Genomic DNA, 56,931 nt, shown 5'->3' on the forward strand with positions numbered 1-56,931 from the left:
ACCACCGCATGGGACACGACCTAGCCGCTCGCCGCTCGCCGCCGAACAAGCGCGTCCGGAGACGTGCCCGTTCCGGCGGGTGACCAAGGTGAGATCCCGAACACGGGCCGGAATCGGGACGGCGGTCGCGGGCGGCCTCCAGGACGGATCGGCGCGAGGATCCGAAAGGCCAGGTAAAAGGCGCGGGTCCGGGCCGTTCGGCTGATGCGCCCAGGATTACGTTAAGATTTCGCTCCGATCGTCGTGTCGCGATGGCGGGTGCCGCCAAGGATGATCCAGCGGGAGCGGCAACCATGCCCGGCAGAGAACCGACGCCACGAGATCCGCTCGACACGCTCCAAGCTTGGCGGAAGGCAGGGATGTGGGCCGCGCTGGTTGCGGCCTGCTTGATCCTCGCCGCCGCCGACCGAGGCGTCCCGGAGGCGGGGATGGCGGCGCTCTTCATCCCGCTCATTACCTTCGCGGGCTGGCGGCTCGGTCCGCGCGAGGCCTGCAGCGTTGCGCTCGCCGCGGCGCTGCTGAACGTGTCCACGCCGCACGCCGGCGACGCGGGGCTACCACCGGTCCTTGCGATCCTCCGGGGCATCCTGCGCCTGGGCACGAACGCGTTCGTCGTCTGGGCTGTCTGCACCCTGCGCTCGGCATACGACCGCGAGCGGACCGCGGCCCGGCACGACGGACTGACGGGTGCGCTGAACAGGGCGGCCTTCGAGGAGCATGCGCGGTCGATTCTGGAGGCCGAGCCGTGCGATCAACGCGTCACCGTACTGGCGCTCGCTGACATCGACGACTTCAAGGTCGTCAACGACACGGGCGGGCATGCCGCGGGCGACGCGGTGCTGAGGGCGTTCGCTGAAATCGCCGCAGCGTCTCTCGACGGCCGAGAACGGCTTGGGCGGCTGGGTGGCGACGAGTTCGTGCTGCTGCTGGAAGCCGATACGGCGGAGGCCGCGCGGTCCAGGATCGAGGCCGTGCACCGGCGATTAACGGATGACCTGTGGTCCGCGCCCGTTCCTGCGACCGCCAGCATCGGTGCGCTGGTCCTGCAACCGGAACGTCGTCACGACTGGGTCTCTGCGCTGAAGGCAGCCGACCATGTCATGTACGCGGTGAAGGCGTCGGGCAAGAACGCATTGCGGGTCGAGATCTCCGGCATGGTTGCCGCCTCCCCGGATATGTCGCGCCTACCGGCTCGGGCCTTCGCGGTCGCTTGATCGTCGGGTCCGAGCGAACGTGTCGCCCGGCGGCTTTGGGCTGGCATAAAGGTAGGCTGTAACACCATCCATCCGCACGCCGGCCTGCGCATGCTCTTGTCCAAGAGTTGCTCAGCCGAAGTGCATCGCTCCACCCCACCGTCAGACCGGTCAAACAAGGTGCATCCCGGTCACGTGCTGTGTTCGTCGTGAGCCAGCACGGCGGAGCTTGAGCGCATTCCGGATCAGACTGGAGTCGTTCTAACCCGTTTTACTCACGAGGGCAGTGGACCTCGGGTGGCGAGCGTAGCGTAAGGCATTGATAGGGCTTAGGGGTTGGGTGCTGACGCCAAGTCCTCAAACCAGATCGAGCCCGCCACGCCCGCCATGTCCGACCCTACGGTGCTCCCGTTCCCGTTTCGATCCGTAGCCAATTTTCGAAGGTCGTTCGGGCGGGTGTCTCGCGGCCCCAGCTATGGCCCTCGCTAGCCAAGGTCTCACGAACGGACGGGACCGGTTCGGAGGGGCCGACGGCCTGCTGCCGATGGGCCTGCTGCCGATGTCACGGACAGCCGGCATGCACCACCGGCTCGCGTTCCCAGTACCGCAGCTTGCCACACCGCAGAACGAACGCCGTGATGTCGCTGGGACTTTTCAACTCGATGCAACCGTCATCCAGCTCGGTGACACCCGCCTTCTCGAAGAGCGGCTGTGCGGTCTCTACCCAAGCGATGAACTTGGCGTGCGCGAAGGCATCGCTGACGAAATCTCGCGCTGTGGCCTCCTGCGCCAGCAGCGTTCCGCCCGCACCGGAGGGTAGAAGTGCCACGGCATCGTACAGAACCGAAGGACCGCCGTTGATCTTCTGCTGCGTTGCAACGGTACTACCGTCGCTCGCCGTTACACCGCCGACGGTCGGCGCGACGAGTTCCAGCATTGCGCCCTCCGCCGCGAGAGCCTTCTGCAAGGTCTTCAACAGTTCGGCATCGACCCCGTCCGTGACCAGAGCTCCCACCTTGCGTCCCTTGAGGTGCGTCGGTCCGTTCTGAACGATGCTCAGGGCCGGCGAGGCCGGAAGGTCCTTTCGAACCGGACGCGCCGGTTCCGCCGCAGATGGCAGCGTCTTCAGCCCAAGACCGTCGGCAACCTTCCTGGCCAGTTCCTCGTCGACATTCAGTAGATGTGAGATCATCCTCGCACGGATGGCGGGTGTCTCGACCTTGCTTAGTTCGAACACGAATGCATCCTTGATGTGGGTCTGCTCCGGCAGCGTCTGACTTACGTAGAACTGCCGCGCCTGGCTGTAATGGTCGGCAAACAGCTCGGCCCGGATGCGCAGTTTGTGGCCACTCTCCTCAACCGGAGCGCTGCGGAAGCCGCGATCCGGGGCCTCCCGGGGCCCGCCCGCCGTCCCGCCCCAGGAATTCGGCTCGTAATTTGCCCGGCCCTTCGGTTGTGCAGGGCCATGTGACCATCCTGCTGGAACGTATGGAACGGGCACTTGGGCGCATTGATCGGGATGTGCGTGAAGTTCGGGCCACCCAGCCGCTTCACCTGCGTGTCAAGATAAGAAAAGTTACGCCCCTGTAGGAGCGGGTCGTTGGTGAAATCGATGCCGGGCACGATGTTCTGCGTGCAGAACGCCACCTGCTCGGTCTCGGCGAAGAAGTTGTCCACGTTTCGATCGAGGACGAGCCGTCCGACGCGCTGGATCGGTACGAGCTCTTCCGGAATGAGCTTCGTGGCATCGAGGACATCGAAGGCGAACGACTTGGCGAAATCCTCGTCGAAGAGCTGAAGGCCGAGCTCCCATTCGGGAAAATCACCGGCCTCAATCGCATTCCACAGATCACGGCGGTGATAGTCGAAATCTGCTCCATTTACTTTCACGGCCTCATTCCAGACCACCGACTGTAGGCCGAGTTTCGGTTTCCAGTGGAACTTGACGAACGTGGATTTTCCCGTCCCGTTCACCAGCTGGAAGGTATGGACCCCGAATCCTTCCATTAAGCGGAAGGAGCGCGGGATCGTCCGGTCGGACATGATCCAGAGAGCCATATGCATGGCCTCCGGGCTCAAGGAGATGAAATCCCAAAAGTTATCATGCGCCGTCTGTGCCTGCGGAAAGCCGCGGTCCGGCTCCTGCTTGGCGGCATGCACCATGTCGGGGAACTTGATCGCGTCCTGGATGAAGAAGACCGGGATGTTGTTGCCGACGAGATCCCAATTGCCTTCCTTGGTGTAAAACTTGACGGCAAAGCCGCGCACGTCACGCGCAAGGTCGGAGGATCCCTTGTTGCCGGCGACCGTGGAGAAGCGCACGAAGACCGGTGTGCGCTCGCCGACACGCTGGAAGAGATCGGCACGCGTGATCTCAGACAGCGTCTCGGTGGTCTCGAAGTAGCCGTGTGCGCCAAAGCCCCGAGCGTGCACGACGCGCTCCGGAATGCGCTCGTGGTCGAAATGGAAGAGCTTTTCGCGAAAGTGAAAATCCTGCAGCAGGGTTGGGCCGCGGGCGCCGACCTTCAGGGAGTTCTGATCGTCGGCGACGGGGACGCCCTGCTGCGTGGTCAGGAACGGAACGTCACCACCGGCGACTTGATGAGTCTCACCACCTGGGCCGCGCAGGATCTTCGCGTCACCAATGTGAGCGGGTACGAGCTTGTGGGCGTTTGGATCGGCAGCCATTTGGATCTCCCGTTTGGGGCAGAGCAATGCAGGGGCATCGGCAAAGGGGGCAGGCGTTTCCTGATCGCGCCAGCGGTCCTACGGCTGGCGCTGCGGCGTTCGGCCGGCCTGTGACGCTGCGCTTGTCGCAATACCTTCGGGCTGAGATTGCGCACCGGCCGCGGAAAGGACGGGCGTGGGACGGCGAGCCCAGCTCCCCGGCAGCATGCGGCCGAGCACGTCGTCTCTCCAGACGTAGCGGTGAATCAGCGCCGCTGCGGCGTGCAAGCCCGCCAGCGCCAAGATCATCCAGCCGATGGTCCCGTGCAGTTCCTGCACCTGGTGGGACAGGGCTCGGTTTCCGGGATCGTAAGCGGGGACACTGTACAAGTTGAAGAGGCTGTCGCCGCGCACCCACACGAGAAACATGCCCACGAGCACCATCATCACGAGCAGGGCATAGAGTCCCCAGTGCGTGCCCTTTGCGAGCAGGTTCAGGGCGCCGGTATCCGCCGGCGGCAAGCGACGCCCGCGTGTGGCGCGCCAAGCGAGCCTCATCAGGAACAGCACGGCCAGGAGCAATCCTCCGGTGATGTGCACCGAGCGCGCGTCGACGCGGGGAGAACCAGCCGGGAACAGGTCGATGACCTGAGCCCCGATCCACTGAGCCACGACCAACACAGCCGTCGCCCAGTGGAACGCGATGGTGACGGCATCGTAGCGGTCCGCACGAGGGTTCACAGGTTGCATGGCGAAACCTCACGCGTTGCCGATGAGGATGCCGGTGGCGAGCACCAGGGTTCCTCCCAGCATGACCTTGGCCGCAGCCGCGAAGGGCGGCGTCTCCATGAACCGCCACTGCACCCAGGCGATGGCCAACAGCTCGATGACCACGACGACGCCTGCGGCGATGGTGGCCATCACGAAATCGTTGATGAGGTAGGGCAGCGTGTGACCGATGCCGCCAGCGATCGTCATCAGGCCGCACACCAAACCTCGTAGCAGCGGAGTGCCCCGACCGGACAGCTTGCCGTCGTCGGCCAGCGCCTCGGCAAACCCCATACTGATGCCCGCCCCTAGCGAAGCCGCTAAGCCGACCAAGAAGGCGTTCCAGGGATCACGCGTAGCGAAGGCCGCCGCAAAGACCGGCGCGAGCGTCGAGACCGAGCCATCCATTAGACCGACAAGGCCGGGCTGGATCACCTGCAGAACGAAGCGGCGTTGCGCGCTCTCATCCTCGGACGCCCGGCCTTCGCCGGGCAGGCGCTTTTGCTGGATCTCCTCGGCCGCTCGCTCGTGCTGGAGCTCATCGGCGGCCAAGTCACCGAGCAGTTTGCGTATGCCGGCATCCGAGGCGCGGGCTGCCGCCTGCTGATAGAAGCGCGCGGCGTCGTGCTCCATTTGCTGCACGTGGCGGCGCACGGCCTCGATACCTTGAGCGCGGACCTGCCAGACAGGCTTGCGCTGCACCCAGCCCCGCACGTCCTGGCGTCGCACGAGCGGGATGTGCGCGTCGAAGCGGGACTGGAACAGGTCGATCAGCTTGCGGCGATGCTCGTTCTCCTTATCGGCCATGTCGCTGAACATCTGGGCACTGTCGGGGTAATCGCTTCGCAGTTCATGGGCGAAGTCGGCGTAGATGCGGCCGTCCTCCTCCTCGCTGGCGATCGCCAGGGCGAGCAACTCGCGCTCGGTCAGGTCGATGAAGGCACGCATGGATGGGGCCGTCCTAGCTTAGGCGTTCGGTGACGAACGGCAGCCCGGTCCTGGCTTGCAGGACCGGGCTGCCTGTTTGTCAGCGCTGGTTCGGGCTGCCCGCCGGGGCATGGGACGGAAGTTCGACGGGCTTGTTGTTGTTGAGATCCCAGCCGGTATTCGGGTCCGTGCCCGTGCGCTGGAGCTGGGCCCGCATCTGCCACTGGTACTTGGCGACCCCGTGCTCAACCTCCTGCAACAGGTTCGAGGTGGTGGGATCGACCTTCTCGGTGGCCTTGATGGCGGTATTCACCTCCTCGCCGACCCGCTTGTAGGCGTTGGTAAACCACACCAGGATCTGGGCATCGTCGAGGAAGCCGCCGGGGATCTCCGGCACACCGGAGGTCTTCACGATGGTGTTGGGCCGCCCGTCCGCCGAGGCGCCGACAGCCAGGAGCCGCTCCGCGATAGTGTCGGCGTATTTCGACAGGCCCTCGTAGTGCTCCTGCAGCAGGAGGTGCAGGGGGTAGTATAGGGTACCGGAGGCGTTCCAGTGCGCCTGCTTGGTCTGAAGCTGGAGCTGCTGCAGCTCGGTCAGGGTCTGCTGCAGGGCAGCCACGTCCTTCTTGCGTCCCTCTTCGCCGGCCCCGAGATCGATCCAGGGCTGCTGGCTGATCTCGTTCGTCGGGAAGGGCCCGATCGGTTGCTGGCCGGTCACCTGCGTCTGCGACGATTGACGGATGTCGCCGATCTGACCGCCTGCCCCCTGCTGTCGCTCGGTTGGCGACTTCTGGCCGCCCGGTTCGGTCTGGCTCGCCTGTGCAAGCTCGATACGCGAGAACACCGTCATGGCGTTCTGCGCCGACGAGGGAGCCGAGCGTACCCCGGTGCGAGGGCCGCCAGCACCCGTGCTCACGCCGGAGTCCGATGTCGCTCCGGACAGTGCAAGGGCCGGCGTGCAGAGGGCGGATCCGGCAAGCAGAACGACCGGGAGCAGGCGGAAAAATTGCATGAAAGGACTCGCGGCTGATGGCGGAGGCTTGTGCTCTGCTCACGCACCAGGGCAGCAGCAACACAGGCCGAAAACCGGCGCTAGATCAGAGCCGTTCCAGACTAAACCAGAGTTTAGCTGAGCTGACCTAGACGGACATATCGGCGGCGGTCGGCAGATCACCCCGATCGATCGTCGCCGGGCAGAGAATTTCGAAACCGCAGCCACCTCCGGGCGCGTCGGTGATGACGGCCTGGAACCCGTGCAACTCGACGATAGCGGCTACGAGCCCAAGGCCGAGGCCGTTGCCGACGGTGTGACGTGCGGGCTCGGCGCGATAGAACCGCCGAAAGACCTGATCACGTTCCGCCGGAGGAGTGCCGGGCCCCGTATCCTCGACGGCCAGGATGCAGATCGCGCCTCGCCGCGACACCTCAAGGCGTACCAAACTGCACGCCGGTGTGAACTTGACAGCGTTGTCAATGAGGTTGGTCACGGCTTCGAACAGGAGGTCGCGGTCGCCGGTGAGGAGCGGAAACGGATGAGTGACCTCAAGGCAGATCCGGATGCTCTTGTCCTCCGCGATCGGCTCATAAAGCTCGGCGGCCTCCGCCAGGACTTGCGCCACGTCGACTCGCGAAAATGCGGCACAGCGATGTTTGTGCTGAATCCCGCCGATGCGCAGGACGGCGGTGATGATCGACAGGGTCTGATCGAGCTAGACGAGGCTCTGGTCGATCACCTCCTCAAGCTCCGCCGGGGAGTGCGCGCCCGTTCGGCTGCGTTCCAGTCGCGCGCGTAGACGCGTCAGGGGCGTTCGGAGATCGTGCGCGATCGCATCGCCGCCTATCCCGAAGCCGACCTGATCCGCCATCTTGCCACTGCGCTCGCCCCGGCACCGGCCGGAACGACGGGGCTGCGACGCCCCGACGAGCCCGCTCCCCTTCCTCCAGCGCCGACCGAACAATCCCGATCCACACGCGTCAGAACAGACGCGGGATCCCGCGCGCCATCAGCCCAAAACACAACGTACGCCGATGCCCGTTGAATAAGTCGGGCTAATAGTGATGCGCCGCAGGCGTCTGGCCATCTGCGTGCGTCATCCGCCCCCTGGGACGGATTGGTATCAGCGATGTGAAAAGCGGCTTGCAATCAGGGCGAGCGCAATTTTCAGACAGTAAATTTTTGCGAAAGTTGCGCTTCGAAGTCGGAGATCTTGCGGAGTTGCGCAAGTTTTGGGCAATAGTTGAAAGACCAGCGTTGATCGGTGCGCGCGACCTGGTTTCCTCGCAAGCCATCGATGAAGGTGTTGAAGCGCTCTCGTTCGATTGCCATCAGGCGCAGGGTTGTAGAGCGCGTGAAATCTGCCGGAATGGCGCGCGCCTTCATCGCAGCCACGCCTTCTTGGACTGCCCGAGGATTGTCATCCACGATCAAGGTCGTGTCCGGGTGAAAGAACGTATCGCGTCCGCCTTTGCTGCGGGTTGAAACGACAGGCAATCCGGCCAAAAGATACTCGATGCTCGCGTACATGGCGCCCTCCAGCTTTGAGAGACATAAGCCGACGTGAGCCGACGCCATTGCTTCATTCACTTGGACGTGATCCATGAACACGACATTGTCGGCCTCGATTTCGTTGATGATTACGTGGCCGCGGGGCAGCCCGTGGACGAATTTATGGAGCTGTGCCTTCTTCAGATGTGGAGACCAGCGACCGAACAGTTTTGTCACATAGGCGCAGCTTGGCACCAGCCGCGCCAATTCATGCCGCTTTATCGGGACGAGCTGCGCATTATAGATTGCATCGTACGTCCGCGGTCGGTCGACGATCGGGTGGAACATGGTCTCGTCCACGAACATGTTCTGCGGCGCGAGGTATACGTCGACGCCGAACCTGCGCAGCAATTCTTCTTCCCCCGGCGTGTTCGCCATGACGATCAGGCGCGCTCGGCGATGGGCTTTGCGAAAACGTCTGTAGTGTTGAGCGACTGATAAGGCGAAGGTCGGTCGCTCCAGGCTGTGGGTGACCGCATGAAGGAAAACGAATGGCGTCTCGGGAAAGCGCGCGGCGAGGTAGCTTGCAGCCCCGAATGGCCTCGGTTGCGGTTGGGCGCAGAAGATTGGGGGATCGAGAGACAAGAACAGGCCCGCGACTTGTAGGTCCCTGGACCATGTGCGCGGTTCTCGAACGAAGCAATCGACCAGGCCGACTGCTTCTGACAGGACCGGTGTTCCGAAAAGATATGGATTGCGGAGGGCGTGCCAACTAAGCATGCGCGGAAATTCGATCCAAATATCCGAGCAGAGCCAAGACCGCACCAGTCGGCGGCTGACGCTCGCACAAGCTTGAAAAGGACGGGCGAAAGGCAGTCGTGCCTACGTAGGCGCACGTGAGATCGATGCTACTAAAAAATTGTTCACGCTTTATCTGTCGCAGGTCTGGCGTCATCGCGAAGCCCAATCTGTTGTTGCTTCGGACCGTGCCGCCTTGAAGCAAGCGTTGATGTGCTAACCGTCTCGACATATCGGCGCAGCGATAAACAACACTTCGCTCGTCGTGTCCGCTCCATGCTCAGTCAATAGTCTTGCCCTTCACGTCGTGGGCAATTCGAACGTTTCAGATCCACCATACGATGCGCGCTTACTCAAAGCTGACCAGGCGTGAGCTAGCGTTGGCTGACGCCAACGAGGAGGAGGACGGTCGAGGCTACGATGACTTCGCTCGCGACCTGCAAAACGAACAGCTCGACGGTGCCCGCATGTTCGGCGACATGGCTGAGGAGGAGACTGAATACTGCCAGCGGCTCATCGATCTGTTGTCGAGCGCTTTGACCCGCACACTCCGTTGGCGCAGCGGCAGGAGCCGCGCCAACACCATCACGCAACATCGTCAGGCTTGTCCTTCGGCGCGGATTGGGCCGAGGTTGAGGCACATGACCCTGGTCGTGCGGACGGGTTCGGTGAGATAGCCGGCGACCTTTAGCGGACGCTCGACGGCCACTCGGTGCCGGTGGCCTCAATTAAGGAGGCGCCGTTCGAGTCCAATCGGCTCGACGGCCAGTCCGTGGCAGAGATCGCCCGGCTTCGCTCGGCGTGAACCGCGCCCGTGAGACTTCCCGATGACAGCGGCAACCGTGGCTTGAATGGTATGCTCCGAACCGAATTCGGATTTCGGGAATGCTGCGCCGATGCGCCTGATAAATGACACCGGGGCGGAACACGCCCCCTTGGACGACGCCTGGATCGGCAACCTGATCCGGCATTGGCGCGAGGACCCCGGCGCCTCCTACCGAACCTGGTTCCTGTGGGAGGAGCGCATCAAGAACTTCCGCTCGATCCGGCGCGGCCTCCAGGCGGTCATCGACGAGATCCGCGCCGACGCGTTCGGCAACGCCTATCGCGGTTCGTCGCTGGAGACGGTCGTCCACTCCATCGCGGAGCAGCGCCAGGTCTTCAAGGGCGCCGACCACGCCTTCCTCTGGAAGCCGAAGCTGCGCATCCCCGACATCTACGAGGACCGCGCCAACCAAGTCGCCTTCGGCCGGTTCCTCGACGCCTGCCTGTGCTGCAGCGCCGAGGACGGGGTGCTGTCCGCCATCCACGCCCTCGACCGGCAACGCATCAAGGGGCTGGGCCCGGCCGCGGCGAACCTGCTGTACTTCCTGCACCCCACCCTCGTGACCCCGTTCAACACCGCCATCGTGAAGGGCTACAACGCCGTCGCCGGCGCCAACGTGAAGCTCGGCAAGTGGGACGAGTACCTCGCGATGCGCCGAGGCATCGTCGCCCTCAACGCCGCCCATCGCGGCCTGCTCTCCAACGATTACGGCGCCATCGCGGGCTTCCTGTTCGACGTCGGGTCCGGGCGATACCCGCTGCCGGAGCGCGACGGGGCCGCCGCGCTCGCCCGCTGGCGCGAGGACCTCGACCGCGTGCGGTCGGAGGCCGCCGCCACGGCCTCCAAGGCGGCGCTGGCCGCGCGCGAGGCGGACCACACCCACACCGAGGTCCAGGGCTGGCTGCGCGACCTCGGCCTCGCCCTCGGCTTCGACGTCTGGATCGCGTCGAACGACGGCAACCGCCCCTACGGCTCGGGCCGCCTGTCCGACGGCTGCCTCGACCGCCTGCCCGGGCGCGTGACGGCGAACGGCTCGGCCGAGACGGTCCGGCTCATCGACGTGATCTGGCTGGACAAGGTGGGCGGCGACGTGGCGGCCGCCTTCGAGGTCGAGCACACGACGAGCATCTACTCGGGCATCGTGCGGATGCTCGACCTGGCGCTCGGGGTCGAGGGCGGGGCGGCGCGCAACTTCTTCCTGGTGGCGCCCGACAACCGCGAGGATGACGTGCGCGCCCAGTTCGCCCGGCCCGCCTTCTCGCGGGTGGCCGAGCTCGACCTGCGCTACCTGCCCTACAGCGAGCTGCGCGGACACAGGGAGACGATCGCCCGTTTCGGGAGCGGCCTGAAGGGCGTGCTCGCCATCGCTAAGCCCGTCGGGCGTCCGCGCTGACCGGCGCGACGAAGCCGGCCGGAGGGATTCGGTCGTCGTTCCAGCGGCTGGCCGAGAGCGTCCGGAGGTCGCGCAACCGCATCGGCCACCATCGCGCCGTCCTCGACGAGGGACCGACCAACCACCACGCCGACGCCCTGGACCCGACCCGCTCGTGCCGTCCGACCATCGCGCGATGGGCGAGCACCGTGTCACGGGTGGCCGCCGTCGTCGTCGGGCGTCCGGCCGCGGGCGCGGGCTCCCAGAGCCCCGGACCGCTCGCGCTGATCCCGACGGTTGTTGAAGGCGTTCGCGGCGCGGCCAATGCACCGCCGACGGCCAGGATGCCGGTGGACCCGCGACAACGAACCCTGCCCGTGCGGCCGAGCCCCGCAGCGTAGTCTCCGGGCGGGCGTCGGATAAGTCGGCTGCCGCGCCGCGGGCGTCATCCGGCCCTCGCCGCCGGGGCCCCGGCCGGGCTCTCACCGTCCCAGGGAGCCTCGCCCACGAGGGCGGCGAAGCGGCCGTCCGGGAGTTCCTCGAACGGCCTCCGCTCCGCTATGCGCTGGCGCAGCTTCCACCGGAGCAGCCGGGGCGTGATCCTCTGGAAGCGCCCCGTCGCCGCGACCAACCCAGGGTCCAGGCCGCCGAGGATCTCGTCCGCCGTCTGCGCCCCGCCCCTGGCGAGCAGGGCGTGGACCTCCCGCATGAACAAGCGCCAGAACGGCCGCTTCCCCAACGCCGCGACCGCCTCGGCGAGTGGCGGCTCGGGCATCGCCGCGACGTCCGGCTCGGGCTCGGGCTCGGTCAGCCCGAACCGGTGACCGACGAGGGTCAGCCCGTTGCCGTCCTCCACCAAGCGCAGGAGGTGATAGCGCAGCCACGCCTCGGTGAGCGGGAAACCCGCCCGCTCGCCCTCCTCCTTGAGCCGGGTCGGGAGCGCCCTCAGGAGCGGGTGGACCGCCATGGGACCGCGTTGGCGCACCGCCCCTTCGACCGCGTCCCGCACCTGCCCCCAGAAGTCGTTCGCCTCCCGCGCCAGCTTCAGCCCGTGCGCGGTATCGACGAACCCGGCGCCGGCGCGACCCTGCGGGAGAGAGCCCACCTCACCCGCGGCGGAAACGGGCGGCGCGGCCCCGCCGGCCGGGGTGCCGGCGGCCCGCACCCGGTCCAGCTCGGCCTGCAACGCCGCGACCCGCTCCTCCAGGAGGTCGACCCGGTCCAGCGCCTCGTCGAGCAGATCCCTCGCCGCTGCCCGGCGGTCCTCCGCGCCGACGAAGTCCGCCAGACCTGCCCGGGCCGCCTCGACCCGAGCCATCTCAAGCAACTCCCGCCCGATCACCGCGAGCCGCCTCTCGAACGCCTCCGGCAGGTCCGCCCGCTCGATGGCCGGCCGGTAGTCCTCCCTGTCCTTCCACGTCCTGAGCTCGCGGGCGATGTCGCCGAACGACCCGCCGCCGAGTTCCCTCCGGACCGTGCGGACCGAGACCCGCTCCTTGGTGCCGCCGGGCGGTGCCGGCCTGGCCCGTATCCGATCCGCGGCCTTCCAGACCCCGTTCTCCGTCACCATGCCCGCCATCCCAAGCCGTTGCCGGCATCATCGCCGCGAGCGGTGAAGAAACGGTCGCGGCCCGCGTGCACGCTCGGTGCGGGCGCGGGCGCGAGCCGGTTCCGAGGGCGACCGGAGAGATAACCCGCGGGAGGCCTTCGGAGCGAGGAGCGCCCGGCCGGCGAACGCCCCCATCGTGTAACGCGTCCGGATGACGTTACCCGTTATGCGTACGCCTCGGAGCCGCATACCAACAGTCGGCGGCAGCCGCCGCCATGCCGCCTTGAGCCGGCGGAAACCTCGCTACCCCCGAAGACGTACTTCGTCGGCCTGTCCCGCCGCACTACGAAGGCATTCAGGACCGTCGCGGCCGGCCAGAGGGTTGATCCCGTCGGTCCGTACGCAGGGCCTGACCGAGGCGCGTCGGCACGCGCGGTCTCGGCACGGGAGTGGAGGGGCGCCCACAGAATCCTCGCAGGGGACCGTCTGCCTCAGCTGACGGGGGAATGCGAGCCGCCCCTGATGCGGCGTTGACGCGGAGAACGGAACGCGTACAAACGGGCGGGACGCAGATCCGCAGCTACAAGTACCGCCTTCGTCCAAGCAGATCCCAAGCCGCCCTGCTTGACGCGATGCTGCGGGACTTTTGCGGCCTGTACAACGCGGGCCTGCAGCAACGGATTGAGGCGTACCGCCGTCGCAAGCTGAGCCTGCGCTACGGTCATCAGGCCGGCGAGCTGAAGGCGTGCCGCCCCGCCGACCCGGACGGTCTCGGGCGCTGGTCGTTCTCGGCCCTGCAGCAGGTGCTGCGCCGGCTGGACCAGACCTACACGGCATTCTTCCAGCGCAGGCGCGGCTTTCCTCGGTTCCGGGCATCGCCCCGCTTCCACAGCGCGACGTTCCGGGTCGGCGACGGCCTGACGATCCGGAAGGATCGCCGCATCGGCATCGTCGGTGTGCCCGGCGGGATCAAGGTGGTCTGGCACCGCGACCTGCCGCAGGATGCCAAGCTTGGCGCTGCGATCCTGACCCGCCAGCAGGGCAAGTGGTACGTCGTGCTGTCGGTCGAGGCGGCGTTCGCCGAGACCTGCGGCGCGGGCACCGTCGGCATCGACCTGGGCCTGAACAGCCTGATCGCCACGAGCGACGGCGCGACGGTTCCGATGCCGCGCTTCGCTCGGCGCGCGCAGAAGGCGCAACGCCGGAGGCAACGGGCGCTCGCTCGGTGCCGGCGCGGATCGAAGCGCCGTCTTAAGGCCAAGGCGTGTTTGGCGGCCGCCTCGGCCCGCATCGCCCGCCAGCGGCGCGACCACCTGCACAAGCTGTCGCGATCCCTGGTCTCCCGCTACCGGGGCATCGCGTTCGAAGACCTCAACATGGCTGGGCTCACGAAAGGAATGCTCGCCCGGTCCGTCCACGATGCCGCGTGGTCTCTGCTCGTCCAGCTCACGGCGTATAAGGCTGAAAGCGCCAATGCGTCCGTCGTGTTGGTCGATCCGCGCGGTACCTCTCAAACCTGCCCCGCATGCGGGACGATCAAGGCCAAGACGCTGGCCGAGCGCCGACATCGCTGTGAATGCGGTACGGACCTCGACCGTGACGTAGCGGCGGCGAGGATCGTGCATCAGCGGGCCTTCGGCTCCGGCCGGGATATCGGCCTTCAGCGCTCAAGCCAGCGGATTGCCGCAAAGCTGCGCCGAGAAGCCGCCTGCTTCAGCAGGCGGAGTTGTCACGCTCTTATCCAAGTGCGGTTGCTGCGGGCGGACGGTTCACGCCGACGCGACGAGGTGCCCGAGCTGTCGCGCCGCAACCGGGGCGGGCATGCGCCCTGCCCCGAGCGAGGCGGGATACCGGATCTGCATGCTCGCGACCGCGTGCGCCGTCCTGTTCTGGCTCCTCGTGATCCGCGGTTAGGCGTCGACCGGCCTACATCCGCTCCTTGATGCCGGAGCCGACGAGCCACCAGTTCACCGGGTAGCTGGTCAGGAATCCCGCCACCATCGCGACCTGCATGGCGAACCAGAACTCGACCGAGTTCACCGGCGCGCGCTGGCCGGCCCAGTGCGGGAACAGGTAGAACTGGGCGAACGCCATGAAGCCGTACATGCCGACCTGCCAAGCGATCAGCGAGACGGTGTCCGCCTTCACGGCCGCCACCAGACCCCGGCCGGGGGAGAGCCCGCGCATCGGCACGATGGCGTAATACTGGAACGCGATCCCGAGCGCGTAGGCGAACACGAAATCCAGGACCCAGACCGCGTACATCTTCTCGTCGAAGAGGGAGTGCCAGCCGAACCAGACCGCCACCGTGGGCACCAGGAACGCGAGCCACTCGGCGGCGACATCGCCCAGCAGGCAGCCGCTACCGCAGTGGAGCGCGCCCTTGCCGACCATCACCGGGAACGGCGTCCCCGTCACGTTCGGCGGCTTCTCGCCCCGCTCCTTCGCGTGATGGTGCGCCTCCATGGTCGCGAGCCGGCCATAGCGGAGGTAGGCCCAGACCACGGCCACCGTTCCGAACAGGGCGCTGATCGGCCAGACCACGTTCATCACGGTCATGTGCTGCGGGTGACGGATCACCTGCGCCGACAGCAGCAGCGAGCAGGCCGCCCCGAGCAGCAGCGCGGCGATCGAGATGGCATGAAGCCAGGTTGGGAACATGCGCGCTCCTAGCGGGCCAAGGACGGGTCGAGGTTAGCCGCCCTCAGGCGCAGGGCATTACCAATGACGCTCACCGAGGAGAGCGCCATGGCGGCCGCGGCGATGACCGGCGAGAGCAGGATGCCGAGGAACGGGTAGAGGACGCCCGCCGCCACCGGCACGCCGGCCGCGTTGTAGACGAAGGCGAAGAACAGGTTCTGGCGGATGTTGCCCATCACCGCCCGCGACAGCCGCCGCGCCCGCACGATGCCGACGAGATCGCCCTTGAGCAGCGTCAGGCCGGCGCTCTCGATGGCGACGTCCGTGCCGGTGCCCATGGCGATGCCGACATCCGCCGCCGCGAGCGCCGGGGCGTCGTTCACGCCGTCGCCGGCCATCGCGACCACCTGTCCCGCCGCCTTGTGGCGCTCGACCACGGCGGCCTTCTGGTCGGGCAGCACCTCGGCCTCGACCTCGTCGATGCCGAGCCGGCGGGCCACCGCCTCGGCGGTGGTGCGGTTGTCGCCGGTCAGCATCACGACCCGGATGCCCTCGGCCCGGAGCGCGGCCAGCGCCTCGGCCGTCGTCGCCTTGACCGGGTCGGCGATGGCGACGATGCCGGCCACCCGGCCGTCGACGCCGGCGAAGATCACCGTCGCGCCGTCGCGCCGGAGCTCGTCTGCCTCGGTCGCATGGGTCGATACGTCGACCCCTTGCTCCCGAAGGAAGGCGGCGTTGCCCAGTGCCACGTGCCGGCCCTCCACGGTTCCGAGCGCGCCCTTCCCGGTCGGGCTGTCGAAATCCGTGACGGGAGCGGTCGCGATCCCGCGCTTTCCGGCGGCCGCCACGATGGCCAGGGCGAGCGGGTGCTCGCTCGCCCGCTCGACGCTCGCCGCGAGGCGCAAGAGCGTGTCCTCGTCGAAGCCGGCCGCCGCCACGACCCGCGTCACGGCCGGCTTGCCCTCGGTCAGGGTGCCGGTCTTGTCGACCACCAGGGTCGTCACCCGCTCCATCCGCTCCAGCGCCTCCGCGTTCTTGACGAGCACCCCGGCCCCGGCGCCACGGCCGACGCCGACCATGATCGACATCGGCGTGGCGAGCCCGAGCGCGCAGGGGCAGGCGATGATCAGCACCGCGACCGCCGCGAGGAGCGCGAAGGTGAAGCGCGGCTCCGGCCCGAACGCCATCCAGGCGGCGAAGGCCAGCACCGCCGCGCCGATGACCGCCGGCACGAACCAGCCCGCGACCTGGTCGGCGAGGCGCTGGATCGGGGCCCGGCTCCGCTGGGCCTCGGCCACCATCTGGACGATGCGGGCCAGCATGGTGTCGCGCCCGACCTTGGTCGCCTCGACGACGAGCGAGCCGGACTGGTTGAGGCTGCCGCCGATGACGGGGGCGCCGGCCTCCTTGGTGACCGGCATCGATTCCCCCGTCACGAGGCTCTCGTCCACGGAGCTGCGGCCCTCCACGACCGCGCCGTCGACCGGGACCTTCTCGCCGGGGCGCACGCGCAGCCTGTCGCCGATGGCGATGGCATCGAGTTGCACCTCCTCGTCCTCGCCGTCGGGCCGGATGCGGCGGGCGGTCTTCGGCGCGAGGTCGAGGAGCGCCCGCAGCGCGCCGCCGGTGCTCTCGCGGGCGCGGAGCTCCAAGACCTGCCCGAGCAGCACCAGCACGGTGATCACCGCCGCCGCCTCGAAGTAGGCCGGCACCGCCCCGCCGTGCCCGCGCAGCGCCTCCGGGAACAGCCCCGGGGCCAGGGTCGCCACGACGCTGTAGAGGTAGGCCGTGCCCGTCCCGAGGGCGACCAGGGTGAACATGTTCAGGTTCCGGGACAGGACGGAGCGCCAGGCCCGGACGAAGAAGGGCCAACCGGCCCAGAGCACCACCGGGGTGGCGAGCGCGAACTGGATCCAGTTGGACGTCTGCTGCCCGAGCCGTTCGGTCAGGCCGAAGAGATGCCCGCCCATCTCAAGCACGAACACCGGCAGGGTCAGGACCAGCCCGACCCGGAACCGGCGGGTCATGTCGACGAGCTCCTCGCTCGGGCCGTCGTCCGCGCCGACCATCGCCGGCTCAAGCGCCATCCCGCAGATCGGGCATGCCCCGGGCCCGACCTGCCTGACCTCCGGGTGCATCGGACAGGTGTAGATCGTGCCTTCCGGCACCGGGTCCGCCTTGGCCCCGGCCTGGCCGGGGTCGACGTAGCGGATCGGGTCGGCCTCGAACTTGGTCCGGCAGCCGTTCGAGCAGAAGTAGTAGGGATGTCCGTCGTGCTCGGCCCGGTGCTCGGTCGCGTGCGGATCGACCATCATCCCGCAGACCGGGTCCTTCACGCGGTCGGCTCCCGCACCGTTCGCCGCCATGGCGGCATGGTCGTGCCCGTGCGACGCGACGGGGTCGTCATGCCGGTGTCCTCCGGAGCAGGCGTGGCCCGCCGGGGCGGGATGCATTTCCGACGAATTGGTCATGACCTGTCCCTTCGCGTAACTTCGATATCCGTGGCCCGCGACGGTTGACGCGATGCGGACCACGGGCAGGTTTTCCTTCGGGCTTACTGCTTGCCTTCCTTGCGGGCGTTCTTGTCGAGCCAGGCGGTGAGCTCCTTGATGCTCTTTTCCTGCTCCTGGATGCTTTTCTCGGCGATCTTCTTCGCCTCGGGATTATCGCCGTTCCTCAGGCCGACCTGGGCCATGGCGATTGCACCCATGTGATGCGGGATCATCGCGCAGATCCATGCGACGTCGGGGTCGCCGGCCATCATGCCCTGCATCATCGGACCGTTCATCTGCATCATGGCGTGCTGCAGGCCCTTCTGGGTGTCGGTCGCCTGTCCGGACATGCCCTGCATCGCCATCGACATGTGGCCCTGCATGTCCTTCATCGAGGCCTCCTTGCCGGCCGACGCCGCCTTGCAGGCCGCGGGCAGCTCGAACGACGGGGTTTGCATGGAGCCGTGGTCGTGGGAGCCATGGTCGTTGTCCGCGGCGAGGGCCGTGCCCGCGCCGGTCAGCGTCAGGGTCACCGCGAGGGTCAGGGTACGAACGCGCATATCGATCTCCTTCGTTGGACGGGTCGGGACGGCCCAAGCGGCCGCCCCGCAGGCCTCAGGCAGCCATCTTCCGGCAGCTCTCGGCGCAACGGCGGCACTGCTCGACGCAGTCCTGCATGTCGCCGACCTGCTCGCAGCTGCGGGCGCAGTCCTCGCAGACGTCGGCGCACTCGGCGCAGGTGTGCTTATGGTGCGCGGTCCCGAGCAGCATGACGTGCGCGGAGGTGCGGCAGATCTCGGCACAGGCCAGCATCAGCCGGAAGTGCTCCGGCTCGACATGCTTGCCGCCGGCCGGGAGGCAGTGGTTCGAGGCCATCCCGAGGCAGGTCTGATAGCAGCGAAGGCACTCGTCGATGCAGGACTGCATCTCTCCAGACAATTTGTGCATCCTAGTTCTCCTTTGATTGTGATTTCATCTCAGAAATGCGGATAATGAAGAGCACCATACTGTAAACTTGCTCATCAGTCCGCATTCAAGAACCGGACGAATTGGATTCGGTTCAAGGAAACGCGGAAACACTTCTCGCGTATGGTCGCGGCCTTGAAGAACGCGCGGCGGTGGGTCACGCCGAGGCGTCGCCGACCTCTCGATGGGCACGAGCGAGTATCCCGCTCAGAAGGCGGCGGACGGAGCCTACGGCCAGCGGCGTCAGGACGACGCGGGATAAGAGAAGGGCGTCGCCTCGGTTTGCCCTCGGGCACGCCGCAAAAGCAGTCGCACCTCGGCCGTCGCGCGCATCACGCGCGCCTCATCTCAAGCGAGGATTCGGGGCGGTCTGCGCAGCGCCTCGGGGCCGATGGCCACGCGCCCGGCGAGATCTTGGGGGATCAACACGGCCGCCCGGGACAGGGGGATGGCCAGGCATGCCGGTCCGGCGACGATGCCGAAGGTACAGCATAGCACCGTCCCGCAGCAGCAGCGCTTGCATCCACAGGCGCAGCAGCCTCGGTCGGGATCGAGTGCGCCGAGCGATGTCGTGGACCGGCTGGCCTTCGCGTGAAGGCGAGGCCCGGCCAGGAGCGTCACCGACACCTCCGCGATGCGCGACGGCGTTGCGGGGCCCAGGTTCGCCGCGGAAGGGGACGCCGTAGGAGCCCTGGAGGCCGCGCGCCCGTGATGGCCGCAGGGGACATGCCCCTCGTGAGCCTCGACGGCGGACGGAGCGACGTAGGCGATGATCGCGAGGATCATCGCCGCTATCGAACGCACGATGTGCCGGTCGAAACCCATGCCGATCGCTAATCTCGATCCCGAACGCCGGGACGATCCCGAACGCCGGGACGACGTCGCCCCTGGGACGTGAATGCGCGCATCCGGGTTTGGTTGCCGCCCGGCCGTCTCAAGCCGTCGCACCCAGCGGCTCGGCCGGATAGCCCGCGGCGACGATAGCCTCGGCGATGCGGTCTGCGGGGCCGGCGGCGTTGGACACGGTCACGAGCTTGGCCCCGAGGTCCACCGCGACCTGCGCGTCCGGCTCGATGCCGACGATGGCCCGGGTCACGGACTTGGCGCAGCCCCCGCAACCCATCTTGTCGACCTTGAAGCGATGCATGACGCTCTTCCTTCGATGACGCCACGCACAGATGGGGCTTCCCATGATGGGAAGGTCAATGGCGGGAAGGCGTCTGCCAGGCCGGGGCGAACAAGGTCGACGCGCCGGCGCGATCCTGGTGTTCGCGCCGGATGCCAATTCAGCCAAGCCAGCCGGTTTAGAGGCCGACCAGGACGACCTGCGCCGCCGAGGAGGCGTCGGGCGCTTGGCGTGCGAAGGCGCCGAGTGCCGCCAGCACCCCGGCCAAGACCATCTCGTGGGCGAGCCCGACGCCGAAGCAGGCGACCAGCACGAAGCCGAGGCGAAAAGTGCCTGAGCTGGATGGAAAGAAGCAGGACCGTGATGGCCGCGGGGCACGGGATCACGGTGTGCAATGGATTTCAGCCCCCGCATCCGCCCGCCTTCGAGGGACATCCGGGCCCGAAGCGGAGTGTCGGATTTTGCGCGGCAACCCGATGACGGTTCACCACCTCGGACGGCTACGGCGATCACCCGCACGACGGCCGCGCTCAAGCCGGCTCGCCGCCACGGTAGCGGGCGAAGGCGCCCCGCCCCTCGGGTCCGAACAGGACCACCGCGTAGGTGTCGGGCTCCCTGCCCTCGACCTCCATGCCGGGCGAGCCGGCCGGCATGCCCGGAACGGCCAGCCCCGTTCCCTTCGGGCGCTCCACCAGCAACCGTTTGATCGCGTCTGCCGGCACGTGTCCCTCGACCACGTAGCCGTCGACCAGGGCGGTGTGGCAGGAGGCGAGGTCCCGCGGCACGCCGAGACGCGCCTTGACCGGGTTCACGGGCCCCTCGGTCACCGTCACCGTGAAGCCGGCTTGGCGCAGGTGGTCCACCCACTTCGCGCAGCAGCCGCAACTCGGGTCCTTCATCACGGCGACGGTCGGCGGGCTCTCCGCCGATACGGGTCGCCCGAGCGCCAGTCCCGCCGCCACGCCCACGAGCACGGCTCGCCGGGACGGCATCATGTCAGACTTCATCATCCGCTCCTGTTCGTTCCTCATTCAGCCGCCAGAGGCACCCGGGCATCCTCCCCGGCCTCCGCGGCGGCCTGGGGCAGCCCGCGCCCTTTCACCAGGGCGTAGACGGCCGGAATCACGACGAGGGTCAGCACGGTCGAGGAGACCATCCCGCCGATCATGGGGACCGCGATGCGCTGCATGACCTCGGAGCCCGAGCCGGTGCTCCAGAGGATGGGCAGGAGACCCGCCATGATGGCGACCACCGTCATCATCTTGGGCCGCACCCGCTCGACGGCGCCGACCATGATGGCCCGGCGCAGGTCCTCGCTCGTGAGCGGGCGTCCCTCGCGCACGCACCCGGCCCGGACCTCGTCGAGGGCGTGGTCGAGGTAGACCAGCATGATCACGCCGGTCTCGGCCGCGACGCCGGCGAGCGCGATGAAGCCGACCGCCACCGCCACCGACATGTTGAAGCCCATCCACCACATCAGCCAGACGCCGCCGACGAGCGCGAACGGCAGCGAGAGCATGACGATGAGCGTCTCGGTCAGGCGGCGGAAATTGAGGTAGAGCAGCAGGAACACGACCAGCAGCGTCAGCGGCACCACGATCCTCAGGCGCGCCTCGGCCCGTTCCAGGTACTCGTACTGCCCGCTCCACTGCAGCGTCGTGCCCGGGGGCAGCGCGACCTCGCCGTCGACCGCGGCACGCGCATCGGCCACGTAGCCGCCGAGGTCGCGCCCGGTGAGATCGACGAAGATGTAGACCGCGAGCTGGCCGTTCTCGGTCCGGATCGAGGTGGGTCCGCGGGTGAGCTCGACCTTCGCGACCTCGCCGAGCGGCACCGTCCCGCCGGCGGGCAGCGGCACCTGCACCTCGCCCGCGATGGTCTTGGGATCCGAGCGGAAGGCGCGCGGGTAGCGCACGTTGACGGTGTAGCGCTCGCGGCCCTCGACCGTGTTGGTGACGCTCTGCCCCCCGAGCGCCGTGGCGATGACGTCCTGCACGTCGCCGACCGTCAGGCCGTAGCGGCCAAGCGCCTCGCGGTCGGGCGCGATGTCGAGGAAGTAGCCGCCGACGACCCGCTCGGCGTAGGCGCTCGACGTGCCCGGGACCTTACGCACCACCGCCTCGACGTGTCGGGCGACCTTCTCCATGGCGCCGAGGTCGGTCCCGAGCACCTTGATGCCGACCGGGGTGCGGATGCCCGTCGACAGCATGTCGATGCGGGCGCGGATCGGCTGCGTCCAGGCGTTCGAGACGCCGGGGAACTGCAGCGCCCCGTCCATCTCGGCCTTCAGGCTCGCGAGCGTCACGCCCGGGCGCCACTCCGCCTTCGGCTTGAGGCTGATGATGGTCTCGAACATCTCCATCGGCGCGGGGTCGGTCGCGGTGTTGGCGCGCCCCGCCTTGCCGTAGACCGAGGCGACCTCGGGAAACGACTTGATGATGCGGTCCTGGGTCGCGAGAAGCTCGCCGGCCTTGGTCACCGAGATGCCCGGGAGCGTCGTCGGCATGTACATCAGCGTCCCCTCGTCGAGCTCCGGCATGAACTCCGATCCGAGCTGGCGCGCCGGCCACACCGTCGCCGCCAGAACGCCGAGGGCGAGCAGGATCGTGGGCAGCCGCGCCCGCAGCACCCCCGCGATGACGGGCCGGTAGAGCCAGATCAGGAGCCGGTTCACCGGATTGCGATGCTCCGGGACGATCCGTCCCCGCACGAACAGCACCATGAGCGCCGGCACCAGGGTCACCGACAGGAGCGCCGCCGCCGCCATGGCGAAGGTCTTGGTGAGGGCCAGGGGCCCGAACAGCCGCCCTTCCTCGCCCTCCAGGGTGAAGATCGGCAGGAAGCTCACGGTGATGATGAGGAGCGAGAAGAACAGCGACGGGCCCACCTCCGCCGCCGCCGCGACCAGGATCTCGACCCGCGGCCTGCCCGGCGCCGCCCGCTCCAGGTGCTTGTGCGCATTCTCGATCATCACGATGGCGGCGTCGATCATGGCGCCCACCGCGATGGCGATGCCGCCGAGCGACATGATGTTGGCCCCGATTCCGAGCGCTTTCATCCCGGCGAACGCCATCAGGATGCCGACAGGCAGCATCAGGATGGCGACGAGCGCGCTGCGGACGTGCAGCAGGAAGACGATACAGACGAGGGAGACGACGACGCTCTCCTCGACGAGCGTGCCCCGCAGCGTCTCGATGGCCGCGTCGATGAGTTGCGAGCGGTCGTAGACCGGCAGGATCTCGGTGCCGGCGGGCAGGCTCTTGGCGACCTCGGCGAGTTTCGCCTTCGCGTTCTCGATGACGGTGAGGGCGTTGGCGCCGAACCGCTGCAACACGATGCCGCCCGCGACCTCGCCCTCGCCGTTCATCTCGGTGATGCCGCGGCGCTCGTCCGGTCCGAGCTCGACCCGGGCGACGTCCCTAACCCGCAGCGGCGTGCCGCCCGAGGTCTTCAGAACGATGTTCTCGATGTCGGCGACGCTTCTTAGGTAGCCGCGCCCGCGCACCATGAACTCGAACTCGGAGAGCTCGACCGTGCGGCCGCCGACATCCGCGTTGCTCGCCCGGATGGCGTCCCGCAGCTTGTTGAGGCTGATGCCTTGGGCGCGCAGCCGGTTCGGGTCGACGACGACGTTGTACTGCTTGACGAACCCGCCGACGCCCGCGACCTCGGCCACCCCCTCGGCGCGCGAGGCCCCGAAGCGGATCACCCAATCCTGCAGTGACCGGAGCTCGGCGAGCGTCCGCTCACGCGCCACCACCACGTACTGGTAGACCCAGCCCACGCCGGTCGCGTCGGGGCCCAACGTCGGCGTCACCCCCGCGGGAAGCCGGCTCGCCGCGCCGTTGAGGTATTCCAGCACCCGGGAGCGGCCCCAGTACGGGTCGGTGCCGTCCTCGAAGATCACGTAGACGAAGGACACCCCGAAGAACGAGAAGCCGCGCACCACCTTCGCCTTCGGCACCGTCAGCATGGCGGTGGTCAGCGGGTAGGTGACCTGATCCTCCACGACCTGCGGCGCCTGGCCCGGATACTCGGTGTAGACGATGGCCTGCACGTCCGAGAGGTCCGGGATGGCGTCGAGGGGCAGGGTGCGCAGCGCGATGACACCCGCCGCCACGGCGAACGCCGTGCCGACCAGCACCAGGACGAGGTTGCGGGCCGACCAGCCGATCAGGCGCGCGATCATGGCTTGCCCTCCACATTCGCGGCCTGCCGGTCATCCGCCTTCGGGGCCGCCATGGATTGCAGCGCCGCCTTCAGGTTGCTCTCGGCGTCGATCAGGAAGTTCGCTGACGTGACCACCCGGTCGCCGGCGGCGACGCCGTCGCGGATCTCGACGTAGCCCGTGCCGCGAACCCCGACCCTGACCGCGCGGGGCTCGAAGCGCCCGCCGCCCCTGTCGAGCAGCACCAACTGCCGTGCGCCTGTGTCGATGACCGCGTCGTCGGGCACCGCCACGACGGGCTTGCCCGCCCCCGTTGCGATCTCGACCTCGGCGTACATGTCCGGCAGGAGCGTGCCGTCCGGGTTCGGCAGCTCGATGCGCACCCGCGTGGCCCGGGTGTCCGGGTTCACCTGCGGATAGATCACCCCGACCTTGCCCGAGAAGGTCCGGCCCGGTGCCGAACGCAGGCGCACGGTCACGGCCTGTCCGACGCGGACCCCGGCCAGGTCGCGTTCGGGCACGTCGGCCAGCACCCACATGACCGAGATGTCGCCGATCCGGAACAGGGTGTCGCCGGCCGCGGCCTTCATGCCCTCGACGGCCGAGCGCTGCAGCACCACGCCGTCCCGGGCCGACGACCAGGTGATGGCCATCGGCACCTTCCGGGTGCGCTCCATCTCGTCGATGACGGCCTCGGAGACGTTGAGGTTCTGCAGGCGTCGCCGAGCTCCGTCGAAGCCGGGGTTGGCGATGAGTTGCGCGGCGGCGGCGTTGATGTCGGGGGAGTAGATGTGGACCAGCGGCTGGCCCTTGCGGACGCGGTCGCCGGTGGTGACGTCCTCGACATGGTCGACATACGCGTCCGACCGGGTCGCGATGACCGTCACGCGCCGCTCGTCGAGGGCGACGGTACCGGGCACGCGCACCGGCTGGGCCACCACCCGCCGCTCCACGGTCTCGGTCCGGACGCCGGTGCGCTGGACCTTGCCGGGGGAGACGGTCACGACGTTGCCGCCCTCGTCCTCGCCCGCGTAGACGGGGATGTAGTCCATCCCCATCGAATCCTTCTTCGGGGTCGCCGAGGTGTCCGGCAGGCCCATCGGATTGCGGTAGTACAGAACGCGCCGGTCGCCGGAGCCGGGCTTGGCCGACCCGTCCGATTGGCTGCCCTCCGCCCTCCCGCGGGCGGCCATGTCGGGGGCCGACATCCCGTGGCCCGGCGCGTCGCCGGGCTTGATCTCGACCGCTTCGCCATCGAAGCGGACGTCCTCGCTGGCGCGGACTGCCCGGAACTGACGTCCGTCCGCGGTGACCATCGGCGCGAGCGAGTAGGCCGGCTTCCCGTCCGGGTCCTGGTAATAGACGACCGGCCCCGACGGGACGGCCCTCGCCGGACCCGCGGTGGTGGGCAGAAGGCGCGCGAGCCCGTCGCGACCCCGTTCGGCGAGCGCGGGCGGCAGGCCCGAGGCCACCCGGCCGGCGAGCGCCGACAGTGCGGGGCCGTCATGCCCGACCCCGTACCCGGCGGCCCCGGCCGCGAGCGCGGCGAGGGCCCCGGCAATCCACGCGGACCGGCTCATTTCGCGGCCTGGACGATCAGGTCGTCCTCGACCGTTCCGGTCTCGCCCTGGACCTTGGCGGCCAGCGACAGGCGCCAGCGGCCCTGCATCCCGAGATGCGCCTTGAAGCGGTAGATGCCGGGTTCGGTCGACGGGACCTGCTCGACCTTGGTGGCCATCTCCTCCATGGCGTCCGGCGCCATGTCGAGGCGCTTGGCGAAGATCACCGCGTCGGTCACCGGCTTGCCCGTGCGCCGGTCGACGAGCCGGACGGCGAGGACGGCGTCCCCGACCTTCGCCTCCGGCTGGACGAGTTGGAACTGGTAGTCCCTGATGCCGGCGAGCGTCGGGGCCGGTAGGGCGACAGCGAGCAGCGCGACCGCGAGGGCGCGCGCGAAGGGATCCTTGGTCACGGGTGTGGTCTCCTGAACGCGATGGACGGCCGCGCACGGACGCGCGGCATCGTGCCGGCGCTCACGCCGGCGGCATCGGGCTCAGGCTCGGGGAGGCTCGGGTAACGGCGGTCCGTGCACGCTGGCGAAGGACGCCGCATCGGGCCACGACCGGCTCGTCCGCGTCGCGACCGGCGCCGGGACGGACATCGCGGCCGGCGGGAGCGAAGCGATGCCCGCGAGGCAGAGCGCCAGCAACGGGCAACCCGCCTTCGCGCAATCGGGCTTCGCCGTCTTCTTGGGCGGACAGCAAGGCATTTCGGCCATGTCGATGGCCGCCATGTCGGCGGGGTCCACGGCCGGCATCGCCTCGTGCCCGACGCCTGCCTGCGCCATCACGGACGCGCGCATGCCCGCGACGGCCGCGGGGGCGGCCACCGGCGTCAGGGCGAGGCTGAGAACCGCGAGCAGCGGGAGCAGCCGCCTCAGGGCGAGCCAGAAGTTCACGGATCCACGATGCCAGCTTTTCGGTCCGGGCGGAAGGTCGACGGCGGTCCGTCCACCATGCGGAATGGTCGCGGCATGGACTGGGCCGCCCAGATCTCGCGCGCCCATTCCCGACGCCAAGCCCGTCCCGCCTTGCCAGCGAGCGATATCCCCCCGACAGCAAGTGGCCTAAATCCGACGTTCGGTACCCGCAGCGAGGGCCTCCTTCCGACCCTTTGCAAACCCTGAGGAGGCCCCCTGTCAGCCGCGTGGCGGCGGTGGCCTCTCACATTCCCTCTGCCTGTGGTGATCTAACAACCCTCCAGGCCGCTCCAAGAGCGTCTCCAAGCGCAGCTATTGAGGCCAACGCTATGTCTGGTACAGCCGGCCGTATCATGGACAAAGACCGCCCGACCTCGACGCCGGCGACCACCGAAACGGTCCGTCGTGACACGAGCCGCATCTTCGCTGAGATCGCTGGCGGCAAGGATCTCACCGACCCGTTCGCGGCGGCCGTGCGGGCGACGCGCATGCCGATGATCATCACCGACCCGCGCCAGCACGACAACCCGATCATCTTCGTCAACGACGCCTTCTGCCGCCTGACCGGGTACGACCGCACGGACATCGTCGGCCATAACTGCCGCTTCCTGCAGGGTCCGAAAACCGATCCGGATGACGTGACCCGCATCCGCAACGCCGTGGCGGCACGCGAAAGGATCGAGATCGCGATCTACAACTACCGCAAGGACGGCACGCCGTTCTGGAACCAGTTGCTGCTAGCCCCGGTCAAGGACGCCAAGGGCGAGGTCGCCTACTTCTTCGCCAGCCAGTACGACGTCACCTCAGACTTCGCGCAGGTAGCCCGCCTGCAGGGCGAGAACGCGGTGCTGGCGGCCAAACAGGCCGACAGCACGGAACGCCTGCACGCCAGCCAGGAACGTCTCAAAACGATCGTGAACACGATCGACACCGGATTTGCCATCGTCGAAGTGCGGTTCGATACCGACGACCGCCCGCTGGATTATCGCTTCCTGGAAGCCAACCCCGCCTTCGAGCGTCAGGCCGGGGTCAATCTGCGCGGCAAATGGGTGACGGAATTCGCACCGGACCTGGAACGGTTTTGGTTCGAAACCTATGGGCACGTCGCCCTGACCGGCGAGCCGGCCAACTTCGAGAATTACGCCGCGGCGTTCGGCCGGTGGTTTGACGTGCGGGCCATCCGGGTCGGTGATCCCGCAGACCGCCAGATCGCGATCTTCTTCAACGATGTGACCGGTCGCAAGCATGCTGAGCAGGAACTGCTCAAGCTCAACGAAACTCTCGAACAGCAGGTTCACGAACGCACCCAGGAGCGTGATCGGCTCTGGCGTAACACCCAAGACATTCAGGTCGTCATCGACGGCCGGGGCGTTTTTCAAGCTGTGAACCCAGCCTTCACGGTTATCCTTGGATGGACGGCTGAGGATGTCCTGGGCAGGACGGTCTTTGAATTCATCGTTCCGGCCGACGAGGGGCTGACCAACCAGGCGTTGCAGCATGCCCGCGTCCATAGCCTTCCCACCGTTGAGAACCGCTACCGCCACAAGGAAGGGGGCTTCCGCTGGATCTCCTGGGTCGCCGCGCCGGAAGGCGAGCTGATCTACGCGAGCGGGCGACACATCACCGCCGAGAAGGACCAGGCAGAAGCCCTGAGGCTGGCGGAGGAGGCGCTCCGGCAATCCCAGAAGATGGAGGCCGTCGGCCAGCTGACCGGGGGCTTGGCCCACGACTTCAACAACCTGCTGGCGGGCATCTCCGGCTCCTTGGAGCTGATGCAGACGCGCATGCAGCAGGGCCGGCTCACGGACGTGGACCGCTACATGACGGCGGCCCAGGGCGCGGCCAAGCGCGCCGCCGCGCTGACCCACCGTCTCCTTGCGTTCTCGCGTCGCCAAACGCTCGATCCCAGGCCCACCGACGTGAACCGGCTCGTCTCCGGCATGCAGGAGCTGATCCAGCGCACCGTCGGACCGGCGATTGCCGTCGAAGTGGTCGGTACGACGGGTGCGTGGCCGGCGCTGGTGGATCCGCCGCAGCTTGAGAACGCCCTGCTCAACCTCTGCATCAACGCTCGCGACGCGATGCCGGACGGGGGCAGCATCATCATCGAGACGGCCAACAAGTGGATGGACGAGCGGGCCGCCCGGCAGCACGACATGCCGGAAGGGCAATACCTGTCGATCTGCGTGACGGACACCGGCACCGGCATGCCCCCGGAGATCGTGGCGCGGGTGTTCGAGCCGTTCTTCACGACCAAGCCGATCGGCGAGGGCACGGGGCTAGGCCTGTCGATGATCTACGGGTTCGCTCAGCAATCCGGCGGACAGGTGCGCGTCTACTCGGAAGTCGGACAAGGGACCACCGTGTGCATCTACCTGCCGCGCCATTATGGCGAGGTCGCCGAGGACGAGGGGATGAACCCCGTCACCGACCTGCCGCGTTCCGAGCAGGGCGAGACCGTGCTGATCGTCGATGACGAGCCCACCGTGCGCATGCTCGTCAGCGACATCCTGGAGGACCTCGGCTACACGGCCATCGAGGCCGGCGACAGCGCGGCGGGTCTCAAGGTGCTGCAGTCCGACGTGCGCATCGACCTACTGGTCACGGACGTCGGCCTGCCCGGCGGTATGAACGGGCGGCAGATGGCGGACGCCGCACGCGTCGCCCGACCCGACCTGAATGTGCTGTTCATCACCGGCTATGCCGAGAACGCCATCCTCGGCAATGGACACCTTGCGCCGGGCATGGCGGTGCTGACGAAACCGTTCGCGATTGAGACCATGGCAGCGCGGATACGTTCGATGATCGAGGGCGGCAAAGGCAATAAGCGCTCATAGCCTTGGGTTTGCTCCGGGACAGAGCCTAGGATCTGATCGTTGCCGAGTGGGTTAAAATGCAGAACCGCTTTGGATATTTTCCCGATAAAAACCCGTCCAGACCCGAAATAGAGGCCTAAACTACGTGAAGATTGATCTCTATCAATGGTTGGGGCATGACTTGCAGAATATTGTTCTGCAAGTCATGCATTATTTCCCATTTTCACAACGCCTGCACCCTATGCAAACTCCGAGGGCAGGTAGTGCGCTGAGATCTCCGCCACTAACAGATTGTTAAAACAATCGAAAAGCGCCTCAGAAGATAGAGGCGACTTACTGCTGGTAGGTTGAGTGTCCATATGGCTGTACAAGATGGAGGCCCAACTTCTACCTCTCTGGACTTTTTCAACAACCTGTTAGGGCGCCCATAGTCTCAGTAGTCGCGTGCGGGCCGAACCGGCTTGCGGTTGGAAGGACGGCGAGTCATCTCGGTGAGCGACCCGGTCGTCGAGCCGACGTCCGTCGCTTCAACCGGATGGGGTGGCGTCCGATGCGTCTGGGGTATGAAGCGGGACGGGACGTTGTCCATCCATCCCGCGAGCGCGTGACCTGGTAAGGCGGCAAGCATCGCGAGGCCAGTGAAGACAGGAACGATCTTGGTTCTCATGGCGAACTCGATTTTTGTTCGGGAGCCTGCTGCTCGTCTCCTTAGATCCGTGCGTCCCGAGCCCATGGTTACGGAGCTACGAGAATTTTTGATGTGCCGCGGCCACTAGCGCGGTGGCTCGTCTCCATCGTCGACTGGCGAGGGGTTAGGAAGAGGCTCCGGGTCGGTTCGCTACCATCGCAGCAGGCGCGGACCCAGTAGCGCGCCCGCCAGCGTGCACAGCGCGAGGGTGCCCCCGTACCAGACGGCGACGAACGGCACGGTGTCATCCATGCAGTGCAAGGAGTAGCCGAGCGCGCTGACCGCGCCCGAGGCGAGGCCGACCAGGGCCCCCGCCCGCACGAGGTCCGTCGGCGCCCCGAACCGCCGGACCGCCCACGTGACGACGGCGAACGGCACGACGGCGATCAAGGGGATCGAGACGAGGCATTCGAGCCAGGTGTGGCCCGAGATCAAGCCGTGCCAATGCTCGCGCGGGGTCATCGACAGGCTCGCCCCCGCGAGCGCCCCGACCGCGACGAACGGCAGGGCAGCGACCCCAAGGTGGACGCGGCTCTCGCCGCCCGGCCTGGCCACCCTGACCAGATACCGGAGCGCGAGGCCACCGACCGCGGCCGCGAACGCGAACTTGAACGCGAGGAACAGCAGCGGCCTGGCCTCCATCAGGCCGGGGCGCACGCCAAGGACCACGAGTGCCAGGCAAAGCGCGGCCGCGGCGCCGACGGCCACCGCGAGCCCGAGCCGGCGGGTCATCCAAGGGGTCCGAACCGGCTCGCGCTCGAAGCTGCTCCCCAAGAGGCCGATGAGTTCGTCGGTCTTCATCTCGCCTTGCCCGCCACCAGGTTCGTCAGGGCCTTCAGGCCGCGATGTACGCTCACCTTGACCGCGGTCTCGGTCATGCCGGAGCGTTCGGCCGCCTCGGCGGTGCTCAGTCCCTCGACCTTCGTCGACCGGATCGCGTTCCTCATCTTGGCCGGCAGGTGCGCCAGGAGGCGCTCGACGTCGAGCGAGCTCTCCACCGCGACGTGGTCGTCGTGGGCCACCAGCACGCCCGCATCCTCGACCGGCACGTCCGTCGTGGACGAGCGCGTGCGCCGGAGATGGTCGATGAGCTTGTAACGGGCTATCGCATGGATCCACGGCGTCACCGGCTGCGCGACGTCATAGGTATGCCTGCGCGTGTGGATCACCATCAGGGTCTCCTGGACGAGATCCTCCGCCTCGGTATCGCTCTGCCCGGAGCGGACCAGCTTGCCCTTGTAGTACGCACGCAGATGCGCACCCAGGCGCACGAGGAAGCGCCGGTAGTCGACCGCGCTTCCCCCGAGGCTGGCGATGAGCAGCCCACGCAGCTCTTCCTCCGCCTGTGTCACCAGGGCTGTACGAGCCGGTTCATGGATGCCGGGCCAAAGCTCGAAGTACGTCGCATCGTCCGCCACCCGCAGTGCCCTTCGCGACCGCCGCGCCACGCCGGGTGGGCGCGCATGTCGTCCGGCGGTCCGCGTCGCGCGGCTGGTCGCCCGAAGGCGACATGAGACCGCCGCCACCGCTCGAAGGGTAGTCCGCAAGCGAGGTCCGAAAGGTTACAGCGCCCTGGGCATGCCCCCACCGACAGGCATGTGCGGCGAAATATTGCCAAGCCTTGGCGCCGTTCTTAGACCCGCGCCGGGTACGACGAGAGGGACGGGCCAGGGGCTCCCGAGCCTCCCTCCCGGGGTGCACACGTATGCGAGGATCGGTCATCCGAGGCCGCATCCGAGAGGGTGCCGCTCCCGAGATCCGGCGACGGCGGCGGGCTCGCCTAAGCGCGACGTCCCGCTCGACACCCATCCCGCATTCGAACCGGTCCGGGCGGCGACCGGCGTCCCGCCATCCACGCTTTCCTGGGAGTACGGTCATGATCGAGGTGATCCCGAACTGGCATCCGGTCGCGGTCCATTTCACGGTCGCCCTCCTCATCACGGCCAGCGTGCTGTTCGCCGCAGGGACCCTGTTCAGGACAGCGCCGCTCGGAGACGCGCTCACGACGGCCGCCCGCTGGAACCTCGCGATCGGCATCGCGGTCACGGTCGCGACCCTCGCCACGGGCTGGTCGGCCTACAACACCGTCGCGCACGACGCGGCCTCGCACGAGAACATGACAGTCCACCTCCGCTGGGCCGTCGCCACCGCCTTGATCTTCCTCGTCGCCGGAGGCGTAGCGTGGTCCGAGCGCCGGAAAGGCGCCGGCGCGGGCATCGTTTTGCTGGCGCTCCTCGCCGGGGGCTCCGGGACGCTCGCGGTGACGGGCTGGCTCGGCGGCGAGAACGTCTACCGCTATGGCCTGGGTGTCATGGCGCTCCCGAAATCGGGCGACCACGTCCACCCCGGAGGCGGCGGCCCTCCTCATGAGCATGGCCGCGACCATGTCCATGAGCACGACCATGCGCCTGTGAACGGTCCGGCCACGCCCGATGCCGCCGCGGGCAAGTCCGGGATGAGCCCGGCTCCGGATGCCGCCGCGCACGACCACGCCCACGGCCAAGAGCATGGCCACGAGCAAGGCCAAGGGCAGGTTCAGGTGCCCGCGGGCGGTCCAGCCACGCCTGAAGCCGCAGGCAAGGCCGGGACGGCGCCGGCCCCGGATGCGGCCGCTCCGCACGACCACACGCACTGATCGCCGCGTCGCCGCCGGTCCCGTTCGCGCTCCACCAGCTGGGTCGTCGCAAGCCGGCGCGCCTGCGACAGCCGTCCCGAACCTGGCTTGTTGCGCAAATCCAACAGAATGTCCTTCGAAGGCGTAAGATCGTCGCGATGGATTGCCGCTTCCGACGCGGCGTGCCAATGTCTCCCAAGATTAGGCCGGGGCCCTGATCATTGAACATCGTGCGCACATTTCTGCTCGCCGTGCTCGCTTTGGCCTTGGCCATCGCGCCGGCCGCGCCGTGCACGATGGGCCGGCCTGCCGCGGCGGCCGACCGCGCCCTTGCCGACGTCGCGGGGGCGATGCCCCACGCACGTCACGCGCAGTCGCCGCGGAGCCACGACGGTCCGGATGTTCCCGGGCACGCCGGGCTTCATGCGGGTTCCCAGGACGCGCCGGCCGCGACCGCCGGCGATGACGGCTGCCCGGGGCACCGGCACCGTTCGAAGCGCCCGGCCTGCCCGTCGCCGTGTTGCACCCTCGGTTGCCAGGCCGCGCTGCCGGCGGCGGCCTGGCTGGGCATGCCTCTGGATTACGCCCCGTTCGAGCGGGTCCTGATCGTCCAAGAGGACGGGAACGTCGACGCGCGTCCGCTCCGGATCGAGCGACCCCCAAGGCTCGGCGCCTGACGCGCGGGCGGCACTAGCGTCCGCCCGAGGCCGCTCCGAAGGGACGGCAAACCATTCCGTTCGAACACCCGACGCCTCGGTCGGGCGCGACCCCGTCGCCGGCTCCAGCCGCGCGGCCGGCGCCGCGCCGGGCCTTGCCCTCGGCCGTCCGCCTCAGTTCGGGAAGTCCACCATGTTCAAGTTGCCGAGACCGGCCGCGCTCGCGGCGGTCCTGCCGCTCGCCGGCTGCATTCCCGCCGCCGTGCCCGCCGGGCTCGTCCTGCCCTCCGACCCGGGCGTGCCGGTACCGCCGCCCCGCTACGCGAAGGTCACGCGGGGCGTGAAGGATTTCGGCGTCGTCGAGCCGAAGGATTGGCGGGAGCTCAACCGACAGGTCGCACCGAAGACCGGGTCCGGCGGAATGGGCGGCATGCCGGGCATGGACGGGATGCCGGGGATGGGCGGCAAGCGCGACTCGGGAGGCCGGTGATGGCGCGGCCCTGTAACCAAACGGACGCGCATCCCGGATTAACCGGCATGGGACGCACGTTGGCGGCGCCGGGACATGCCGGCAGGACGGAGCGCGCGCCGGGCGAGCCCGTCCGGTGGCGTCTTCTGCGCACGGCGACGAGCCTCATGGGCCTCGGCTTGGCCCTCGGCGGCTGCGCGAGCTTTTCGCCGGACGCCGGATTGTCGGTCGCCGGCGGCTATGCTTCGCTGGAACTGCGCAAGGACATCGTGAAGGCGGACGATCAGGGCATCGCGCCGACCGCGGAGACGCGGGTGGACGCGCTGCTGCGGCATCCCCTGACGGCGGATGGCGCCGTTCAGGTCGCGCTCCTCAGAAATCGGGGTTTGCAGGCCGCGTTCAACGACCTCGGCGTCTCCGAGGCGCAGTACGTGCAGGCCACGCTGCCGCCTTCCCCGCGGCTCTCCATCACCCAGTGGGGCCTGGGGTTCAACACGGAGATCGAGCGCTCCGTGGCCGCGAGCGTGCTGGAGTTGGTGACGCTGCCGGCGCGCGCCGAGATCGCGCGACAGCGCTTCGGGGCTGACCAGTACAACGCGGCGGATCAGGTCCTGCGGCTGGCCGGCGAGGCCCGGCGCCAATACTACCGGACCGTGGCCGCCAACCAAGCGACCGCCTTCCTGGAACAGGCGCTGGCCGGCGCCGAATCCGCGTCGACGCTGGCCAAGCAGCTGGGCGAGACGGGCGCGCTGAACAAGCTGGAGCAGGCGCGCGAGCACGCCTTCTACAGCGAGCTCGGGGCGCAACTCGCGAAGGCGCGGGTCCAGCAACGGGCGGAGCGGGAGCGACTGACGCGCCTCCTCGGGCTCTGGGGTCGGGACACCGAATTCCGCCTGCCAAACGGCCTGCCGCCCCTGCCCGGAAGGCTCGTCGAAGGACGCGCCATCGAGGCCGAGGCGATGACGAAGCGAGCCGACGTGCAGGCCGCCCGCTTCGAGCTGCAGTCGCTCGTCGGGCAGTTCGGGCTGAACCAAGTGAGCGGCTTCGTCAGCGTCTTCGACGTGGGCTTCGCGAACAGATTCTCGCAGTCGAGGACCCTCGGGAGCGGGGCAGAGGGCGGCGCCCCGAAGGTCGACAAGGCCAGCCTGAACGGGTTCACGGCGGACCTCGTCATCCCGGTCTACGACTTCGGGGCTACCGCCGTCCGGGGCGCGAGGGAGAGTTACCTCGCCAGCGCCAACCGCCTGGCGGAGCGCGCGGTCAACGCCCGCTCCGAGGTGCGCGAGGCATACCAGCGCTATCGCGGCCAGTACGACATCACCCGGCACTACCGGACGAGCGTCCTGCCCCTGCGGCGGACGATCCAGGACCAGACCCTGCTCCAGTACAGCGGCATGCTCCTGGACGTGACGACGCTCATCGTCGACGCCAGGGCCAGGATCCTGAGCAACATCCAGGCGATCGAGGCGCAGCGCGACTTCTGGATCGCGGCGACCGACCTCAAGGCCGCGACCGTCGGCGGCGGGTTCTCGGGGGGCAACTTCGGCGGCGAGGCCGCCGGGGGCACCCCGGGCACGAGCCTCGCCGTCGCGACGCCCGGCGGCTGAGGTCGGGACCGCGGCCCGTCCATGACATTCGGAGAGGCATCATGACCGACATCTCGCGCAGAGGGATCCTGGGAGCGGGCGGCCTCGTGCTGGCCGGCACGTCCATGATCAGCGGACGCATCCAGGCGGCCGGGCTTCCGGAGGCCCCGATCATGGACAAGGCGACCATGCAGCCGCCGCTCTATCCGACCAGCGGGCCGGACTACCAGCCGGTGGTCACGCTCAACGGCTGGACGCTGCCCTGGCGCATGCGCGGCGACTGGAAGGAGTTCCACCTCATCGCCGAGCCGGTCGTGCGGGAGATGGCGCCCGGCATGGACGCGCGGCTCTGGGGCTACAACGGCCAATCGCCCGGACCGACCATCGAGGCGGTCGAGGGCGACAAGGTCCGCATCTTCGTCACCAACCGCCTGCCGGAAGCGACCGCGGTGCACTGGCACGGCCAGACGCTGCCCAACGGCATGGACGGGGTCGCCGGGCTGACCCAGCCCGGCATCCCGCCGGGCAAGACCTTCGTCTACGAGTTCATCCTGAGGCGCTCCGGCACCTTCATGTACCACCCGCACTCGGACGAGATGGTCCAGATGGCGATGGGCATGATGGGCTTCTTCGTCGTCCATCCGCGCGATCCGGCCGAGCGGCGGGTCGACCGCGACTTCGTCTGGCTGCTGAACGCCTACGACATCGAGGCCGGGTCCTACGTGCCCAAGGTCAACACGATGCTCAACATGAACATGTGGTGTTTCAACAGCCGGGTCTGGCCGGGCATCGACCCGATGGTCGCGCGGCAGGGCGACAAGGTCCGGATGCGGTTCGGCAACCTGACCATGACCAACCACCCGATCCACGTCCACGGCGTCGACTTCAAGGTCACCGGCACGGACGGCGGCTGGATCAACGAGAACTATCAGTTGCCGGAGGTGTCGGTCGACGTCGCGGTCGGGCAGATGCGGGCCATCGAGTTCAACGCCGACAACCCGGGCGACTGGGCGATCCACTGCCACAAGTCGCACCACACCATGAACGCCATGGGCCACAACGTGCGCACCTACATCGGCGTGAACCTGAAGAGCACGGCCAAGCAGATCCAGAAGATCGCCCCGGGGTACATGCCGATGGGGTCCACCGGCGGCGGCATGATGTCCGAGATGGAGATGCCGCTCCCCGACAACACGCTGCCGATGATGACCGGCACGGGCCCGTTCGGGTCCGTCGAGATGGGCGGGATGTTCACGGTCCTGAAGGTCCGTCCGGGACTGGCGGCCGGCGATTACCGCGACCCGGGTTGGTACAGGCATCCGGAAGGCACCCTCGCCTACGAGTGGACCGGCGAGCCGATGCCCGAGCCGACCCGCGCCCCGGACACGCCCAAGGGCCGACGCGCGCGGCAGACCGACCTGCGGGTCGTGGACCCGCGCACCCGTCGCACCGCATCGAACGCGGTCGGCCACGAGCACTAGGCGGACGCCCGCAACTCGCCAATCGGCCTGCCGGAAGCGCCTCGCGCGCGGCAGGCGAACCCGTTCGGACCGGGAGCGATCCCGTCCGAAGTCCGCCGCGCCGGTCGCCGCAAACCCCTCAACGCGGCCGGTGCGGCGGTTCTGGACCGAAGGAGAAGAGACCCATGAGACGCAAGATCCCGCTCGCCGTCCTGTCGGCGGCCTTCCTGGCGGTCGCGGCGCCGGCGTGGGCGCAGTCCGTGAAGGGGACGGTGACGAAGGTCGACCCGGCCGCCGGCAAGGTCACGCTGGACCACGCCGCGATCCCGAAGCTCGACATGGACGCGATGACGATGGCCTACCCGGTCAAGGATCCCGCGATGCTCAAGGATCTCAAGGCCGGCGACAAGGTCGATTTCGACGTCGCCGAGACGGGCGGGGCCTACACCGTCACGAAGATCCAGAAGGCGAAGTAGCGCCCTGGAGGCGAGCCCTCGCGCGGCTTCCGCCCGGTCCCGCGCGAGGTCTCCGAAACCTTGAGATGGAGAGACCATGCGACGCCTGATCCTGTCCGCCGCGCTCGCCGCGGCCCTCGTCGGCCCGGTTCCGGAGCGCGCCGGAGCGCAGCCCGCGAAAGGCGCGCCGGCAGCGCTGGAACGGGCGCGCGAGACGATGGCGAACCGTTTCCGGGACACGAAGCTGACCGGTGATCCGGACCGGGACTTCGCCGAGCTGCTCATCGCGAGCTACGAGGAGACGCTGTTCCTGGCCAAGACGCAGCTGGACTACGGCGGGGACCGGCAGCTGCGCGAGACAGCCCAGAAGATCCAGGACGAGCAGCAGGCGCGGATCGACGCCCTGAAGCAGTGGCAGGTCCGCAGCCGCGAGGCCGGGTACCGGCCGCAGCCGAACCAGACGCCGTCGGGCGAGGGACCGCTCGACCGTCAAGCGAAAGGAGCCCCGGGCCAGGCTCGGCCCGAGCCGCCTTCCGCGGAGAAGGCGGCCCCGCAGTCGGCTCCGCCGGCGACGCCGTCCAACGCCCCCCTCGTCGCCGGGACCGTGAAGAAGGTCGACGACGCCGCGGGCAAGGTGACCCTCGATCACGAGACCATCCCGAACATCGGGATGGACGCGATGACCATGGCCTACAAGGTCCAGGACCCGGCCATGCTCAAGGGGCTGAAGCCCGGCGAGCGGGTGCGGTTCTCGGCCGACCGCGTGAACGGTTCGATCGCCGTCACCCGCATCCAGAAGGCCAAGTGATGGAAGCCGGCCGGCCTCGCCCGAGCCCGGCCGCGACGCCTCGCGCCCTGGGCGTCCTCCTCGGACTCGCCGCGGTCGCCGTCGCGACGACCGCGGCGGAGGGGGCGGGGGGCACCGCGGGATCGGTCGCCACGGGCTTGGCCGCCGCTGACCCCGCGGGCGGCGGTCCAGACGCCTATGGCGAACTCCTGGCGCGGGAGGCGGCGGCACGCGGGGTCCCGCCCGCACTCGCCGAGGCGGTCGCGTTCGTCGAGAGCGGCTACGACGCCGGGGCGGTCGGAAAGGTCGGCGAACTCGGACTGATGCAGGTGCGGCCGGCCACGGCTGCGATGCTCGGCCATCGCGGGCCGGCCGCGGAACTTCTCGATCCGGCCACGAACGTTCGCTACGGCGTCACCTACCTCGCACGGGCGTGGAGCCTCGCGGGCGGGAACGTGTGCCGTGCCCTCGCCAAGTATCGCGCCGGCCACGGCGAGGAACGCCTGACGCCGCGCTCGGTCGATTACTGTCGGCGCGCCCGCGCCCGGCTGGCCGCCATGGGGTCGCCGCTCGCGGCGACGGCCGGTCCTGGCATCCCGCGGACATCGGCATCGAGATCAGGCGCGGCGTCGACCGCCGTCGCGCTCCTCGTGAATCGGTTCTGGGCCGCGCACGTCGCGCGTGTCCGGACCGTCGAGATCCGGACCGCCCGGATCATGGGGGGCGGCTGATGCGATCCTCCTGGGCGGCGCTCCCGCCTTCGGTCCGAGTGCGGCGGAGGTCGCCGATGACCCGCGCGCGCCCACGCGTGGTCGCCCGGGCGCATCTCCGGCGAAACGAGCGAGGCTCGGCATGACGTTCAAGCCCTACCCGCACGCGCGCGGTGACGGCTCCCTCGGCGATGGACTGGCGATGTTGCGCGCCAGGGTGGCCCGGCGCATGGCCCTGGGTCTGTTCTCCGAGCGGATCTCGATAGGTTTTGGGCGGGACATGTCGGTCGCCGTCGAACCGCCGGCCGCCAGGATCCCGGTCCGGCTGCGCGAGTTCCAACCGGACGACCTTCCGGCCCTCTTTCCCGTCGGCGGCGACAAGGCGGCCGAGCGCGAATGCGACGACGTCAGGTGGCGATTGCGCGCCGCCGCACACGGCGTCCTGCCGAGCCGATGCTACGTGCTCGTCGACGTCGAGTCGGACCGACCCTGCCACATCCAGTGGCTCACCGACCCGGGTTACGGCGACGCGATCCGCCGGTCCGGCGCCCTGCCGGTTCTGGCGACCGACGAGGCCATGCTGGAGAACGCCTTTACGCCGATGGGCTTCCGCGGCCTGGGCGTCATGGCAGCCGCCGTGCACCTGATCGCCGAACGCGCCCGATCACTGGGCAAGCGACGCTTGGTCGCCTTCGTCGACGCCGACAACGCCGCCTCCCTCAAGGCGGTCGAGCGGGCGGGCCTCACGCCCTGTTCGGTCCGCACGAGGCGCCAGGTCGCCTTCGGGACATTCCGGACCGTCCGTTTCGAAGCGTACGCGGGGGCCGTGGGTCGCAGGGCGTGCCCCACGTCGAGGGGCGAGGGCGACGGCGCCCATGCCGGGGACGGCATTCCCTCGCAAGTGGACGCACGAAAGGCCGGGCCGCCGGGTGCCGCTGAGACCATCGCGAACGCCGGGCCGCGAAGCGCGCCCTCTCCTCCCCGAAATACGGACCCAGCTGCCCCGTGACGGCAATCGAAGCCTTCCACGCCCTTGCCCACAGGCTCACGGGCCTCGACTACCCGCACGGCCACTGGTGGATCGTCGCCGATGCCTTCCTCGTCTTCGTCGTGGCGCCCGCGTGGACCGCGTGGCTCGTCGGCCGCGCCGCGCTGCGCCGCCGTCGGCGGTCGGTGGACGGTCCCGGTGCTGCAGGACCCACCGATGCCCTGCCGTCCGCCCCGTCCCGCGGCCGTCGGCATCGCGGCTTCGGGTTCCGGCCGGGCCGGCGCTTGGAGGCATACGTCCTGGGTGCCACCCTGGGCATCCAGGTTCGCTTGGTCTTCCTGTCGCTCGCGACGCTGCCGGCCGCCTGGCTCACCCTTGAGATACCCAAGCACATCGTCAACCATGCGCTCGCCGATGCGCGGGGCGACGGGCATCCCGGCATGACGTTCCTCGGCCTTCCCCTCGGCCGCACGGAACTGCTGTTCGCCCTCTGCGGCGGCTACCTCGCCGTCCTCACCCTGAACGGGCTCCTGAAGTACGCGGCGAACCGGGTTCGCGGACGCGTCAACGAGCGCGTCGTGCGCCGCCTGCGCCTGGCCGTCCTGCGGCGCGCCCGCACGGAGCGCTCGGCCGAGCGTCGCACGACGCTCGCCGCCGTGGCGGTCCAGGAGGTCGAGCCCATCGGCTACTTCGGCGGCAGCTTGGTCGCGGTCCCCATCGTGCAAGGGGGCGTGCTGGTCACGAGCGTCGCCTTCCTTCTGCTCCAGGACGTCGCCCTCGGCTTTGCCGCGCTGATCATGCTGCCGGTGCAGCTCACGGTCCTGCCGCGCCTCCAGAGGCGCCTGAACGCGAAGGTTCGGCAGCGCGTCCTCGCCACGCGCACGCTCGGCGCCTTCGTCACCACGCCCGAGGTCGCCGGGCCGCCGGGCCTCGCCCCGTCCGCGGTGAGGCGCGATCCGCACGCCTCGTCGTTGCGTCGGCGGATGGCGCACGTCGAGGAGCTTGAGCGGATCCGGGTCGCCATCAACGACATGAAGGGCGGCATCAAGAGCCTGTACAACTACACGTCCAACCTCACGCCGCTCTTCTTCTTCCTGATCGGCGGCTATCTCGTCGTGCAAGGCCGCCTGACCCTCGGCGCCCTTGTGGCGGCGCTCGCGGCCTACAAGGAGATCGCGCCCGCCCTCAGGGAGCTGTTCGATTTCGCCCAGGATTGGTCGGACGCGACGACGCGCTTTGCCGAGGTCACGCGGGCCGTCGACGTCCCGGTTGCCGTTCAGCCAGGCATCGCGCAGCCGGTGTCGGCGCGGGAGGCGGCCTAAACGATGCGCGCTCACGCCATGCGTTTCCCCGACCGCGGACGTTCCCGTTCCGCCTCCCCTGGTCTCGCGCCCGACGACGTTCCGGTGCGACCGCCTCCGTTCGCGAACAGGGGCGCGGCCGCGGCGCTCGCGGTTCCGCCGATGGTGCTTCCGACCTTGGCGACGCTGCGGGGCAGGAGGCCGCCCAGGTCCGTTCGGCCGTCCGCGATGCGGCCGAGCCGCGGGTTTCCCCGGCGTTCGCCCGAGCGAGGCGGTCTCGGGGCCGGGTTGGTCGCGGCGGCCAGGCTCGTCCGGGCGCGCCGACGCGCCTCGACGGAACGGGAGGTGGCGCGATGAGGATCGGGGAGGCTGCACGCGCCTGCGGAATCTCGCCCAAGATGATCCGCTATTACGAGCGCGCCGGCCTGATCCGGTCACCGACCCGGTCGGCGTCGGGTCATCGGGTCTACGCCGAGGACGAGGTGCGCACGCTGCGATTCGTGCACCGGGCCCGCATCCTCGGCTTCTCGGTCGCCGACACCGCCGTGCTGCTGCGCCTGTGGCGCGACGAGGAGCGTGCCAGCGCTGGGGTGAAGGACTTGGCGATCCGGCGCGCGACCGACATGGAACGACGCGCCGCCGCGCTGGCGGACGCCGCAGCCTCGTTGCGGGATCTCGCCGAGACATGCCCCGGCGATGACCGGCCGGAATGCCCGCTGCTCGACGCCCTCGCCCGCGAGCCCGCGCGACCGGGCGAAGGGCCCGCTCCCGCCCCTTCGGCACGTATCGAGGCCGGTCCGGCGAGATGACGGGCTCGGTACGGGTCGGATGACGGTCCGGGGCCCCGGAGCGCCGCGGCCGCGCGCGCTTGGCCGACGTCGGCGTCGGGGGCCCTCGCGTCAGCGCCGTTGCGCCGTATTGCCCGGCTGGGTCCGGAGCGAACGCCGGAGTTGGTCGCACCGGGCGGCCAGCAAGGCCGGGGTCTCGCCCGACGCGAGGGAGGCCTCTCCTCGGTCGGCGGCGGCGCAGCGACCGAGCATCTCGGGAAGAGTTGCCCCTTCCACCGCCCTGATCCCGTAACCCTTCAACCCCGGCTCCGTGACGGCCTGTGCGTGCGCCGATCCCAGGCCGGCCAGGAGCATGAGCGCGGCGAGGAGCGGGCGAAAGGTCTGCGTCACGGTCGATCTCCACGGTTGGGCGAAGAGTGGCATCGCGGCCGGCGGGTCGGGCGAGCCCGATCAGGAAGACGTCCCGCAGTGCCGCAGGGTTCGAGCGATACGGTGCGGTCGCCGACGCCTTCGCGCGACCGCGCGGCGACCCGGCGCTTCCGTGGCGTGACGACGGGTGGTGCATCGACTGGCAGGGTAGCGTCTCAGTACCAGAGGCGCAGGCCGGCCAGCGCCCGCAGGTCGCCGCTGCCCTCTCCGGACCGGCGCCGGTAGTCCGCCGTGCCGCCCAGGAACTGCTGGTAGGAGAGGCCGACGTAGGGTGCGATCTCGCGGGTGAACTCGTAGCGCAGCCGTAGGCCCATATCGATGTCCGACACCCCCGAACCGAGCTCCCGGCCGCGGTCGGCCTTCGAGTAGGCGTTCATCTCGATCTGCGGCTGGAGGATCAGGCGCTGCGTCAGGTAGAGATCGTAGGAGGCGTTACCCCGGAATGCGAAGCGCCCGTTGTCACTGGCGTAGCCCGTGAGTTCGAGGTTCCAGAACCCGATGGCCAGCCCCTGGATGCCGAAGGCGGCCCAGGTCCGATTGCGCAGGCTGTCGATGTCCGAGCGCACGCCGACCTGCATATCGAAATAGGTCGAGATCGGTCGGGTGTAGAGGGCCTCATGGTCGCCGTCCGAGAAACGCCCACGATTGCCGGCGTTGTAACGACCCTCCGATTTCAGCCACAGCTTGTTGTAGTCGTCCCCGATCCAGGCCTGTCCGTCGTAACGGAAGTAGCTCCCGTCCCCGAAGCGACCCTCGAACTGGTTGAGGAAGGCGTGGGCGTACACTCGGTCGTCGAGGATCGGGTTGCCGTAGGGCGCGGCGCCCTGCAGCGTATCCGGCCCGAGGCGCGTGCCGCCGTTGAGCAGCCCCGTCACGCTCTGGGCCAGGACGCCGGAGGGCGCGAGTGCGATGAGTGGGACGATGAGCGCGAGGGTGGCAGGCGCGCGCATCACGCCTCCCTCGGCAGGACGCGCAGGGTACGGAACATGCCAGCCTCGAAATGATACAGGATGTGGCAGTGCAGCGGCCACTGCCCGGTCGCCACGGGGGTGACCAGCATCGACAGCTTCTCGGCCGGGGCGACGCTGACCGTGTGCAGGTAAGGTCGGTGCCGCCCCTGCCCGTTCTCCAGCTCCATCCACATGCCGTGCAGGTGGATCGGGTGGCTCATCATCGTCTCGTTGATCATCACGAGCCGGAACCGCTCGCCGACCGTCACGTCGATGGGTCCCACCTCGGTGAACTTCTTACCGTCGAAGCCCCAGATCATGCGCTGCATGTTGCCGCTGAGCTTGAGCACGATCTCGCGGGTCGGCCGGCGGTCGTCGACGCCGGGGTTGATCGAGCGCAGGTCGGCGTAGGTCAGCACGCGGCGGTTCAGCTGGTTCAGGCCGTCACCGGGGATGCGGGTGCGGTCGCTCAGCATCTTCGGCTTCATCTGGACCTCGACGCCGGTCTCATCGAGCTCGACGCCAGGCGGCGGCTTCGCCATGGGTTGGTGGCCGGCGAGGCGACGCTTGTCCGGCACGATCTCGTGGGCGTGCTCGCCGAGGATGCCGCCGATGCGCGAGCCGTCGGGATGGGAAGCGCCGATCTGGTCGCGGCCCATCATGCCCTGCATGCCCATGTCGGTCATGGTCCGCAGCGGCCGCGGGTCGAAGGGCGGGATCTCGGCCGCCATCCCGTCGCGTGGCGCGAGCGTGCCGCGGGCGTAGCCGGACCGGCCGAGGTCCTGCGCGAAGATGGTGTAGGCCCGCGCCTCGCGCGGGCGAACGATCACGTCGTAGGTCTCGGCCACGCCGATGCGGAACTGATCGACCGGAACCGGGACGACGTCGTTGCCGTGGACATTGACCACGCTCATGGTCAGGCCGGGGATGCGCACGTCGTAGTAGGTCGCCGCGGAGGCGTTGATGATGCGCAGCCGGACCCGCTCCCCGGGCCGGAACAGGGCCGTCCAGTTCGCCCCGGGCGGCTGCCCGTTCATCAGGTAGGTGTAGGTCTCGCCGGACGGCGCCTCCAGGCCGGACGGGTCCATGCGCGACTCGGACTCGTGCCAGCGCTCCTTGACCGTGTCGGCGAGCCCGCTGCGCTCGGCGTCGGCGAAGAACGTCCGAACCGTGCGCTTGCCGAAATTGTAGTAGTCGGCTTGGTACTTGAGCTTGTTCTGGATGCGCTCGGGATCCTCGTCGGTCCAGTCGCTCAGGAGCACGACGTAATCGCGGTCGGCCTGGACCAGGTCGCGGCCGCGCGGTTCGATGATCAGAGCCCCGTAGACGCCCTTCTGCTCCTGGTAGCCCATGTGGCTGTGGTACCAGTAGGTGCCGCTCTGCAGCACCGGGAAGCGGTAGGTGAAGGTCTCGCCGGGCTGGATGCCCGGGAACTCCAGGCCCGGCACGCCGTCCATGTCGTTGGGCAGGATGATGCCGTGCCAGTGCATGCCGGTCATCTCGGGCAATTCGTTGCGGACGTTGATGGTGACGACGTCACCCTCGTGCCAGCGCAGCACCGGTCCGGGCACGCCGCCGTTGATGGTGTTGGCCCAGGTGGGGGTGCCGGTCTTGTCGACCGTTCCGCGGGCCAGGGTGAGGTCGTAGGTCGCGGCGCGCGGCGCCGTGGCCTCGCCGGGGCTGGTCAGGGCGAAGGCGGGACGGCTGCACGGCGACAGGCCCGCGACGGCGCAAGCGCCGAGGCCGGAGACCAAGCTGCGGCGTGTCGGTGCCGTACGGTTCCTCGAATGCGATGTCACCTGCGCTCCCCCGGTTGGGCCGCGCCGAGGAACCGGGCGACATGTCAGGTCTCGGGAAGGCTGCCGCCTTCCAACGTGGGAGGATCAAGCCGGTCGACGCTCCGCCGGCGCGTTCCGCGTACGATGTGATCGCGTGGCAACACCGACGCGCGGACCCGCACCTGACGTGGCGCCGTGTATCACCGCCCGGCCTGATGCGTTCCGAGGTAGGCCCCATCGGCGCGCCGCCTCCCCTCCTCCATGTCGTGAGAGACCGGGCGGCGGACCGCGACGACTACCTTTTGGGGACCGGTCGACGAAAACCCGCGACCGTTGGAGGGGCGGCAAGCGGCCGATTGGGCTCCTTGTTGATCGCCGACCCTTTGATCCGCGTTGAGCACCTAGGGGGACAGGCGGCCCCCACACCATGGTCACCTGCTTCAGGCACCAAAGATCCGCACATCATTTTCCGGGTCGCATAACCTGACGTGCGGTGCCCCTGGCGGTTTGTGGGTTGCGACCCTGAACCGGAGAATTCCTCGACCGGCCGGCGCTGTCGCGGGCGGGGGGACGAGGCGTTGCCATGGGCTACAAGCATAGCAATCCGCAGAATCGGGCGAAGGCGGCGTCCATGCTCAGGCAGTTGAAGGGCAAGCTCGTGAACGTGACGGGCGTGCAGGTCGAGGCGCGGAGCAACGTCTTCGCGGCCGCCGAGGCGTACTGGCAGCTCTCCAAGGCGGCCGGCGTCCACCTCTACAAGGTCGGCGACGGCTGGCATGCCGACTTGGAGTTCAAGGGACTGCCGCCAGGCGTTCCCACAATCGTCGGCACCCCGGAGCCGGTCGCCACGCGGACGGACGCCATCGAGAGCGTCGTCGGCATGATGTCGATCTGCGCGCAGCGCGACAACGTCCCGCCGCCGGACCCGGCGACGGGACTGCGCTGGTTCCGGTTCGACGAGCACGAGGTCCCGGTCGATCCGGGGATGCTCGAAAGCTACGCGGCCCGCGTCCCGCACGTCGAATTTGACGCAACGCACATCCGACGGGAGCTCAACCTCCTCCGCTCCGAGATCTCCGGCGACAGGCCCGTCACGGCGGATGCCTGGGCCGCGGCCGAGTTCCAGACCCGGTACGACGCCTGCCGCATGTGCTGCGCCGCCATGACGTTCGGCATCATGCAGGTGTCGTACGATCCGTCGGCGGAGCTCGAACTGGCCGAGTCGCCGGCGGCGCCCGGGATGCACTGACCCCGGCGCCGGGTCAGGCGGCGTCGGCGACCAGCGGGCAGGCCGCCAGGTCGCGGCGCCTGTAGAGCTTCGTCCGGACCTGGTCGTAGCTCGCCGCGTCCGCGACGCCGGCTTCCCCCGCGGCGTTCCATTGCGCGATCAACGTCTCGTCGTGCTCATCGATGGAGGCGAAGGGGCGGCGGACGGCCATGCGCTCATCGAGGAGGGCTTCATGTCCGAAGTGACGGTCGCTCGACCAAACGGTCCTGGGTGACATCGGAGCCCCGCGGGATGCGGAGGCTCGGCACGCGGCGGCACTCCGGCGGTCAGTCGGTGGGGCGCTCGCCATGGGTTTCATGGCGGTGTCTCCAGAGGGTCAGGAACCGTGTCTCGGCGCTGGGTGCCCGTGCAAGCCCGGGGCGCCGGGATCCACAGGACCGCGACGCCGGAACGGTGCCGAAGGCCGTTCCGATTCGCCTGGCCAGGGTCCGAAAACGCGACTCAGAGGCGGGGTATCGGGTAGCGCTACCAGATACCCCACGTGCGAATGAAAGCCTTCTTTCGGGGACACGAACCGAGATGAGCTTCAGTCGAAAAGTGTCGCTGTTACAAGCTTGTCCGAGAGATAATTCAGCTTGATGAGGCGGATCTTCGCCGCCTCCCTGGAAACTGCGAAGGCGTCGGTAACTGCGGCAATCAATTGATCGGAAAGTTCGGTTCCGATGCGAAAGGGGGTGAGCTTGCCGCTTGCTACGACGAGGGGCCGAAGCAGGTCAGTGAGCGCCTCCCGAGGCATCAAGAAGGCACCGCTCGCGTAGGACGCCTGCCACTCCATCCAATCGACCTGAGGGGCATCCAGCATCGTTTCACGTTTGCAGATGATGCGTACCCCGCCTCGTTCGACGAACAGGTCTCCGGCCGCAAACCTCAACTGGAAAACTTCGTCATGGAAGACGGCATGTCCCAGTTCATGCGCGTGTGTTGTTCTATAACGGTTCTCTCTCGTTTCGCTCGCGGAAAGTGTCTGAGAGACCTTGATCTCTGTGACTGACCGGTATTCTGGACCGAGCCGATTGGGAGGCTACTGCATGGCCGCTGCCATGGGTAGCCGGAAGGCCAGATCCGGGTAGCTGACAGGCGCGGGCGGCCGATAGCCCAGGGACGAGTGCGGCCGGACGCGGTTGTATGTAGTTTTCCAAAGACCGATCACGATCTGCGCCTCCTTCAGCGAGTGGAAGATCTCCTGTCTCAGGTACTCATCCTGAAGCTTGCCATTGAAGCTCTCGCAGTACCCGTTCTCCCACGGCGAGCCCGGCGCGATGTACTGGATCTGTGCTCCAGCTTTGGCGACCCATTTGCGCAACGCCTTGGAGATCATCTCAGGACCATTATCGCAGCGGATGTGCTCCGGGATGCCGTGCAGGCACATGGCGTCGGCCAGCGCTTCGATCACGCCGACGCTGTTGATGCGTCGCGCCACCTTCAGCGCCAGACAAGCCCGGCTATGCTCGTCGATCAGCGTCAGGATGCGCAGAGAGCGCCCATCGTGCGTCTGGGCTTGCACGAAGTCGAAGCTCCAGACGTGATTGCGGTGGAGCGGTCGTAGCCGCACGCTGGATCCGTCGTTCAGCCACAGCCGGCTGCGCGGTCGGTGCTTCTGTGGGACCTTGAGCCCCTCACGACGCCAGATGCGTTGAACCCGATCCTTGCCCACCTGCCAGCCGTCTGCTTGCAGCAGCGCGGTGACACGGCGGTAGCCGTAGCGCCCGTACTCGGACGCCAGGGCGACGATGGCGCGGGTCAGCGCGTCCTCGTCGGCCGGCAGCGTGGACACGTAGCGCTGCGTGCCGCGGTGCTGACCGATGATCCGGCAGGCGTGACGTTCCGAGAGGCCGTACTTCTCCCGGATGCCGTCCACCGCCTGCCGGCGTCGCTCGGGGGCTACAAGTTTCCCGAGGCGACGTCCGCCAGCACCTGACCCACCAAGGATAGATCGGCCACCAGCCGGCGCAGCCGCGCGTTCTCGCGCTCCAAGTCCTTCATCTTCCTGGCCTGATCGACTTGGAGACCGCCGTACTCCTTGCGCCAGCGGTAATAGCTCTGCTCGGAGATCTCAGCCTCCTTGCACGCCAGTGACAAAGACTTGCCCTGGGCTGTCTGCACCTCGACCTGCCGCAGCTTCAGCACCACCTGCTCCGCGCTCGTCTTCTGACCTCGCCGCATGTCCGCCTCCTTCGGTCCGGGCTGATCCTCTCAATCAGCCCGGTCCAAAGCCAGCCGGTCAGGTCACTCCTGGTGGAGCGGGGCCCCCTAACGCCGGCCGAGATCCTACCGGAGCTCAGGGCCGTGACCCACCGCGGCGCCACCCTGCACAAGGAGCCCCTGACACCGGGCACGCTCAAGAAGAAGATGGACGTCCGCGTCTTCCACGGTCGCTACTTCGAGCCTCGGGACGAGGGACGCTACGCCCGCAAGGCGGGCTGACGCCGGGCCCCGGCACGCCACCGAGCCTGAGCCCTCGACGTCAGGGCGCGGTGATCAGGTCCTCGACGCGGCTGGCCTGCACCTTCAACACGAAGGGTGTTGATCAGCCTGGAAGGAACGTTCATCCGGTGTCTGCGGCGAATGGGGGCGGCATGAACGAGGGTCTGCGCAAGGCGATGCTCGGGCGGATGAAGGCCCTGAGCGTCAAGATCGCGGCGTTGAACACGACCGCGGACGAACTGGTGAGGTCCGCCATCCTGCTCGACGGCGAACCCATAGCCCAGACCTTGCTTGGTCGGGCCCAGCGACGCCGCGTGCAGGTTCTGGTCATGCAGGGCAGGCTTGCCGCACTGCGCGAGCGGTACGACACCCGGTTTCGGCCCATGCCGTAGAGCGAAACCGCTCCGGGCCTGTACCGCCCAGGTGCCGTATTGCGGCGCCGGCCGCCTGAGAAAGGCGGGGCCATGCGCCTCGAAATGCTGAATTACCTCAACACGCTCGACAGGGGCATCGTCGCCCTTGAGGTGGTGGCGGCCGAACTGGTCCGGGCTGCGTCGGTAACGCCCGACGAGGCCGCCGACATCATGCTGACCCTCGCCCGCCGTCACCGGGTGAGGATCCTGGAGATGCAGGGCCAGTTCGCGGCGCTGAAGGAGATCTACTCCGAGCGCTATAACAGCCAGACATGACGATGCCTCGGACGGTCAGACCCAGGCCGCCCTCCTCACTTTCGGTGTAAGTGGCACTCGGTCTCGGTGAGTTGGCCCACGGCCAACCGGCCCCGCACGCCCTTGCCGCGCCGCAGGCGTCGATGCCTTGGCAATTGGCGTTCCCACTAAAGCCACGCTGCAACCAACCGCGCCTGGGCTCATTGGTTAGGACAACTTATCACACGTTAAGGTGGGGCCGGGGCCGGCGGGACAGGCGCCGCCTCGGGACGGGAACCCATGCGCCAATGTCATCTGTGGCACCCCAACCGCTCCTCGGCAACCCAGGACCCCTGCCTTCACGGGGTCGGTAACGCGCTTGAGGACGCCTACTCCGCTCTTGTGGACGACACCCTGCCCGAGGACTGGAATAGGTTGATCGCTCAGCTCGCCGAGCGGGTCGACCACGTGGAACAACCCGAGGAGAACTGATGCGGAAGATGACCCACGCCGCCCCGCTGGCCCTCGTGGTCGACGATGACCAAGCCACGAGGGCCGAGGCCGAGACGCTTCTGGGCGAGACGGACCTCGACGTGATCACCTGCGCCAGCGGGGAGGCAGCGGTCGAGGTCTTGCAGCGCTGCGGCGACGACGTCGTCATGCTGCTGAGCACCGCGACGCTAAAGGGCGAGGTCGGCGGGCATCAACTCGCCACGGCGGCCGGCAGGCTCCGGCCAGGCATACGGGTGGTGGTGAGCACGGGGACCCCCGAGACGTGCCGGAAGCGGGTGCCCGTACAGACGGTATGCACCCGCCGGCCTTGGTTGCCGCTCGACATCCTGGCCCAGGCCCATGCAGCGCTGCGGGAGCCCCAAGAGAACCCGGCCTGAGCCGCGGCGTCTACTTGGTGGCTTTGGACGGCAGGATTGGACCGAGATCCGCCCTATCGCCCAGAAGGCGGCGTCCGGACATGATCCGCTGCAGGGTCTGCCTGTCCGCCCCGTCGAGCCGGGCCTCGTCCTCCATGCGCCGCAACCGCTCCACCATCAGCCCCACGGCCGCATCCGAGGCGCCGGCGTTCTCGGCCAGGGTCTGCACGAGCCAAGTGATCTGGTCGTCCGATTCATCGGTCATTCTTCACGCAGAGGTTGGGATGAGCCGCTTGGCGGCCGGCCGCAGATAGGCATCGAGCCCAGGGACCGCAGCGGCACGGCGTGCGGCCAGATGCCCGAACCGTAGCGGGAACCCCTGGCCCAGCGGGCCGCCAGGACGCGCAGACCGCCCTGGCCTGTCAGGTTGAAGATGAGGCCGGCATGGGATGTCCCCTTACGCCCTCAGGCCGTGCCGAACGGCTGGCCGCCAGCCACCTCCCGGAACGAGGTGAAACGGTCCTGCTCGTCGAGGGGCACGTCGAGCGTGCAGCGCAGGCCATCGGCGGCGAACTCAAGCCGAACCAGGCCGCCGAGCTCCCGGCTGACGCCGCCGGTGATCAGGCGGGTTCCGAAGCCGCGCCTGCCCGGTTCCTGGACGGGTGGCCCCCCGCTCTCACGCCACTCCAGCGCGAGCCGCCGGGCACCGCTCTCCCCCACGACGACGCGCCAGGTCACGTCGACCCGCCCGTTCTCCGTCGACAGGGCACCGTACTTGGCGGCGTTGGTCGTCAGCTCGTGGACCGTCATGCCGAGCGCCAGGACGTAGCGGGGCGGGAGGTCGAGGTCCGGCCCGTCCAGGCTGAAGCGGTGCGCCTGCTCGTCGCGGAACGGGGCCAGCTCGTTCTCCAGCACCGTGCGCAGGGAAGCGGCGCCCCATTCGTCCCGGGATAGCAGGTCGTGTGTCTTCGACAGTGCGAGGATGCGGCCCTCCAGCCGGTCGTCTCGGCGCGACTGCCTGGCCAGGGACTGCACGGTCGTCAGCGTGTTGCGCACGCGATGGTTCAACTCGTGCAGCATCAGCGTCTGCCGCTCCTGCAGCAGATGGCTTCGGGCGAGTTCAGCGCGCAACTCGCCCTCGTGCTTCTGCAGGGACGCCGCCATGGCATCGAACGCCTCGCCGAGCTGTCCGAACTCGGTCGGCCCGGAGATGCCGGTCCGCGCCTTGAGATTACCCAACCGCCAAGCGGACGCGACCCGGAGCAGGCGGCTCACTGGCTCGCGGATGAACGCCCGTCCGGCAAGCAGGGCCGCCGCAAGCGCCAGGGCGGCCCCCAGGCCGATCAGCACCAGCCCGCGCCAGGTCGCCGCGTCGATGTCGGCGAAGGCCGAGGCCGGCGACAGCCCGACGGCGACCGTGATGCCGTCGAGGTCGTCCGGCGTGGCGGCCGCGACGCCGGTGATGCGCATTCGGCCACGCATACCCCGCATGTCGACGACTTGGCCGCGGTTCTCCGAGAGCGCAGACCAGAAGGCGGGCGGCAGGGGTTTCCCGACCCATTGCGCGTGGTCCGGCACGCGGATGAGGATCACGCCGGCCTTGTCGGCGACTGTGAGCGTCGCATCGTATGGCAGGCCCGCCCGGGCCTGCTGGCCGGCCAGGTAGTCGAGGTCGATGCTGGCCACCAAGACGCCCTCCGGGTGTCCGTCCGGGCCCGCCAGCGCCTGCGCGAGTTGGATGGTGGGCTTGTCGGTTATGCGACCGCGGGTGTGCTCGCCGACCACGAAGCCGCCGGTACGCAGCGCGTCCTGGAAGTAGCGCCGGTTCGCCAGCGAGTAGGCGCTGCGTGCGGAACCGAGCGTGTTGCAGACCACGCTCCCGTCCGTGTCGACCACGGCGAAGAAGAAGGCGCCCGGCACCTTGTCGAGCAGCGTCCTCAGGTAGGGCGTGCAGACCTCGTGGTCCTTGCCGCGGATCTCGGGCACCTCCGCGAGGATGCCGAGGGCTTGGCGCACGCCGCGTCCGAACTGCCCGAGGTCCGCCGCGACGCTTCGGGCCGTGCGCATCGCCTCGGCGCGCACCGCCTCGCTCCGCGCGGCACGCAGGGCGTACTCGTTGTAGCCCTGGATGGCCAGCGCCGGCATGAGCGCCAGGGCCACCAGGCCGACGATCCGTTTGGTCAGCGACATCGAGGGACCGGCCCTACTCCGCGGTTCCCTCGGCAATGAGACAGGAGGAGTTTAACGGAAGATAGGCGGACCCGCCGCGCGGTCCAGGGCGTGCGGCGTCAGGAACGAGACGAGGGGCTGGCTAGGCGGCGACGAGTGGCAGACGAGGCCGGTGGCTGCGTAGGTGGGCTTGACCTTCCCTCCGACCTCGCCGGTGAAGCTTCGCTCGATCAGGCGCGAGCCGGAACCACGCCTCGCGGGCTGGGTCAGGATGGATGGGCCGCCTTGGTGGGACCAGCTCAGGCGGAACCGCGGCGCCTCGCCCTCGTGCACCACCTGCCAGCGCAGGTCCACGGCATCGGAAGCGGCCATCGCGTCAGGTCGGAGGGACGGGCCATCGCCGATCGGCTATGATGGCTGAATGGACCCAGAGGAATCCGAACTCGCGATGGTCAGACGGCATGTCCGCGAAGGCGAGGGACAGGTCGCCCGACAGCGCACCCTCGTGGCCCGCCTGCGAGCGGACGGCTTGCCCATCGAGGAGGCGGAGGCCTTGCTCGCCACCTTCGAGGAACTCCAGCGCCAGCACGAGGCCCATCTGGCCCGAGCCGAGGCGAAGATGTGAGCGGCGAGTGCCGGGGATGGCGAGTGATGCGCAGCGTGCGTCCCGGCGAGGACGTCAGGCCGCCGCGATGAGCTCCTTGATGCGGCTGGCCAGCACCTCCATGACGAAGGGCTTGGTCAGCACCTGCATGCCCGGCTCCAGGTGCCCGTTGCCCACCGCCGCGTTCTCGGCATAGCCGGTGATGAACAGCACCTTCAGGTCGGGCCGGTTCACCCGGGCCGCGTCCGCCATCTGCCGCCCGTTCATGCCGCCGGGCAGTCCGACGTCGGTGACGAGCAGGTCCATGCGCACGTCGGATTGCAGCACCTTGAGGCCGGATGCGGCATCCGCCGCCTCGATGGCGGTGTAGCCCAGGTCCTCCAGAACCTCCGTGACCAGCATCCGCACCGTCGGCTCGTCGTCGACCACCAGCACGGTCTCCCCCTGCTCGGCACGCGGGGCAGAGGCGAGGTCGGGCAGCCTCACATCGGTTTCCGCCTCGCCGTAGTGCCGGGGCAGGTAGAGGCACATCGTCGTGCCCTGGCCGACCTCCGAGTAGATCCGGACCTGACCGCCCGATTGCCGGGCGAACCCGTAGATCATGGACAGCCCGAGCCCGGTGCCTTGGCCGATAGGCTTCGTCGTGAAGAACGGGTCGAAGGCGCGGGCGATCACGTCCGAGGTCATGCCGGTGCCGGTATCGGTGACACAGAGCGACAGGTACTGGCCTGGTGCCAGGTCGCGGTCGCGGGCGCCATGCTCGTCGAGCCACTTGTTGGCCGTCTCGATGGTGATGCGCCCACCCTCCGGCATCGCGTCGCGCGCGTTGATGCAGAGGTTCAGCAGGGCGTTCTCAAGTTGGTGCGGGTCGACCAGCGCCGGCCACAGACCGGCCGCGCCGACCACCTCGATGTGGACGGAGGGGCCGACCGTTCGGCGGATCAGGTCCTCCATCCCGTTGACGAGGGCGTTCACGTCGGTGGGCTTGGGGTCGAGGGTCTGACGGCGCGAGAAGGCGAGCAGGCGGTGCGTGAGGGCCGCGGCCCGCTTCGAGGCGCCCTGCGCAGCGGTCATGTAGCGGTCGATGTCGGTCAGCCGGCCCTGGCTCATGCGGGTCTGCATCAGCTCCAGCGAGCCTGAGATGCCGGCGAGCAGGTTGTTGAAGTCATGCGCGAGGCCGCCCGTGAGCTGGCCGACCGCCTCCATCTTCTGCGACTGGCGCAGGGCCTCCTCGGTCCTGGCGAGCGCCTGGGCGGCCTCCTTCTCGGCCTGGATGTCGCGCCCGACCGCGTGGATGAAGTCCTCGTCTGGAACAGCCGTCCAAGACAGCCAGCGGTAGCTGCCGTCCTTGTGGCGGTAGCGGTTCTCGAAACGCGGGATGGTCGCCCCGTCCGAGAGATCGCTGGCCGCCGCCGCGGTGTCGGCCGCGTCGTCGGGATGGACGAGGTCCATGAAGGAGCGCCCGATCAGTTCCGCCGCGCTCCAGCCGAAGAGCGCCGTCCAGGCCGGGTTCACCGCCACGATGGTCGCCTCGAAGCGCGCCACCAGCATCACGTCGGTCGAGAGGCGCCACATCCGGTCGCGGTCGCGGGTGCGCTCCTCGACCTGCTGCTCCAGCGTGGCCGCTAGATGCTCCAGCTCGGCGGCTGCCCGCTTCCGGTCGTCGATGTCGGTGTTGGTGCCGACCCAGCGCGTCACCCGCCCCGCGGCGTCGCGCACCGGCTCTCCCCTGACCAGGAACCAGCGGTAGGCGCCATCGACCCGACGCACCCGGTACTCGGTCTCGTAGATGCCCTCGGCCTCGCGAGCCTGAGCCCATGCAGCCGTGGCCGGACCGACATCGTCCGGGTGGACGATGCGGGCCCAGGCATCGGGGCCGAGCACGCTTCCTTCCGGCGCGCCGCAATAGGCGTAGAACTGGTCGTTGATGGACTGGATGCCCCCACTCCGGCGGAAGCCGGTAGTCTGGGCCTGGACCTTTCACATCTGCCGGAGCAGTCCATGGATCCGATCGCCATCGTCGGCCTCGATCTGGCCAAGCGCATCTTCCAAGTTCACGGCGCACGCGCCGATGGCAGCGTCGCGCTACGCAAAAAGCTGTCGCGACCGCAGGTCCTCACGTTTTTCGCGCAACTTCCGGCCTGCATCGTCGCCATGGAGGCCTGCGCTTCGGCACACGAGTGGGGACGTGCGATCCGTGAACTGGGGCACGAGGTCCGACTGATCCCACCGATCTACGTCAAACCGTTCATCAAGCGGCAGAAGAACGATGCCGCCGACGCGCAGGCGATCGCCGAGGCCGCCTCGCGCCCGACGATGCGCTTTGTTGCGATCAAGAGCGAGGCTCAGCAGGCGCGAGCCATGATCTTTCGGACGCGCGACCTTCTGGTCCGGCAGCGCACCCAGCTCATCAATGCGTTGCGCGGCCATCTCGCCGAGCACGGCATCGTGGCGCCGCAGGGAGCGACCAACGTGCGCCAGCTCGCCCAGGCGCTTGACGACGTCACGACTTCGCTCGATCCGCTCGTTGCCGATCTGAGCCGTCTCTACCTCGACCAGATCAAGGATCTCGACGCGCGGATCTCGGAGTTGGAGAAGCGGGTCGCGCGGGAAGCCAAGCGATCTGGCACGCCGTCCCGCCTCATGACGATGCCGGGGATCGGGCCGATCACCGCGATGGCGATCGAGACGTTCGCGCCGCCGATGGCGACGTTCAAGCGCGGACGCGATTTTGCAGCCTGGCTCGGCCTCGTGCCGCGGCAGTTCTCTTCAGGCGGAAAGCAGGTCCTGGGTCGCGTCTCCAAGATGGGCCAGCGCGACATCCGGCGTCTCCTGATCATCGGCGCCATGACGGTCATCCGCTGGTCGATCCGTAAGGGAGCGCCGGCAGGCTCCTGGCTGGCGCGGATGCTGCCACGCAAGCCGCGTCTGGTCTTGGCCATCGCTTTGGCGAACAAGATGGCCCGTGCAGCCTGGGCGATGCTGATGAAGAACGAGAATTACAGGGCTCCGGTGCCGGCGGCTTGATCAAGACATCAAGCCACCGTCGCATCGGTGTGGCGGGCAGGAAGGTCGAAGAGAGGTAAGGACGGAACGATCGGTCAGATCGGGATCAGGAAAAGCAAGACTGGTTGACGAGCCACGAGCTCGCGTGTGTTGATCTGCACCTGATCCGCGCATCTCCATACTGGCCCGCGGCATGGACAAGGCCGCTTCATGAGGCCTGAGACATGACCGCACCCGATCCCCCGTCAGAGCCGCTCAACACCCTCTTGCGCGACAGGGGGCATCCAGACATGAACCAGTACAGCGAGCCGTCCGGATGCGCGGCCCAGACTTGGTTCGGGATGGCCTGCGCGAAGACCCGGAACTGCTCCTCGCTCTCGCGTCGGCTCGCCTCGGCGCGGAAGCGCTCGATGGCGGCGCGGGTGCGCTCGGCGATGTCACGGATGAAGGCGAGCTTGTCGGTCCGCCAGTCCCGCACCTGCCGGTCGTGCAGGAAGAGCACGGCCACGATCCGCCCGTGCTCCATGACCGGCACGTTGATCAGGGCGCGGACGCCGATGTCCAGGAGGGGACCCGGGTTGCCCGCGGTCCGCGGGTCGAGGGTCACGTCCGGAATGACGATCTCGCGGCCTTCCTCCAGGCCCGCGCGCACCTCGCCGTAGTCGTCGAAGCGGTGGCGCCCGGCGACGCTCGCCACGCCCGGCGCCGTCCAGTCCCGCTCGATCTCGATGCGCTCCAGGGCTTCGTCGACCGTGCCGTAGCCTGCCCGGTCAAGGCCCAGCGTGCGGGCCATGATCTCTGCCCCGACGGCCGCCATCTCGGCCGTTCGGCGGCAGCCCTGGAGGCGGTCGCCGAAGGTGATCAGGGCATCCCGGAAGGATTCCTGCCTGCGGCGCTCGGTCAGATCACGGGTGACGGTGCCGTAGCCGGTGACGGCGCCGTGCGCGTCGCGGACCGGGAAGATCGTGTAGTGAACCGGGACGGCGGCGCCGG

The 56,931-nt window shown here is 68.5% G+C and carries 52 protein-coding genes and 3 pseudogenes (1 of these 55 only partly in view); 24 read left to right on the forward strand and 31 right to left on the reverse strand.

Annotation, left to right across the window (positions count from 1 at the left end; all coding sequences use genetic code 11):
• Window positions 1-359: 359 nt before the first annotated feature.
• Complete coding sequence (locus MFF22_RS02325) at window positions 360-1,214, forward strand: GGDEF domain-containing protein (protein ID WP_238247506.1); 855 nt, start codon at window positions 360-362, stop codon at window positions 1,212-1,214.
• A 541-nt stretch (window positions 1,215-1,755) separates the two neighbouring features.
• On the opposite strand, the pseudogene MFF22_RS02330 reads toward MFF22_RS02325, so the two are convergent.
• The 6 genes and pseudogenes from MFF22_RS02330 to MFF22_RS02355 all read right to left on the reverse strand — a co-directional run bounded on the left by MFF22_RS02330 (window position 1,756) and on the right by MFF22_RS02355 (window position 8,685).
• Window positions 1,756-3,881, reverse strand: a pseudogene (locus MFF22_RS02330) (catalase).
• Window positions 3,882-3,959: 78 nt separating this feature from the next.
• Window positions 3,960-4,610 carry a cytochrome b gene (locus MFF22_RS02335; RefSeq protein WP_209649743.1) on the reverse strand — a complete coding sequence of 217 codons (651 nt, stop codon included), beginning with the start codon at window positions 4,608-4,610 and terminating at the stop codon, window positions 3,960-3,962.
• Between the two features lie 9 nt (window positions 4,611-4,619).
• On the reverse strand, window positions 4,620-5,576 hold the full coding sequence (gene mbfA, locus MFF22_RS02340) for an iron exporter MbfA (protein ID WP_122160826.1): 957 nt from the start codon (window positions 5,574-5,576) through the stop codon (window positions 4,620-4,622).
• A 79-nt stretch (window positions 5,577-5,655) separates the two neighbouring features.
• Window positions 5,656-6,567: a Dps family protein gene (locus MFF22_RS02345; protein WP_122160827.1), complete on the reverse strand. Its 912-nt coding sequence runs from the start codon at window positions 6,565-6,567 to the stop codon at window positions 5,656-5,658.
• Window positions 6,568-6,694: 127 nt separating this feature from the next.
• The gene (locus tag MFF22_RS02350) at window positions 6,695-7,174 is read right to left on the reverse strand and encodes a sensor histidine kinase (protein WP_163006050.1); all 480 of its coding nucleotides are present in this window, start codon (window positions 7,172-7,174) and stop codon (window positions 6,695-6,697) included.
• A gap of 542 nt (window positions 7,175-7,716) precedes the next feature.
• Entirely contained in the window at window positions 7,717-8,685 is a 969-nt protein-coding gene (locus MFF22_RS02355) for a glycosyltransferase (RefSeq protein WP_163006051.1), read from the reverse strand.
• Window positions 8,686-9,218: 533 nt separating this feature from the next.
• Between MFF22_RS02355 and MFF22_RS02360 the strand changes: the two genes are divergently transcribed.
• Both MFF22_RS02360 and MFF22_RS02365 read left to right on the forward strand, forming a co-directional pair.
• Entirely contained in the window at window positions 9,219-9,515 is a 297-nt protein-coding gene (locus tag MFF22_RS02360; protein WP_163006052.1) for a ferritin family protein, read from the forward strand.
• 219 nt (window positions 9,516-9,734) lie between these two features.
• Window positions 9,735-11,057, forward strand: a complete 1,323-nt coding sequence (locus MFF22_RS02365; RefSeq protein ID WP_122160831.1) for a type II restriction enzyme NmeDI-related protein — start codon at window positions 9,735-9,737, stop codon at window positions 11,055-11,057.
• A gap of 424 nt (window positions 11,058-11,481) precedes the next feature.
• Here MFF22_RS02365 and MFF22_RS02370 read toward each other — a convergent pair whose 3' ends face one another.
• Complete coding sequence (locus MFF22_RS02370; protein ID WP_122162804.1) at window positions 11,482-12,606, reverse strand: DNA-binding protein; 1,125 nt, start codon at window positions 12,604-12,606, stop codon at window positions 11,482-11,484.
• Between the two features lie 485 nt (window positions 12,607-13,091).
• Between MFF22_RS02370 and MFF22_RS02375 the strand changes: the two genes are divergently transcribed.
• Complete coding sequence (locus tag MFF22_RS02375) at window positions 13,092-14,528, forward strand: RNA-guided endonuclease InsQ/TnpB family protein (RefSeq protein ID WP_281035523.1); 1,437 nt, start codon at window positions 13,092-13,094, stop codon at window positions 14,526-14,528.
• Here the strand turns inward: MFF22_RS02375 and MFF22_RS02380 are convergent.
• The 4 genes from MFF22_RS02380 to MFF22_RS02395 all read right to left on the reverse strand — a co-directional run bounded on the left by MFF22_RS02380 (window position 14,512) and on the right by MFF22_RS02395 (window position 18,665).
• Window positions 14,512-15,246, reverse strand: a complete 735-nt coding sequence (locus MFF22_RS02380) for a DUF4396 domain-containing protein (RefSeq protein WP_122160832.1) — start codon at window positions 15,244-15,246, stop codon at window positions 14,512-14,514. The two genes, MFF22_RS02375 and MFF22_RS02380, sit on opposite strands and share 17 nt — an antisense overlap.
• An 8-nt stretch (window positions 15,247-15,254) precedes the next feature.
• Complete coding sequence (locus MFF22_RS02385; RefSeq protein WP_370877500.1) at window positions 15,255-17,678, reverse strand: heavy metal translocating P-type ATPase; 2,424 nt, start codon at window positions 17,676-17,678, stop codon at window positions 15,255-15,257.
• 101 nt (window positions 17,679-17,779) lie between these two features.
• Window positions 17,780-18,250, reverse strand: a complete 471-nt coding sequence (locus tag MFF22_RS02390) for a DUF305 domain-containing protein (protein WP_238247508.1) — start codon at window positions 18,248-18,250, stop codon at window positions 17,780-17,782.
• A gap of 82 nt (window positions 18,251-18,332) precedes the next feature.
• A complete protein-coding gene (locus tag MFF22_RS02395; protein ID WP_122160835.1) occupies window positions 18,333-18,665 on the reverse strand; it encodes a four-helix bundle copper-binding protein in 333 nt (110 codons plus the stop codon).
• 787 nt (window positions 18,666-19,452) lie between these two features.
• On the opposite strand from MFF22_RS02395, the gene MFF22_RS24650 reads away from it, so the two are divergent.
• A complete protein-coding gene (locus MFF22_RS24650) occupies window positions 19,453-19,581 on the forward strand; it encodes a hypothetical protein (RefSeq protein WP_281035524.1) in 129 nt (42 codons plus the stop codon).
• A 36-nt stretch (window positions 19,582-19,617) separates the two neighbouring features.
• Here MFF22_RS24650 and MFF22_RS02400 read toward each other — a convergent pair whose 3' ends face one another.
• From MFF22_RS02400 to MFF22_RS02430, 7 genes and pseudogenes are all read right to left on the reverse strand, one after another.
• Window positions 19,618-19,830 carry a heavy-metal-associated domain-containing protein gene (locus tag MFF22_RS02400; RefSeq protein ID WP_122160837.1) on the reverse strand — a complete coding sequence of 71 codons (213 nt, stop codon included), beginning with the start codon at window positions 19,828-19,830 and terminating at the stop codon, window positions 19,618-19,620.
• A 139-nt stretch (window positions 19,831-19,969) separates the two neighbouring features.
• Window positions 19,970-20,195, reverse strand: a pseudogene (locus MFF22_RS02405) (nickel/cobalt efflux protein RcnA); the annotation flags it as partial.
• A 144-nt stretch (window positions 20,196-20,339) separates the two neighbouring features.
• A complete protein-coding gene (locus MFF22_RS02410) occupies window positions 20,340-20,816 on the reverse strand; it encodes a DUF411 domain-containing protein (RefSeq protein WP_122162805.1) in 477 nt (158 codons plus the stop codon).
• 20 nt (window positions 20,817-20,836) lie between these two features.
• Window positions 20,837-23,998, reverse strand: coding sequence for an efflux RND transporter permease subunit (locus tag MFF22_RS02415; protein ID WP_122160838.1), 3,162 nt, complete (start codon window positions 23,996-23,998; stop codon window positions 20,837-20,839).
• A complete protein-coding gene (locus tag MFF22_RS02420) occupies window positions 23,995-25,557 on the reverse strand; it encodes an efflux RND transporter periplasmic adaptor subunit (RefSeq protein WP_122160839.1) in 1,563 nt (520 codons plus the stop codon). Before MFF22_RS02420 ends, MFF22_RS02415 begins: the two co-directional genes overlap by 4 nt.
• Window positions 25,554-25,949, reverse strand: coding sequence for a FixH family protein (locus tag MFF22_RS02425; protein ID WP_122160840.1), 396 nt, complete (start codon window positions 25,947-25,949; stop codon window positions 25,554-25,556). Before MFF22_RS02425 ends, MFF22_RS02420 begins: the two co-directional genes overlap by 4 nt.
• An 81-nt stretch (window positions 25,950-26,030) precedes the next feature.
• Entirely contained in the window at window positions 26,031-26,435 is a 405-nt protein-coding gene (locus tag MFF22_RS02430; protein ID WP_122160841.1) for a hypothetical protein, read from the reverse strand.
• Between the two features lie 374 nt (window positions 26,436-26,809).
• On the opposite strand from MFF22_RS02430, the gene MFF22_RS02435 reads away from it, so the two are divergent.
• Window positions 26,810-29,293, forward strand: a complete 2,484-nt coding sequence (locus MFF22_RS02435; RefSeq protein WP_238247620.1) for a PAS domain S-box protein — start codon at window positions 26,810-26,812, stop codon at window positions 29,291-29,293.
• 817 nt (window positions 29,294-30,110) lie between these two features.
• Here the strand turns inward: MFF22_RS02435 and MFF22_RS02440 are convergent.
• Complete coding sequence (locus MFF22_RS02440; RefSeq protein ID WP_122160843.1) at window positions 30,111-30,761, reverse strand: NrsF family protein; 651 nt, start codon at window positions 30,759-30,761, stop codon at window positions 30,111-30,113.
• On the reverse strand, window positions 30,758-31,312 hold the full coding sequence (locus MFF22_RS02445) for a sigma-70 family RNA polymerase sigma factor (protein ID WP_163006228.1): 555 nt from the start codon (window positions 31,310-31,312) through the stop codon (window positions 30,758-30,760). Before MFF22_RS02445 ends, MFF22_RS02440 begins: the two co-directional genes overlap by 4 nt.
• Window positions 31,313-31,836: 524 nt before the next feature.
• Between MFF22_RS02445 and MFF22_RS02450 the strand changes: the two genes are divergently transcribed.
• The 11 genes from MFF22_RS02450 to MFF22_RS02500 all read left to right on the forward strand — a co-directional run bounded on the left by MFF22_RS02450 (window position 31,837) and on the right by MFF22_RS02500 (window position 41,795).
• Entirely contained in the window at window positions 31,837-32,595 is a 759-nt protein-coding gene (locus MFF22_RS02450; protein WP_122160845.1) for a DUF2231 domain-containing protein, read from the forward strand.
• Window positions 32,596-32,804: 209 nt separating this feature from the next.
• Window positions 32,805-33,251, forward strand: coding sequence for a hypothetical protein (locus MFF22_RS02455; RefSeq protein WP_238247621.1), 447 nt, complete (start codon window positions 32,805-32,807; stop codon window positions 33,249-33,251).
• Window positions 33,252-33,423: 172 nt separating this feature from the next.
• The gene (locus MFF22_RS02460) at window positions 33,424-33,720 is read left to right on the forward strand and encodes a hypothetical protein (RefSeq protein ID WP_122160847.1); all 297 of its coding nucleotides are present in this window, start codon (window positions 33,424-33,426) and stop codon (window positions 33,718-33,720) included.
• A 47-nt stretch (window positions 33,721-33,767) separates the two neighbouring features.
• The gene (locus MFF22_RS02465; RefSeq protein ID WP_122160848.1) at window positions 33,768-35,306 is read left to right on the forward strand and encodes a TolC family protein; all 1,539 of its coding nucleotides are present in this window, start codon (window positions 33,768-33,770) and stop codon (window positions 35,304-35,306) included.
• A 41-nt stretch (window positions 35,307-35,347) separates the two neighbouring features.
• Complete coding sequence (locus MFF22_RS02470; RefSeq protein WP_122160849.1) at window positions 35,348-36,766, forward strand: multicopper oxidase family protein; 1,419 nt, start codon at window positions 35,348-35,350, stop codon at window positions 36,764-36,766.
• Between the two features lie 164 nt (window positions 36,767-36,930).
• Window positions 36,931-37,221, forward strand: a complete 291-nt coding sequence (locus tag MFF22_RS02475) for a copper-binding protein (RefSeq protein ID WP_122160850.1) — start codon at window positions 36,931-36,933, stop codon at window positions 37,219-37,221.
• 76 nt (window positions 37,222-37,297) lie between these two features.
• Complete coding sequence (locus MFF22_RS02480) at window positions 37,298-38,008, forward strand: copper-binding protein (RefSeq protein WP_122160851.1); 711 nt, start codon at window positions 37,298-37,300, stop codon at window positions 38,006-38,008.
• Window positions 38,008-38,718 (forward strand): transglycosylase SLT domain-containing protein, encoded by a 711-nt coding sequence (locus MFF22_RS02485; protein WP_122160852.1) that lies wholly within the window; start codon window positions 38,008-38,010, stop codon window positions 38,716-38,718. Before MFF22_RS02480 ends, MFF22_RS02485 begins: the two co-directional genes overlap by 1 nt.
• A gap of 121 nt (window positions 38,719-38,839) precedes the next feature.
• The gene (locus MFF22_RS02490; protein ID WP_122160853.1) at window positions 38,840-39,706 is read left to right on the forward strand and encodes a GNAT family N-acetyltransferase; all 867 of its coding nucleotides are present in this window, start codon (window positions 38,840-38,842) and stop codon (window positions 39,704-39,706) included.
• Window positions 39,703-41,007, forward strand: a complete 1,305-nt coding sequence (locus tag MFF22_RS02495) for an ABC transporter ATP-binding protein (protein WP_122160854.1) — start codon at window positions 39,703-39,705, stop codon at window positions 41,005-41,007. Before MFF22_RS02490 ends, MFF22_RS02495 begins: the two co-directional genes overlap by 4 nt.
• Window positions 41,008-41,339: 332 nt before the next feature.
• The gene (locus MFF22_RS02500) at window positions 41,340-41,795 is read left to right on the forward strand and encodes a MerR family DNA-binding transcriptional regulator (RefSeq protein ID WP_122160855.1); all 456 of its coding nucleotides are present in this window, start codon (window positions 41,340-41,342) and stop codon (window positions 41,793-41,795) included.
• 90 nt (window positions 41,796-41,885) lie between these two features.
• Here MFF22_RS02500 and MFF22_RS02505 read toward each other — a convergent pair whose 3' ends face one another.
• From MFF22_RS02505 to MFF22_RS02515, 3 genes are all read right to left on the reverse strand, one after another.
• A complete protein-coding gene (locus MFF22_RS02505; RefSeq protein ID WP_163006054.1) occupies window positions 41,886-42,164 on the reverse strand; it encodes a hypothetical protein in 279 nt (92 codons plus the stop codon).
• 194 nt (window positions 42,165-42,358) lie between these two features.
• Complete coding sequence (locus MFF22_RS02510) at window positions 42,359-43,153, reverse strand: copper resistance protein B (RefSeq protein ID WP_122160857.1); 795 nt, start codon at window positions 43,151-43,153, stop codon at window positions 42,359-42,361.
• A complete protein-coding gene (locus tag MFF22_RS02515; protein WP_122160858.1) occupies window positions 43,153-44,952 on the reverse strand; it encodes a copper resistance system multicopper oxidase in 1,800 nt (599 codons plus the stop codon). The genes MFF22_RS02510 and MFF22_RS02515 overlap by 1 nt, the downstream gene beginning before the upstream one ends.
• A gap of 562 nt (window positions 44,953-45,514) precedes the next feature.
• Here MFF22_RS02515 and MFF22_RS02520 point away from each other — a divergent pair.
• Complete coding sequence (locus MFF22_RS02520) at window positions 45,515-46,180, forward strand: hypothetical protein (protein WP_122160859.1); 666 nt, start codon at window positions 45,515-45,517, stop codon at window positions 46,178-46,180.
• 13 nt (window positions 46,181-46,193) lie between these two features.
• Here the strand turns inward: MFF22_RS02520 and MFF22_RS02525 are convergent, their stop codons facing one another.
• The 3 genes from MFF22_RS02525 to MFF22_RS02535 all read right to left on the reverse strand — a co-directional run bounded on the left by MFF22_RS02525 (window position 46,194) and on the right by MFF22_RS02535 (window position 48,382).
• Entirely contained in the window at window positions 46,194-46,370 is a 177-nt protein-coding gene (locus MFF22_RS02525) for a hypothetical protein (protein WP_163006055.1), read from the reverse strand.
• Between the two features lie 375 nt (window positions 46,371-46,745).
• Window positions 46,746-47,198: an ImmA/IrrE family metallo-endopeptidase gene (locus tag MFF22_RS02530; RefSeq protein ID WP_281035528.1), complete on the reverse strand. Its 453-nt coding sequence runs from the start codon at window positions 47,196-47,198 to the stop codon at window positions 46,746-46,748.
• 42 nt (window positions 47,199-47,240) lie between these two features.
• Window positions 47,241-48,382, reverse strand: a protein-coding gene (locus MFF22_RS02535; protein ID WP_122160860.1) for an IS3 family transposase whose coding sequence is annotated in 2 segments (ribosomal slippage) — window positions 47,241-48,115 and window positions 48,115-48,382 — 1,143 coding nt in all. Because the reading frame shifts where the segments join, the coding sequence is not laid out codon by codon here.
• Between the two features lie 123 nt (window positions 48,383-48,505).
• Here MFF22_RS02535 and MFF22_RS02540 point away from each other — a divergent pair.
• From MFF22_RS02540 to MFF22_RS02555, 4 genes are all read left to right on the forward strand, one after another.
• Window positions 48,506-48,643, forward strand: a complete 138-nt coding sequence (locus tag MFF22_RS02540; RefSeq protein WP_238247510.1) for a hypothetical protein — start codon at window positions 48,506-48,508, stop codon at window positions 48,641-48,643.
• 152 nt (window positions 48,644-48,795) lie between these two features.
• Window positions 48,796-49,035, forward strand: a complete 240-nt coding sequence (locus MFF22_RS02545) for a hypothetical protein (RefSeq protein ID WP_122160862.1) — start codon at window positions 48,796-48,798, stop codon at window positions 49,033-49,035.
• Between the two features lie 72 nt (window positions 49,036-49,107).
• Window positions 49,108-49,332 carry a hypothetical protein gene (locus tag MFF22_RS02550; protein ID WP_122160863.1) on the forward strand — a complete coding sequence of 75 codons (225 nt, stop codon included), beginning with the start codon at window positions 49,108-49,110 and terminating at the stop codon, window positions 49,330-49,332.
• 449 nt (window positions 49,333-49,781) lie between these two features.
• Window positions 49,782-50,180: a response regulator gene (locus MFF22_RS02555; RefSeq protein WP_122160865.1), complete on the forward strand. Its 399-nt coding sequence runs from the start codon at window positions 49,782-49,784 to the stop codon at window positions 50,178-50,180.
• Between the two features lie 10 nt (window positions 50,181-50,190).
• Here MFF22_RS02555 and MFF22_RS02560 read toward each other — a convergent pair whose 3' ends face one another.
• From MFF22_RS02560 to MFF22_RS02570, 3 genes are all read right to left on the reverse strand, one after another.
• Window positions 50,191-50,424 (reverse strand): hypothetical protein, encoded by a 234-nt coding sequence (locus MFF22_RS02560; RefSeq protein ID WP_122160866.1) that lies wholly within the window; start codon window positions 50,422-50,424, stop codon window positions 50,191-50,193.
• A 200-nt stretch (window positions 50,425-50,624) separates the two neighbouring features.
• Window positions 50,625-52,349 carry a sensor histidine kinase gene (locus tag MFF22_RS02565; protein WP_122160867.1) on the reverse strand — a complete coding sequence of 575 codons (1,725 nt, stop codon included), beginning with the start codon at window positions 52,347-52,349 and terminating at the stop codon, window positions 50,625-50,627.
• Between the two features lie 51 nt (window positions 52,350-52,400).
• Window positions 52,401-52,700 carry a hypothetical protein gene (locus MFF22_RS02570; protein ID WP_122160868.1) on the reverse strand — a complete coding sequence of 100 codons (300 nt, stop codon included), beginning with the start codon at window positions 52,698-52,700 and terminating at the stop codon, window positions 52,401-52,403.
• Window positions 52,701-52,749: 49 nt separating this feature from the next.
• Between MFF22_RS02570 and MFF22_RS02575 the strand changes: the two genes are divergently transcribed.
• Entirely contained in the window at window positions 52,750-52,953 is a 204-nt protein-coding gene (locus MFF22_RS02575) for a hypothetical protein (protein ID WP_122160869.1), read from the forward strand.
• A 54-nt stretch (window positions 52,954-53,007) separates the two neighbouring features.
• Here the strand turns inward: MFF22_RS02575 and MFF22_RS02580 are convergent.
• Window positions 53,008-54,879, reverse strand: a pseudogene (locus tag MFF22_RS02580) (hybrid sensor histidine kinase/response regulator); the annotation flags it as partial.
• A 54-nt stretch (window positions 54,880-54,933) separates the two neighbouring features.
• Between MFF22_RS02580 and MFF22_RS02585 the strand changes: the two are divergent.
• Window positions 54,934-55,959: an IS110 family RNA-guided transposase gene (locus MFF22_RS02585; RefSeq protein WP_238247511.1), complete on the forward strand. Its 1,026-nt coding sequence runs from the start codon at window positions 54,934-54,936 to the stop codon at window positions 55,957-55,959.
• A 187-nt stretch (window positions 55,960-56,146) separates the two neighbouring features.
• On the opposite strand, the gene MFF22_RS02590 is transcribed toward MFF22_RS02585, so the two are convergent.
• Window positions 56,147-56,931: the 3' end of a PAS domain S-box protein gene (locus tag MFF22_RS02590; protein ID WP_238247512.1), read on the reverse strand. It continues 1,477 nt past the right edge of the window; only the last 785 of its 2,262 coding nucleotides appear in the window; its start codon lies off the right edge, out of view — the gene reads right to left on this strand; it ends in the stop codon at window positions 56,147-56,149.

Origin of the sequence: Methylobacterium persicinum, from assembly GCF_022179525.1 — a bacterium.
Classification (GTDB): domain Bacteria; phylum Pseudomonadota; class Alphaproteobacteria; order Rhizobiales; family Beijerinckiaceae; genus Methylobacterium; species Methylobacterium persicinum.

Coding starts and splice junctions, on each gene's coding strand:
- MFF22_RS02555 (WP_122160865.1), top strand. CDS start 49,782: ATGCGGAAGATGACCCACGCCGCCCCGCTGGCCCTCGTGGTCGACGAT.
- MFF22_RS02560 (WP_122160866.1), bottom strand. CDS start 50,424: ATGACCGATGAATCGGACGACCAGATCACTTGGCTCGTGCAGACCCTG.
- MFF22_RS02485 (WP_122160852.1), top strand. CDS start 38,008: ATGGAAGCCGGCCGGCCTCGCCCGAGCCCGGCCGCGACGCCTCGCGCC.
- MFF22_RS02490 (WP_122160853.1), top strand. CDS start 38,840: ATGACGTTCAAGCCCTACCCGCACGCGCGCGGTGACGGCTCCCTCGGC.
- MFF22_RS02480 (WP_122160851.1), top strand. CDS start 37,298: ATGCGACGCCTGATCCTGTCCGCCGCGCTCGCCGCGGCCCTCGTCGGC.
- MFF22_RS02575 (WP_122160869.1), top strand. CDS start 52,750: ATGGACCCAGAGGAATCCGAACTCGCGATGGTCAGACGGCATGTCCGC.
- MFF22_RS02565 (WP_122160867.1), bottom strand. CDS start 52,349: ATGTCGCTGACCAAACGGATCGTCGGCCTGGTGGCCCTGGCGCTCATG.
- MFF22_RS02400 (WP_122160837.1), bottom strand. CDS start 19,830: ATGCATCGCTTCAAGGTCGACAAGATGGGTTGCGGGGGCTGCGCCAAG.
- MFF22_RS02500 (WP_122160855.1), top strand. CDS start 41,340: ATGAGGATCGGGGAGGCTGCACGCGCCTGCGGAATCTCGCCCAAGATG.
- MFF22_RS02525 (WP_163006055.1), bottom strand. CDS start 46,370: ATGGCCGTCCGCCGCCCCTTCGCCTCCATCGATGAGCACGACGAGACG.
- MFF22_RS02410 (WP_122162805.1), bottom strand. CDS start 20,816: ATGAAGTCTGACATGATGCCGTCCCGGCGAGCCGTGCTCGTGGGCGTG.
- MFF22_RS02520 (WP_122160859.1), top strand. CDS start 45,515: ATGGGCTACAAGCATAGCAATCCGCAGAATCGGGCGAAGGCGGCGTCC.
- MFF22_RS02420 (WP_122160839.1), bottom strand. CDS start 25,557: ATGAGCCGGTCCGCGTGGATTGCCGGGGCCCTCGCCGCGCTCGCGGCC.
- MFF22_RS02450 (WP_122160845.1), top strand. CDS start 31,837: ATGATCGAGGTGATCCCGAACTGGCATCCGGTCGCGGTCCATTTCACG.
- MFF22_RS02385 (WP_370877500.1), bottom strand. CDS start 17,678: ATGCATCCCGCCCCGGCGGGCCACGCCTGCTCCGGAGGACACCGGCAT.
- MFF22_RS02370 (WP_122162804.1), bottom strand. CDS start 12,606: ATGGTGACGGAGAACGGGGTCTGGAAGGCCGCGGATCGGATACGGGCC.
- MFF22_RS02470 (WP_122160849.1), top strand. CDS start 35,348: ATGACCGACATCTCGCGCAGAGGGATCCTGGGAGCGGGCGGCCTCGTG.
- MFF22_RS02545 (WP_122160862.1), top strand. CDS start 48,796: ATGAACGAGGGTCTGCGCAAGGCGATGCTCGGGCGGATGAAGGCCCTG.
- MFF22_RS02415 (WP_122160838.1), bottom strand. CDS start 23,998: ATGATCGCGCGCCTGATCGGCTGGTCGGCCCGCAACCTCGTCCTGGTG.
- MFF22_RS02435 (WP_238247620.1), top strand. CDS start 26,810: ATGGACAAAGACCGCCCGACCTCGACGCCGGCGACCACCGAAACGGTC.
- MFF22_RS02550 (WP_122160863.1), top strand. CDS start 49,108: ATGCGCCTCGAAATGCTGAATTACCTCAACACGCTCGACAGGGGCATC.
- MFF22_RS02460 (WP_122160847.1), top strand. CDS start 33,424: ATGTTCAAGTTGCCGAGACCGGCCGCGCTCGCGGCGGTCCTGCCGCTC.
- MFF22_RS02465 (WP_122160848.1), top strand. CDS start 33,768: ATGGGACGCACGTTGGCGGCGCCGGGACATGCCGGCAGGACGGAGCGC.
- MFF22_RS02365 (WP_122160831.1), top strand. CDS start 9,735: ATGCGCCTGATAAATGACACCGGGGCGGAACACGCCCCCTTGGACGAC.
- MFF22_RS02325 (WP_238247506.1), top strand. CDS start 360: ATGTGGGCCGCGCTGGTTGCGGCCTGCTTGATCCTCGCCGCCGCCGAC.
- MFF22_RS02395 (WP_122160835.1), bottom strand. CDS start 18,665: ATGCACAAATTGTCTGGAGAGATGCAGTCCTGCATCGACGAGTGCCTT.
- MFF22_RS02510 (WP_122160857.1), bottom strand. CDS start 43,153: ATGCGCGCGCCTGCCACCCTCGCGCTCATCGTCCCACTCATCGCACTC.
- MFF22_RS24650 (WP_281035524.1), top strand. CDS start 19,453: ATGATCGCGAGGATCATCGCCGCTATCGAACGCACGATGTGCCGGTCG.
- MFF22_RS02440 (WP_122160843.1), bottom strand. CDS start 30,761: ATGAAGACCGACGAACTCATCGGCCTCTTGGGGAGCAGCTTCGAGCGC.
- MFF22_RS02475 (WP_122160850.1), top strand. CDS start 36,931: ATGAGACGCAAGATCCCGCTCGCCGTCCTGTCGGCGGCCTTCCTGGCG.
- mbfA (WP_122160826.1), bottom strand. CDS start 5,576: ATGCGTGCCTTCATCGACCTGACCGAGCGCGAGTTGCTCGCCCTGGCG.
- MFF22_RS02380 (WP_122160832.1), bottom strand. CDS start 15,246: ATGTTCCCAACCTGGCTTCATGCCATCTCGATCGCCGCGCTGCTGCTC.
- MFF22_RS02375 (WP_281035523.1), top strand. CDS start 13,092: ATGCGAGCCGCCCCTGATGCGGCGTTGACGCGGAGAACGGAACGCGTA.
- MFF22_RS02570 (WP_122160868.1), bottom strand. CDS start 52,700: ATGGCCGCTTCCGATGCCGTGGACCTGCGCTGGCAGGTGGTGCACGAG.
- MFF22_RS02335 (WP_209649743.1), bottom strand. CDS start 4,610: ATGCAACCTGTGAACCCTCGTGCGGACCGCTACGATGCCGTCACCATC.
- MFF22_RS02345 (WP_122160827.1), bottom strand. CDS start 6,567: ATGCAATTTTTCCGCCTGCTCCCGGTCGTTCTGCTTGCCGGATCCGCC.
- MFF22_RS02585 (WP_238247511.1), top strand. CDS start 54,934: ATGGATCCGATCGCCATCGTCGGCCTCGATCTGGCCAAGCGCATCTTC.